47 protein-coding genes and 5 tRNA genes (1 of these 52 running past the window's edge) are annotated in these 57,032 nt (G+C 63.4%); 17 read left to right on the forward strand and 35 right to left on the reverse strand.

Features of this window, described 5'->3' with window-relative positions; all coding sequences use genetic code 11:
* Positions 1–218: 218 nt before the first annotated feature.
* Together murA and ramA are read right to left on the reverse strand one after the other, a co-directional pair.
* Entirely contained in the window at positions 219–1,487 is a 1,269-nt protein-coding gene (murA, locus tag HMPREF2559_RS08110) for a UDP-N-acetylglucosamine 1-carboxyvinyltransferase (protein ID WP_066490348.1), read from the reverse strand.
* 10 nt (positions 1,488–1,497) lie between these two features.
* The gene (ramA, locus tag HMPREF2559_RS08115) at positions 1,498–2,337 is read right to left on the reverse strand and encodes an acetate metabolism transcriptional regulator RamA (protein ID WP_066490341.1); all 840 of its coding nucleotides are present in this window, start codon (positions 2,335–2,337) and stop codon (positions 1,498–1,500) included.
* Between the two features lie 257 nt (positions 2,338–2,594).
* Between ramA and cysK the strand changes: the two genes are divergently transcribed.
* Positions 2,595–3,533 carry a cysteine synthase A gene (gene cysK / locus HMPREF2559_RS08120; RefSeq protein WP_066490339.1) on the forward strand — a complete coding sequence of 313 codons (939 nt, stop codon included), beginning with the start codon at positions 2,595–2,597 and terminating at the stop codon, positions 3,531–3,533.
* A 70-nt stretch (positions 3,534–3,603) separates the two neighbouring features.
* Complete coding sequence (gene epsC, locus HMPREF2559_RS08125) at positions 3,604–4,167, forward strand: serine O-acetyltransferase EpsC (protein ID WP_066490337.1); 564 nt, start codon at positions 3,604–3,606, stop codon at positions 4,165–4,167.
* 77 nt (positions 4,168–4,244) lie between these two features.
* On the opposite strand, the gene HMPREF2559_RS08130 is transcribed toward epsC, so the two are convergent.
* The 6 genes from HMPREF2559_RS08130 to HMPREF2559_RS08160 all read right to left on the reverse strand — a co-directional run bounded on the left by HMPREF2559_RS08130 (position 4,245) and on the right by HMPREF2559_RS08160 (position 7,416).
* Positions 4,245–4,526 carry a GNAT family N-acetyltransferase gene (locus HMPREF2559_RS08130; RefSeq protein ID WP_066490330.1) on the reverse strand — a complete coding sequence of 94 codons (282 nt, stop codon included), beginning with the start codon at positions 4,524–4,526 and terminating at the stop codon, positions 4,245–4,247.
* Positions 4,527–4,719: 193 nt separating this feature from the next.
* Positions 4,720–4,792 (reverse strand) — tRNA-Phe (locus HMPREF2559_RS08135).
* A gap of 19 nt (positions 4,793–4,811) precedes the next feature.
* Positions 4,812–4,885 (reverse strand) — tRNA-Asp (locus tag HMPREF2559_RS08140).
* A 128-nt stretch (positions 4,886–5,013) separates the two neighbouring features.
* Positions 5,014–7,032, reverse strand: coding sequence for a vWA domain-containing protein (locus HMPREF2559_RS08145; RefSeq protein WP_168162242.1), 2,019 nt, complete (start codon positions 7,030–7,032; stop codon positions 5,014–5,016).
* 201 nt (positions 7,033–7,233) lie between these two features.
* Positions 7,234–7,307 (reverse strand) — tRNA-Asp (locus tag HMPREF2559_RS08155).
* Between the two features lie 36 nt (positions 7,308–7,343).
* Positions 7,344–7,416 (reverse strand) — tRNA-Glu (locus HMPREF2559_RS08160).
* A 104-nt stretch (positions 7,417–7,520) separates the two neighbouring features.
* Between HMPREF2559_RS08160 and HMPREF2559_RS08165 the strand changes: the two genes are divergently transcribed.
* Positions 7,521–7,853, forward strand: coding sequence for a metal-sensitive transcriptional regulator (locus tag HMPREF2559_RS08165; RefSeq protein ID WP_066490319.1), 333 nt, complete (start codon positions 7,521–7,523; stop codon positions 7,851–7,853).
* A gap of 66 nt (positions 7,854–7,919) precedes the next feature.
* Here HMPREF2559_RS08165 and HMPREF2559_RS08170 read toward each other — a convergent pair whose 3' ends face one another.
* The 4 genes from HMPREF2559_RS08170 to HMPREF2559_RS08180 form a co-directional block, all read right to left on the reverse strand.
* Complete coding sequence (locus HMPREF2559_RS08170; protein ID WP_066490316.1) at positions 7,920–11,612, reverse strand: phosphoribosylformylglycinamidine synthase; 3,693 nt, start codon at positions 11,610–11,612, stop codon at positions 7,920–7,922.
* Positions 11,613–11,806: 194 nt separating this feature from the next.
* Entirely contained in the window at positions 11,807–12,205 is a 399-nt protein-coding gene (locus HMPREF2559_RS12780) for a hypothetical protein (RefSeq protein ID WP_141759228.1), read from the reverse strand.
* 358 nt (positions 12,206–12,563) lie between these two features.
* Positions 12,564–12,636 (reverse strand) — tRNA-Lys (locus tag HMPREF2559_RS08175).
* Positions 12,637–12,728: 92 nt separating this feature from the next.
* The gene (locus HMPREF2559_RS08180; protein ID WP_066490313.1) at positions 12,729–14,225 is read right to left on the reverse strand and encodes a succinate CoA transferase; all 1,497 of its coding nucleotides are present in this window, start codon (positions 14,223–14,225) and stop codon (positions 12,729–12,731) included.
* 125 nt (positions 14,226–14,350) lie between these two features.
* Between HMPREF2559_RS08180 and dusB the strand changes: the two genes are divergently transcribed.
* Complete coding sequence (dusB, locus tag HMPREF2559_RS08185) at positions 14,351–15,493, forward strand: tRNA dihydrouridine synthase DusB (RefSeq protein WP_066490310.1); 1,143 nt, start codon at positions 14,351–14,353, stop codon at positions 15,491–15,493.
* A 265-nt stretch (positions 15,494–15,758) separates the two neighbouring features.
* Positions 15,759–16,487 carry a phosphate signaling complex protein PhoU gene (gene phoU, locus HMPREF2559_RS08190; RefSeq protein WP_066490302.1) on the forward strand — a complete coding sequence of 243 codons (729 nt, stop codon included), beginning with the start codon at positions 15,759–15,761 and terminating at the stop codon, positions 16,485–16,487.
* Between the two features lie 32 nt (positions 16,488–16,519).
* Here the strand turns inward: phoU and HMPREF2559_RS08195 are convergent, their stop codons facing one another.
* The 6 genes from HMPREF2559_RS08195 to mshD form a co-directional block, all read right to left on the reverse strand.
* Positions 16,520–17,569, reverse strand: a complete 1,050-nt coding sequence (locus HMPREF2559_RS08195; RefSeq protein ID WP_070540255.1) for a cytochrome P450 — start codon at positions 17,567–17,569, stop codon at positions 16,520–16,522.
* A gap of 103 nt (positions 17,570–17,672) precedes the next feature.
* Entirely contained in the window at positions 17,673–18,446 is a 774-nt protein-coding gene (pstB, locus tag HMPREF2559_RS08200; RefSeq protein ID WP_066490292.1) for a phosphate ABC transporter ATP-binding protein PstB, read from the reverse strand.
* 42 nt (positions 18,447–18,488) lie between these two features.
* Complete coding sequence (pstA, locus tag HMPREF2559_RS08205) at positions 18,489–19,397, reverse strand: phosphate ABC transporter permease PstA (protein WP_066490290.1); 909 nt, start codon at positions 19,395–19,397, stop codon at positions 18,489–18,491.
* Between the two features lie 13 nt (positions 19,398–19,410).
* Positions 19,411–20,457 (reverse strand): phosphate ABC transporter permease subunit PstC, encoded by a 1,047-nt coding sequence (pstC, locus tag HMPREF2559_RS08210; protein ID WP_066490287.1) that lies wholly within the window; start codon positions 20,455–20,457, stop codon positions 19,411–19,413.
* 196 nt (positions 20,458–20,653) lie between these two features.
* Positions 20,654–21,763 (reverse strand): phosphate ABC transporter substrate-binding protein PstS, encoded by a 1,110-nt coding sequence (gene pstS, locus HMPREF2559_RS08215; protein ID WP_066490280.1) that lies wholly within the window; start codon positions 21,761–21,763, stop codon positions 20,654–20,656.
* A gap of 187 nt (positions 21,764–21,950) precedes the next feature.
* On the reverse strand, positions 21,951–22,892 hold the full coding sequence (mshD, locus tag HMPREF2559_RS08220) for a mycothiol synthase (RefSeq protein WP_070540258.1): 942 nt from the start codon (positions 22,890–22,892) through the stop codon (positions 21,951–21,953).
* Positions 22,893–22,938: 46 nt separating this feature from the next.
* Here mshD and HMPREF2559_RS08225 point away from each other — a divergent pair, with 46 nt between their 5' ends.
* The gene (locus HMPREF2559_RS08225; protein ID WP_066490278.1) at positions 22,939–23,691 is read left to right on the forward strand and encodes an LmeA family phospholipid-binding protein; all 753 of its coding nucleotides are present in this window, start codon (positions 22,939–22,941) and stop codon (positions 23,689–23,691) included.
* Here the strand turns inward: HMPREF2559_RS08225 and HMPREF2559_RS08230 are convergent.
* Positions 23,688–24,671, reverse strand: a complete 984-nt coding sequence (locus HMPREF2559_RS08230) for a diacylglycerol/lipid kinase family protein (RefSeq protein WP_070540263.1) — start codon at positions 24,669–24,671, stop codon at positions 23,688–23,690. The two genes, HMPREF2559_RS08225 and HMPREF2559_RS08230, sit on opposite strands and share 4 nt — an antisense overlap.
* A 38-nt stretch (positions 24,672–24,709) precedes the next feature.
* Between HMPREF2559_RS08230 and HMPREF2559_RS08235 the strand changes: the two genes are divergently transcribed.
* Entirely contained in the window at positions 24,710–25,369 is a 660-nt protein-coding gene (locus HMPREF2559_RS08235) for a heme-binding beta-barrel domain-containing protein (RefSeq protein ID WP_070540320.1), read from the forward strand.
* Between the two features lie 4 nt (positions 25,370–25,373).
* On the opposite strand, the gene HMPREF2559_RS08240 is transcribed toward HMPREF2559_RS08235, so the two are convergent.
* Positions 25,374–26,207, reverse strand: a complete 834-nt coding sequence (locus tag HMPREF2559_RS08240; RefSeq protein ID WP_066490268.1) for an aminodeoxychorismate lyase — start codon at positions 26,205–26,207, stop codon at positions 25,374–25,376.
* A 30-nt stretch (positions 26,208–26,237) separates the two neighbouring features.
* On the opposite strand from HMPREF2559_RS08240, the gene HMPREF2559_RS08245 reads away from it, so the two are divergent.
* Both HMPREF2559_RS08245 and HMPREF2559_RS08250 read left to right on the forward strand, forming a co-directional pair.
* On the forward strand, positions 26,238–27,335 hold the full coding sequence (locus tag HMPREF2559_RS08245; RefSeq protein WP_066490266.1) for a CAF17-like 4Fe-4S cluster assembly/insertion protein YgfZ: 1,098 nt from the start codon (positions 26,238–26,240) through the stop codon (positions 27,333–27,335).
* Between the two features lie 146 nt (positions 27,336–27,481).
* Entirely contained in the window at positions 27,482–27,715 is a 234-nt protein-coding gene (locus HMPREF2559_RS08250; protein ID WP_181734566.1) for a DUF3073 domain-containing protein, read from the forward strand.
* A 345-nt stretch (positions 27,716–28,060) separates the two neighbouring features.
* Here the strand turns inward: HMPREF2559_RS08250 and purM are convergent, their stop codons facing one another.
* Genes purM through HMPREF2559_RS08265 form a run of 3 tightly spaced genes read right to left on the reverse strand, consistent with a single transcriptional unit; the run spans position 28,061 to position 31,123 of the window.
* On the reverse strand, positions 28,061–29,155 hold the full coding sequence (gene purM, locus HMPREF2559_RS08255) for a phosphoribosylformylglycinamidine cyclo-ligase (protein WP_066490255.1): 1,095 nt from the start codon (positions 29,153–29,155) through the stop codon (positions 28,061–28,063).
* Positions 29,156–29,191: 36 nt separating this feature from the next.
* Positions 29,192–30,721: an amidophosphoribosyltransferase gene (gene purF, locus HMPREF2559_RS08260; protein ID WP_082723263.1), complete on the reverse strand. Its 1,530-nt coding sequence runs from the start codon at positions 30,719–30,721 to the stop codon at positions 29,192–29,194.
* A gap of 24 nt (positions 30,722–30,745) precedes the next feature.
* On the reverse strand, positions 30,746–31,123 hold the full coding sequence (locus tag HMPREF2559_RS08265; RefSeq protein WP_066490248.1) for a sterol carrier family protein: 378 nt from the start codon (positions 31,121–31,123) through the stop codon (positions 30,746–30,748).
* 79 nt (positions 31,124–31,202) lie between these two features.
* Here HMPREF2559_RS08265 and HMPREF2559_RS08270 point away from each other — a divergent pair, with 79 nt between their 5' ends.
* Positions 31,203–32,198 (forward strand): acyl-CoA thioesterase, encoded by a 996-nt coding sequence (locus tag HMPREF2559_RS08270; protein ID WP_066490245.1) that lies wholly within the window; start codon positions 31,203–31,205, stop codon positions 32,196–32,198.
* A 319-nt stretch (positions 32,199–32,517) separates the two neighbouring features.
* On the opposite strand, the gene HMPREF2559_RS08275 is transcribed toward HMPREF2559_RS08270, so the two are convergent.
* On the reverse strand, positions 32,518–33,219 hold the full coding sequence (locus HMPREF2559_RS08275) for a PAQR family membrane homeostasis protein TrhA (protein WP_066490243.1): 702 nt from the start codon (positions 33,217–33,219) through the stop codon (positions 32,518–32,520).
* Between the two features lie 376 nt (positions 33,220–33,595).
* Between HMPREF2559_RS08275 and HMPREF2559_RS08280 the strand changes: the two genes are divergently transcribed.
* The 4 genes from HMPREF2559_RS08280 (at position 33,596) to HMPREF2559_RS08295 (ending at position 39,955) form a co-directional block, all read left to right on the forward strand.
* Entirely contained in the window at positions 33,596–33,838 is a 243-nt protein-coding gene (locus HMPREF2559_RS08280) for a hypothetical protein (RefSeq protein WP_141628561.1), read from the forward strand.
* 32 nt (positions 33,839–33,870) lie between these two features.
* Positions 33,871–34,926, forward strand: a complete 1,056-nt coding sequence (locus tag HMPREF2559_RS08285) for an alpha/beta hydrolase (RefSeq protein ID WP_066490231.1) — start codon at positions 33,871–33,873, stop codon at positions 34,924–34,926.
* Positions 34,927–35,007: 81 nt separating this feature from the next.
* A complete protein-coding gene (locus HMPREF2559_RS08290; protein ID WP_083297812.1) occupies positions 35,008–36,327 on the forward strand; it encodes an alpha/beta hydrolase in 1,320 nt (439 codons plus the stop codon).
* 283 nt (positions 36,328–36,610) lie between these two features.
* Positions 36,611–39,955 (forward strand): ExeM/NucH family extracellular endonuclease, encoded by a 3,345-nt coding sequence (locus HMPREF2559_RS08295; protein WP_070540266.1) that lies wholly within the window; start codon positions 36,611–36,613, stop codon positions 39,953–39,955.
* Positions 39,956–40,187: 232 nt separating this feature from the next.
* Here the strand turns inward: HMPREF2559_RS08295 and HMPREF2559_RS08300 are convergent, their stop codons facing one another.
* From HMPREF2559_RS08300 to HMPREF2559_RS08325, 6 genes are all read right to left on the reverse strand, one after another.
* On the reverse strand, positions 40,188–40,373 hold the full coding sequence (locus HMPREF2559_RS08300; protein ID WP_066509498.1) for a hypothetical protein: 186 nt from the start codon (positions 40,371–40,373) through the stop codon (positions 40,188–40,190).
* A gap of 178 nt (positions 40,374–40,551) precedes the next feature.
* Positions 40,552–41,229, reverse strand: a complete 678-nt coding sequence (locus tag HMPREF2559_RS08305) for a DUF2334 domain-containing protein (RefSeq protein ID WP_066490213.1) — start codon at positions 41,227–41,229, stop codon at positions 40,552–40,554.
* 45 nt (positions 41,230–41,274) lie between these two features.
* Positions 41,275–43,407: a S9 family peptidase gene (locus tag HMPREF2559_RS08310; RefSeq protein ID WP_066509496.1), complete on the reverse strand. Its 2,133-nt coding sequence runs from the start codon at positions 43,405–43,407 to the stop codon at positions 41,275–41,277.
* Positions 43,408–43,796: 389 nt separating this feature from the next.
* The gene (locus tag HMPREF2559_RS08315) at positions 43,797–44,651 is read right to left on the reverse strand and encodes a hypothetical protein (RefSeq protein ID WP_066490205.1); all 855 of its coding nucleotides are present in this window, start codon (positions 44,649–44,651) and stop codon (positions 43,797–43,799) included.
* Between the two features lie 45 nt (positions 44,652–44,696).
* Positions 44,697–45,332 carry a hypothetical protein gene (locus HMPREF2559_RS08320; protein ID WP_066509495.1) on the reverse strand — a complete coding sequence of 212 codons (636 nt, stop codon included), beginning with the start codon at positions 45,330–45,332 and terminating at the stop codon, positions 44,697–44,699.
* A 197-nt stretch (positions 45,333–45,529) separates the two neighbouring features.
* Entirely contained in the window at positions 45,530–46,414 is an 885-nt protein-coding gene (locus HMPREF2559_RS08325) for a phosphoribosylaminoimidazolesuccinocarboxamide synthase (protein WP_181734565.1), read from the reverse strand.
* An 83-nt stretch (positions 46,415–46,497) separates the two neighbouring features.
* Between HMPREF2559_RS08325 and HMPREF2559_RS08330 the strand changes: the two genes are divergently transcribed.
* Positions 46,498–47,367, forward strand: a complete 870-nt coding sequence (locus HMPREF2559_RS08330) for a hypothetical protein (RefSeq protein ID WP_066490191.1) — start codon at positions 46,498–46,500, stop codon at positions 47,365–47,367.
* Positions 47,368–47,462: 95 nt separating this feature from the next.
* Here HMPREF2559_RS08330 and purB read toward each other — a convergent pair whose 3' ends face one another.
* Both purB and purD read right to left on the reverse strand, forming a co-directional pair.
* Complete coding sequence (purB, locus tag HMPREF2559_RS08335) at positions 47,463–48,902, reverse strand: adenylosuccinate lyase (RefSeq protein ID WP_066490189.1); 1,440 nt, start codon at positions 48,900–48,902, stop codon at positions 47,463–47,465.
* Positions 48,903–49,030: 128 nt separating this feature from the next.
* The gene (gene purD / locus HMPREF2559_RS08340) at positions 49,031–50,308 is read right to left on the reverse strand and encodes a phosphoribosylamine--glycine ligase (RefSeq protein ID WP_070540271.1); all 1,278 of its coding nucleotides are present in this window, start codon (positions 50,306–50,308) and stop codon (positions 49,031–49,033) included.
* Positions 50,309–50,343: 35 nt separating this feature from the next.
* On the opposite strand from purD, the gene HMPREF2559_RS08345 reads away from it, so the two are divergent.
* On the forward strand, positions 50,344–50,769 hold the full coding sequence (locus HMPREF2559_RS08345; protein WP_066490177.1) for an HIT family protein: 426 nt from the start codon (positions 50,344–50,346) through the stop codon (positions 50,767–50,769).
* A gap of 707 nt (positions 50,770–51,476) precedes the next feature.
* On the opposite strand, the gene HMPREF2559_RS08350 is transcribed toward HMPREF2559_RS08345, so the two are convergent.
* A complete protein-coding gene (locus HMPREF2559_RS08350; RefSeq protein WP_070540274.1) occupies positions 51,477–53,093 on the reverse strand; it encodes a sensor histidine kinase in 1,617 nt (538 codons plus the stop codon).
* Between the two features lie 21 nt (positions 53,094–53,114).
* Positions 53,115–53,825, reverse strand: a complete 711-nt coding sequence (locus HMPREF2559_RS08355; RefSeq protein WP_070540277.1) for a response regulator transcription factor — start codon at positions 53,823–53,825, stop codon at positions 53,115–53,117.
* Positions 53,826–54,008: 183 nt separating this feature from the next.
* On the opposite strand from HMPREF2559_RS08355, the gene HMPREF2559_RS08360 reads away from it, so the two are divergent.
* The gene (locus tag HMPREF2559_RS08360; RefSeq protein WP_070540280.1) at positions 54,009–55,358 is read left to right on the forward strand and encodes an MFS transporter; all 1,350 of its coding nucleotides are present in this window, start codon (positions 54,009–54,011) and stop codon (positions 55,356–55,358) included.
* 44 nt (positions 55,359–55,402) lie between these two features.
* On the opposite strand, the gene HMPREF2559_RS08365 is transcribed toward HMPREF2559_RS08360, so the two are convergent.
* Positions 55,403–57,032, reverse strand: partial view of a pyruvate dehydrogenase gene (locus HMPREF2559_RS08365; RefSeq protein WP_070540284.1) — the 3' portion only. 107 nt of this gene lie beyond the right edge of the window; only the last 1,630 of its 1,737 coding nucleotides appear in the window; the start codon falls outside the window, past its right edge; the stop codon is at positions 55,403–55,405.

Genomic DNA, 57,032 nt, shown 5'->3' on the forward strand with positions numbered 1-57,032 from the left:
ACAACCCTTAACGAGTTGCTCTCAAGCGACTTGTTCAAACTTAACGAAATGAATTTTATAAGTCAAATCCATGTCGATTCGGTTTGATTGCCGCTAGCTCGTAACCTTTCGGCCATCTCGCTGGCAGCTCGGATAAATATAGGCGAGCCTTTGAAAACGCGCAAATCGCCAGGTAAGTAGCACTTTCGCAGCACCTACCTGGCGATCCCGAATCGTGGTTAATAGAAGGTTTCTTCCTGTGCACGCTCGATAGTGGCACCGAGAGCGGTGAGGTTCTCCACGAAATTCGGGTATCCACGGTCGATATGGAAGACATCGTGGACGGTAGAGACCTCGTCCGCGCACAGGGCGGCGAGCACGAGACCGGCGCCGGCACGAATGTCCGAGGACCACACGTGCGTAGAAGAAAGCTTTTCCTTGCCGCGGATAACAACGTGGTGGCCATCCACCGTCGCCTTCGCACCCAAACGGAGCATCTCGTCCACGAAGCGGAAGCGTGACTCGAAAACGTTCTCCGTGATCATGGTCATCCCCTCTGCCACGGTGGACAGCCCGATGGCCATGGGCTGAAGGTCCGTGGGGAATCCCGGGAACGGCAGCGTTTGGTAGTTGACGGCCTTCGGGCGGCCGTCCATGCGCACCCGGAAACCATTCTCGTAGGTCTCAACATTCGCGCCGGCGAGCTTGAGCTTCTCCAGCGGCAGGTGCAGGTGCCGCGGCGCGATGCCGGTTACCGTAATGTCGCCCCGCGTCATGGCTGCGGCGTAACCCCAGGTACCGGCGACGATACGGTCGCCGATGACCTCATGCTCGGTGGGATGAAGCGAAGGAACGCCCTCAATGGTGATGGTCGACGTGCCCGCGCCTTCGATCTTTGCACCCATGGAAACCAGCATCGAACACAGATCGACAATCTCGGGCTCGCGTGCCGCATTGTCGAGGATCGTGACGCCCGAAGCCAGGACTGCGGCCGTAATGATGTTCTCGGTCGCACCCACCGAGGGGAAATCGATGGAGATCTTTGCGCCGCGGAGGGCTTCGGCCTCGGCGACGACGGCGCCATGTTCAATGCGAGTGACGGCGCCGAGCTTTTCCAAGCCGGACTGGTGCATGTCGAGCGGGCGAGAGCCGATGGCATCGCCGCCGGGGAGAGCGACCTTGGCGTGGCCGCACCGCGCAGTCAATGGCCCCAGGACACAGACGGACGCACGGAACTGGCGGACGGCATCGAAGTCGGCATCGGAACGCAATTCCGCCGGCGTGGTGATTTCCACGCGGTCGCCGTCGATGGTCACGATGCATCCCAGGCCCTCAAGCACCTTTTTCATCAAAGGCACGTCGAGGATTTCCGGGCAGTTGGTCAGGGTTGTGGTGCCCTCTGCAAGCAGCGCGGCTCCCATGAGCTTCAGCACGCTGTTCTTGGCGCCATCAACCTTGACGGTGCCTGCAAGCCGGGCTCCACCGGTTACGTTAAAGATGTCTTTCACACGGGACAGTTTACGGCAAGGCGCCAATACGGCGAGCCGCGTTCACCGCTTCGTAACGCGTGTGTGCGCCCAACTTGCGCATCACGGAGCGCAAATAGGACTTGACGGTCTCGGCACCGATTCCCATTTCTTCGGCGGCCTCGATGTTGGTGTGGCCCAGCGCCACACAAGAAAGCACGTCGAGCTCACGGGCAGACAGCTTCGTAGACTGCTTGACGCGAACCGGAGAGACCATCTGGTCGCAGAGCATCTCGAGCTCGCGGCGCAAATCATCGTCCTCGACACGGTTAGCCAGCATGCGCAGCTTGGAATGCGTGGAACGAATCTGCTCCCACTCAGCACCGTTCATGACGTTGCCGCGTGCCGCAGCACCCTTGGCGCCATCGGCGCGGCGCATGGCGGAGTTGACAGCGAGGTCCTGCTCGAGGGAGCGAGCAGTCATCGTTACTTCTTCGATGACCTTGTCCCCCAGGCGCACCGGCGAGTGCACGCCAACGTAGAGAACACCACGAATCTCACGCTGCACGATGACGGGGACAGCCACGATGGAGTGGAGACCTTCGTCCTGCATGGCGCGGTCATTCTCGTGGGAGATGGTGTTGGCACGAGCATAATCCGTGACACCCACGGCGCGGCGGGTGGAGACCACGCGACCACCGACGCCGACGCCAGCGTCAATGATGAGGTTCTGGAGAGCCGGAGTACGCAGGCCCACCCACTGTGTAATTTGCAGGCGGTTATCCGCCAGCAGCGTGCCATACATGGTGACGGGAATTCCGGTGGCGTTTTTCAGGGAAGAAAGCGCGGCGCGGACGGCTTCTTCGTCATCTTTGATGCGGGGCGTATCCATGTAACTACTCCAGGCTCGGGGACACCCAATAAGGTGCCCTAGTCCCACTCAGGGAAGCGGGCAAATATCCGATAGGTTTTCGGCTTACGGGGGTAATCGTAAACCACACCCACCCCTCTACCCTAATTCCGCATCGTAAACATTCCACCAAAGAGAATAAATATCTGTCTAGAATTTGCGAACCGATCGGTCTAGGACGATAGTGTAGGATCGGCGCTAGCAAAGAAAGACCAACAGATTTTAGGAGGCCACACACCATGGCGCAGGTATTTGATTCCATTCTCGACACCATCGGCGGCACGCCGCTGGTGCGCCTTAACCGCCTTGTTGAGGGCAAGAAGGCCGAGGTTCTCGTGAAGGTTGAGTCCTTCAACCCGGCTAACTCCGTCAAGGACCGCATCGGTAAGGCCATCGTCGAGGCCGCGGAGAAGTCCGGCGACCTCAAGCCGGGCGGCACCATCGTCGAGGCAACCTCCGGTAACACAGGTATCGCCCTCGCCCTGGCTGGTGCAGCCAAGGGCTACAAGGTCATCCTCACCATGCCGGAGACCATGTCCAACGAGCGCAAGGTTGTCCTGCGCGCATACGGCGCAGAGCTCGTCCTCACCCCGGGCGCCGCTGGCATGCAGGGCGCTGTCGACAAGGCAAACGAGATCGTCGCCCAGAACGAGAACGCTATCCTGGCTCGCCAGTTCGGCAACGAGGCCAACCCGGCTATCCACTACGCCACCACCGGCCCGGAGATCTGGAACGACACCGAGGGCAAGGTTGACGCTTTCGTCGCCGGCGTCGGCACAGGCGGCACCGTCTCCGGTGCCGGCAAGTTCCTCAAGGAGAAGAACGCAGACCTCTACCTCGCTGCTGTCGAGCCGGCTTCCTCCCCGCTGCTCACCGAGGGCAAGGCTGGCCCGCACAAGATCCAGGGCCTGGGTGCCAACTTCATCCCGGAGGTTCTCGACCGCAAGCTACTCGACGAGATCCTCACGGCTACCAACGAGGAGTCCATCGAGACCGCTCGTAAGCTCGCCACCGAGGAGGGCCTGCTCGTCGGCATCTCCACCGGTGCGAACGTCTCCGCCGCTCTGAAGCTGGCTGACCGCCCGGAGTTCGAAGGCAAGACCATCGTCGTCGTCGCTCCTGACTTCGGTGAGCGCTACGTCTCCACCGTCCTGTTCGAGGACATCCGCGAGGCATAAGATTTACCGCTAAATAAAAGCGCCCGCCATTTTGGCGGGCGGTTTTTCATACCTATTAGAGTGGGTGCCCATGAGCATTCTTTCCAGAATCCGCGAGGATCTCGCCAACGCCCGAGATCATGACCCCGCCGCGCGCGGCGACATAGAGAATGCCATCGTGTATTCCGGCCTCCACGCCATCTGGAGCCACCGCATCAGCCACTGGATGTGGAAGCGAGGCTGGAGAGGCCCTGCGCGCATTCTCGCGCAAATCAACCGCTTCTTCACCGGCGTGGAGATCCACCCGGGCGCCACGATCGGCCGCCGTTTCTTCATCGACCACGGCATGGGCATCGTCATCGGCGAGACCGCGGAGATCGGCGACGGCGTCATGCTCTACCACGGTGTGACCTTGGGTGGCCAGGTCCTCACACAAACCAAGCGCCACCCCACCATCGGCGATAACGTCACCATTGGCGCCGGCGCGAAGGTCCTCGGCCCCATCACGGTAGGCTCCGGCTCGGCCGTAGGCGCCAATGCCGTCGTCACCAAAGACGTGCCGCCAGACCACATCGCTACGGGCATCCCGGCGAAGAACCGCCCACGCAATCCCAACGAGCGCATCAAGCTCGTCGACCCGGACTACTACATCTAAAGCTTGCCGATGCCCCCTCGTAGGGCCACGCCAAGAGCCCCATGCAGTGCATGGGGCTCTCGTTCGTTTCTCAGGCTCTAAGAGGCCACGAGGTCCTGGTACTCCGGATTCTTGCTGATGAAGCGCTCCACGGCCGAGCAGGTGGGGATAATGGAGCGTCCTGCCGCGCGGGTGTCATCGAGCGCGAACTTGATGAGCGGCTTGGACAGGCCCTTGCCCTGGAATTCGTCATGGACGACTGTGTGGTCGAACTCGCGAACCTGAGCGGAGTCCTTGTAGTCGGCGAAGCCAGCTTCTTCACCATCGACGGTGATGACGTAGCGGGACTGGTCGGTCTGCTGTGCAACGTTGATATCCATGTCGCCATTATGCCGAAACCCCGCCTCCCCGTCGAGACCTCGGTCCTCCCCCATCCCAGCCGCGCGGCGGCAGTTCAGGACAACGAAGACCCTAGATGCTGTGAGTTGTAGCCGCTTCTTTATCCTGAAATCCGGGCTTAAGGCAGCACAACAAAAAATCCTCGCTCCGGAAACCGGAACGAGGAGTATTTTGTGGCCAGAGCCAGGATCGAACTGGCGACCCCACACTTTTCAGGCGTGTGCTCTACCGACTGAGCTATCTGGCCAGAAGTCAGATGACTTCGGCGACCCTGACGGGACTTGAACCCGCGACCTCCGCCGTGACAGGGCGGCGCGCTAACCAACTGCGCCACAGGGCCATATTCTATTGTTGTTGTGCTCTCTGGCACGAGTAGTTACTCTACACAACAACCCTAAAATCACACAAATCACCATGTCACCACCCCTTTCTAGGACGGTGACATGGTGAAGAACTTAGACGTACATACTATTTGCGACGAGCGAGCAGGAATCCGCCCGCAGCGCCCACCGCGATAAGGAGAACGACTCCAGCACCGATGAGCATGCCCTTGAGGTTACTGCCACCAGCAGAGTCCTCACCGGCCTGTGCGACATCAGCGGACTGCTGCTCTGCATTGTCCCCTTCCTTGGGCGCATCCTCGGTCGTGGTCGTCTCAGCGGCCTTTTCGAGGTCTTCTGAGGCCGACGCAAGGTTGATGGGGGTATCGGAAGGCTCGGCACCTGGCTCAAAGTTGGGCGTGAACTCGGGACCGTCCATCGGCTCACCGTCGAGCTCCACCTTGAACGAGTAGCCCTGGTCTATGCCCGCCGTACGATCGTGCTTGTTACCATTCACGCTCTTTGCGAAGACGAGATAGTACGTGCCGGGGAGCGTCAGGGGTCCATCGATGTACTCGGTACGGTTAGCCCATTGCACGGCGGAATCGCCGGCGCTGCGATTCACTTCTTCTTCGCTTCCCACGTAGATATCTTCTCCGGCAAGCACGCTGCCACGCGTGGGGTTATAAAAATCCCACTGCAAGCCGTAGCTCTGGTGCTCCGCGACCGTCTTGCGCCCCTGCACAGTCACGACCGGACGCTTGCCGTAGGGCACATCAAACTTATAGAAGCGATATTCGCCGTCAACGATGGCGTCGTTATAGGTCTCCCCCGGCGTCACGGCTGCCGCGGAGTCGAAGGTAGCGCCACCGGCCACAGGTGCGCCCTCCTCAATCTGCGTGACCCCAGGGAGCTCACGAGACGCATACGGCTTCTTTTCGTCGCCAGCGAACGCGCCAGCCTTGACGTACTGCACGTTGACCTCAACGTCTAGCTCGACATCCTGGTTGACCTGGTCGGAGCTGAGCGTGTCAGCGAAGTACAGCGTTGTCACGATGTCCCAATCGTCCATCTTGATACAACGATTTTCCTCGTCCTCGGGCTGCTTTTCGTTTTGCACCAGCACGCTGGCGGAATAGGGCGGCGTGTAACGGCCGCCGCTCGTCGTGCGTGGGCTCGGCTGTACCGTGGTCGCGTAGCCCTCACAGTTGGGCGCAGGGTTTTCAGCCTCGACCGTGGAGAAGATGTCCGAAGTTACCTTACCATCCGCGTTCTGCTCTGGGATAGCGAAAACCGTGACATACGCGTTGTAGCCCTCAGGCACGGAAAGCTTGGTGTAGAACGGACGATCCTCGGCCTCGTTCTTACCCATACGGGGCAGGACCTTCGTGTGGTAGGTGCCCTCCCCGAGATACTTGGCACTGTCTGGATCATCGGCGAACTCGAACGGGGTGCCCCGCGCCTCGTACATGTTGACAGAACGCAGCGTGAGGAACTCCATGTTCTGCGCAAGCTCAGCAGCATTCGCTGCAGCGAGCGACTGGCCACCCGTTGCCTTAGCGACGCAATCCAGCTCAGACTGCGCCTTCTCGTCGACCTGGAATCCAATGGTGTGAACCGTGAGCCCCACGCCGTCAGCAGCAAGCTCCTTGGCCACGTCGCACACCGGTGGCGGCGCGCAGGTGTCGATGCCGTCCGAGACGAGCACGATGGAATTCTCGCCCTCGCCGCCGGCAGCTTTGAGCTGCTCCGCGGCCTTCTTCAGCGAGTTTCCGATGGGAGTGTAGCCCTTGGGCTCCAAAGCATTAAAGCTGTCTTTCAGCCCGGCCTTGTCGATCCGCCCGACCGGCGATAGCACGGAAATATCCTGGCAACCACGCTCTTTATTATCCGGCGCATTCGACTCCTTGGAGCCATACGCGACGGCGCCGACAAGGGCGCTGTCCGGAAGCTTATCGACGAGCTGGTTCGACGCGTCCTTGGCCACCTGCATCTTCGATGGGCCGCCCTCGCTTTCTGGATCCGCCATGGAGAACGAGGCGTCCATAACAAGCGCCACCTTGGACTGTTTATCGCTCGTCGGTCCCGCGTCTGAGCTCGGCGCTGTAGACGACGCTGCCGTGGACGATTCCTCGGACTGCGCGGCCGCGAACGGGACGACCAGCAAACTGAGGAAAATTATTGAAAGAACTGCGCCCCACGTGCGAGGCGAGAAATGCGATGTAGCCATCTAACCTAGCCTTTGCACAGAGAAGAGTGATTTACTACACAAAAGTACCGGAGATGACAAAAGGTCGCACCTGGAACAGAACAGAAAACACTCGGTCCTTACTTGAAACCAAGCAAGGACCGAGTGCGTCACACAATGCGACCCTGACGGGACTTGAACCCGCGACCTCCGCCGTGACAGGGCGGCGCGCTAACCAACTGCGCCACAGGGCCATATTCGATTTTTTCTGTACGAAGAAAGAATCTTCGTACCCCCAACGGGATTCGAACCCGTGCCGCCGCCGTGAAAGGGCGGTGTCCTAGGCCGCTAGACGATGGGGGCCCGGTACATGTTCGCTCACAGCAGTGTGCAACATGCGACCTCCTAGAAATATACTGGAGTGATCCCCATGCAACAAAATCGCCCGTAGGAGGAGTTGAAAAACCATGGCTGAACAGGCAGAACCCTGCGGCTGCCACGCCCCCGGCACGCATGGCTACAACCAGTCGGAGATTTCAAAGAAGCAATATTTGGCTCGACTCAAGCGAATTGAGGGCCAAACGCGTGGCATTCACCGGATGATCGACGAGGACCAGTACTGCATCGACATCATTACGCAGATCTCCGCGGTAACCTCCGCACTAGAAAACGTCTCGCTGGCGCTGCTCCAAGACCACATCGCGCACTGTGTCGCTGGCGCCGCTGCCGAGGATGGTCACGTGGCCCAGGAAAAGCTCGAGGAAGCCATGACGGCGATTAAGAAGCTCGTGAAGAACTAGCAGCGCTGGCCCCACGCGATAGGCGCCTTACCGGTTATCGGTAAGGCGCCTTGTTTCGGTTGCGGGTTACTTGGTGAAGAACTCCGCAGCGGACTCGAAGAGCAACATGTCATACTCGCCTGGCACGTTCTTGTACGTAGTGGCGGAGATGCGCTCGGAGTGGCCCATCTTGCCCAGCACGCGGCCGTCGGCGGACATGATGCCCTCGAGGGCGAACAGCGAGCCGTTCGGGTTGACATCGATGTCCATCGCCGGGTTGCCTGCGGCATCGACGTACTGGGTCGCGGCAGCCTCCTTGAGGCGCGCCCACTCGGACTCGCCGGCGGTGATGCGGCCCTCGCCGTGGGAGATCGGCACGGTAAAGACATCGCCGACGTTAACTTTGCTGAGCCACGGCGAGTCGTTGTTGACGACCTTGACACGCGAGATGCGCGACTGGTGACGGCCAATGGTGTTGAACGTCAGCGTCGGGGACTCGGTACCCGGCTCGGAGATGGCGCCGCCCGGAACAAGGCCCAGCTTGATGAGCGCCTGGAAGCCGTTGCAGATACCCAGGATGAGGCCGCCGCGCTCATCGAGCAGTGTGTGGACGCCAGCGGTGAGCGCTGGGTTGCGTAGGAAGGACGTCATGAACTTCGCGGAGCCGTCCGGTTCGTCACCGCCGGAGAAACCGCCCGGCAGGTACAGCATCTGCGAGCGGTCCAGGGCGGCTGCCATGCGCTCGACGGACTCGGCAATGTCTTCAGGCGTGCGGTTGCGCACGACGAGGATTTCTGGCTCGATACCGGCGCGCTGCAGCGCCTTCGCGGAGTCGTATTCGGTGTTGGTGCCCGGGAAGACCGGAATGAGTGCGCGCGGGGCGGAGCTGCCCGCGACGCGAGTGGGCGCAGCGGCAGCCGGCGCAGCCGCTGGCACGTCTGCGGGAGCAGAGGAAAGCTCAGTGGAGCCAGACTGCGGCGCCTCGGACGGGTAGATGGGCTCGAGGGTGGCGCGGTAGGCGGCCTCGGCGTCAGCGGATGAGACGGTCTCGGCACGGAAGGTGAAGCCGTCTGCGGTGGTCTCGCCCAGCGCGGTACCAGCGGACGGGGTGGCGTCCTCAGCCCACTCGAGGACGAACGCACCGTAGTTGTAGTCATAGAGCGGGGCGTCGTCTGCGAAAGCGAAGCCCAGGCCCTCGCCCAGCGACATCTTGAGCACGGCCTCGGCCACGCCGCCGAAGCCCGGGGTGTAGGCCGCGGTGACCTGGCCGGAGCGCAGGAGCTCCGTGACGGTCGCGAAGCTGGCGAGGAGGGACTCGGGGGTGGGCAAGCCGACGAGCGCGGTGTCGGCGGCATCGGCAAGCTCCGGGGAGAGCAGCGTGACGGCGTGGCCAGCGCCGGTGAAGTGGTTGGACGCAATGTGGTCAGTGGTCTCGTGGCTCACGGCGACAGAGATGACCGTGGGCGGGACGTGCAGTTCCTCGAAGGTGCCGGACATGGAGTCCTTGCCGCCGATGGCGCCCACACCCAAGCCGAGCTGAGCCTTGATGGTACCCAGCAGGGCCGCGGCAGGCTTGCCCCATGCGGTGGCGGAGTCCATGCGCTGGAAATACTCCTGCATGGACAGGTAGGTCTCGTCGATGGAAGAACCGGTAGCGATGAGCTTGGCCACGGACTCGACGACGGCAAGGTAGGCGCCGTGGTACGGGCTAGCCTCGGTGACGTACGGGTTGTAGCCCCAGGACATCACGGAGCAGTCCGTGGTCTCCCCCATGACCGGGAAGGTGTGGGCCATGGCCTGAATCGGGGTGGCCTGGCGGGAGCCGCCAAAAGGCATGAGGACGGTGCCGGCGCCGACGGTGGAGTCGAAGCGCTCGGACAGGCCCTGCTTGGAGGCGACGTTGAGGTCGCCCGCCATCGCGAGGAAGGACTCGCGGAAGGAGGAGTCCTTGTGAGCCCACTCGCGGCCAGCTGCGCGCCAGTCGGTGGAGGGCTCGATACGCACGTCCACATGCTTGTCCGCGCCGTTGGTGGCGAGGAATTCACGGGAGAGGTCGACGATGGTGTCGCCGCGCCAGGTCATGCGCACGCGTCCCGAGTCGGTGACGTTGGCGACGATGGTGGCGGTGAGGTTTTCCTCGTTCGCGAGCTCGATGAGGCGCTGCGCGTCCTTGGCTTCGACGACGACGGCCATGCGTTCCTGGGACTCGGAGAGAGCCAGGTCGGTGCCGTCGAGGCCCTCGTACTTTTTGGGCACGGTGTCCAGGTCGATGTCGATGGAATCGGCGAGCTCGCCCACGGCGACGGAGACGCCGCCAGCGCCAAAGTCGTTACAGCGCTTGATGAGCTTGGAGAACTCCGGGTTGCGGAAGAGGCGCTGGAGCTTGCGCTCCTCGGGCGCGTTGCCCTTCTGGACCTCGGAGCCCGCAGTGGTCAGGGACTCCACGTTGTGCGACTTGGAGGAACCCGTGGCGCCGCCGATGCCATCGCGGCCAGTGGCGCCGCCGACGAGGACGACGACGTCGCCCGCGTCCGGGACCTCACGGCGGACGTTCTCGGCTGGGGCGCCGGCGACGACGGCACCCATCTCGAGGTGCTTGGCGACGTAGCCCGGGTGGTAGACCTCGTCGACGAGGCCGGTGGCCAGGCCGATCTGGTTACCGTAAGAGGAGTTGCCTGCGGCGGCGGTACGCGCGATGGTCTTCTGCGGCAGCTTGCCGGCACGCGTGGTGGTCTCGAGCGGGTTTCCGGAGCCGGAGATGCGCATCGCGCCGTAGACGTAACCGCGGCCGGACAGCGGGTCGCGGATGGCGCCGCCGATGCAGGTCGCCGCGCCACCGAAGGGCTCGATCTCCGTCGGGTGGTTATGAGTCTCGTTCTTGAACAGGAAGAGCCACGGTTCATCCTTGCCGTCGACCGTGATGGTGACGTGGACGGTGCAGGCGTTGATCTCCTCGGAGACGTCGAGCGCGTCGAGCTTGCCCGTGGCGCGCAGGACCTTCGCGGCAATGGTCCCCATGTCCATGAGCGTCACCGGCTTGGTGCGACCAATGGAGTCGCGCGCAGCAAGGTAGTCGTTGTACGCGGCCTCCACGGCCGGGTCGTGGAACTCGATGTTGTCGAGGACCGTCTCGAAGGTGGTGTGACGGCAGTGGTCCGACCAGTAGGTGTCGATGACCTTGAGCTCAGTAATGGTCGGGTCGCGCTTCTCCGACTGGAAATAATCGCGCACGAGCATGGCGTCGTCGACGTCCATGGCCAGGCCGTGGGAGGCGACGACCTCGGGAAGGGCGGCATCGGAAAGCTCGGTAAAGCCGGTAAGCCGTGCGACGTCTGCTGGGCGTGGGGCCTCGACAACGAGAGCCTCGGGAAGCTCGAGGGAGGCCTCGCGGGCCTCGACCGGGTTAATGAGCCCGGCGCGCATGGCCTCCGGAATTTCTCCGTCCACGGCGTAGAGGACGGCCGTACGGACGGTGGGGCGCTCTTTTTCAAAGAGGAACTGGATGCACTGTGCCGCGGAGTCCGCGCGCTGGTCAAACTGGCCGGGCAGCGGCTCGACGGCGAGGATGGCCTTGCCGTCCAGGCCGGCCTCCTCGAGCGTGGCGTACATGTTGTCGACCTGCGGCTCTGCGAGCACGAGGTTGACGGCGGTGGCGAACTCGGCGTCGGTCGTGCCCTCCACGTCGTAGCGATTGAGCATGCGCACCGCCACTCCGTACTCCGCCGAGAGTGCAGCTGCGTGGCCGCCCTCCCGATTTTCCACGTACACACGCTGAACCATCGCGCCTCCCAGATAGCTAGTAATAGTCGAAGTTTTACGGTTCTGCCAGCAAGTATATGGACTTGCGACACCGCGTACTAATCCCCCGCTATCCTAGCGTGCAGGGCACCCCCGCGACTCGATTCTGCGGAGGCTGACGGTACACAACGGTGTCACAGGGATACATGGGCTATCCGATGCCTCTTTCTGCAGTCTCAGCCGAGGATGGAATGCCAACCGGTTTTCTCGCGATTGAACACTGCTCCCCCAGAGTTTCCGTAAGGACTTGAGGGCTGGGAACAAATAAGCGCCTGGCCGGCCGTACCGACAAAGCAACTTAGCGTATAAGTTTGACCGGTGACGGAACTTGTCACTTGGAAATCGTTGACAGTCGCAAGCACAATATTGCCGCTTGCGCCTGCCCGAGATTCGTATGCCTGCGCAATGGCGGCATCATAAATCGCCATGGCAAACGCGCATGATGCATCATCATTGGCGTCGACCCTAACCCCGTCTGATGTCATTCCGCAATAACCGCCAATTTGCTCGGGATTCGCGGCGATGTTATTGCTGTGCGGTTGTGCCGCAGGCGCTGCAGGTACGGCGGTGCTCATGGCTTCGGCAGGGGTCTTCTCCGCGGTGCGAGGAGCGGGCTGGTGCGACTCTGTGCTCGGATCAGCCGGCGCTGGAACCGTCATAGTTACTGTGCGCGGACCGGCCTCACCTTCGCCGGAACACCCTGCTAGAGCAAGAGGGACAAGGAGAACAGCCGCGGCAGTGGCACGAAAGATGGAGGATATGAGACACCTTAGAGACGACGAAACAGACGCCTATCGAGAGGCGAAGACACATAAATCATAAGACACGGCTACGCCTGTGCACGTGGAATTGACATACCGTTGCAGCGCTTCTCGCCGCTCACCCACCGCAAGCATAAATCCCCCGGCCGCTGTGCAGCCGAGGGATTATCGGTGGGCCCTCCGGGGCTCGAACCCGGGACCTGCGGATTAAAAGTCCGTAGCTCTACCAACTGAGCTAAAGGCCCAACGCCCACCTAGTTTAGCGGTGAGGTTGTGTGGAAGCGAAATCACCCCGGGGTAGTCCCCAGGGTGACCTACGCTCAGCGCATGCGAGGGATTAGCCGCGCATGTCGCCCTTCTCCGCGAAGTTGATCTGGAAGTCGAAGGCCGTCTTCAGATCGTGCGGGGTGTGCTGGAACTTGTTCTGCTTTGCGCGCTCGTAGTACTCCTCGAGCAGCGGGCGGTAGTCCGGGTGAGCAACGGAGATGACCTTCTCCACGCGTTCCTTGGGAGCCAGGCCGCGCAAATCAGCAACACCGTACTCGGTGATGATGACCATCGTGTCGTGCTCCGTGTGGTCGATGTGGGACGCGAACGGAACGATAGCGGAGATGGCGCCATCCTTGGCCACAGACGGGGAGACGAACGTGGAGATGTAGGCGTTGCGGGTGAAGTCGCCGGAGCCACCGGTGCCGTTCATGATGCGAGTGCCGCCCACGTTGGTGGAGTTGATGTTGCCGTAGATGTCGGCCTCAATCATGCCGTTGGAGGCAATGAGGCCTACGCGGCGGATGACCTCCGGATGGTTGGAGATCTGCTGCGGACGCAGGATGATGTGCTCCTTGTACTTCTCCGCCTTTTCGTTCATGCGGTCCGCGTACTCCGGAGACAGCGCGAAGGAGGTTGCGGATGCCATGGTCATCTTGCCGGCGTCGATAAGGTCAATCATGCCGTCCTGGATAACCTCGGTGTAGGCCTGGATATTCTCAAACTTGGAGTCGAGCAGGCCCGCCATAACGGCGTTCGGGACGTTACCCACGCCGGACTGCATGATGAACTGGTCGTAGGCCAAGCGACCGGCAGCTACCTCGCCCTCGAGGAAGTTAATAAAGTTCGCAGCGATCTTCTCCGAGACCTCATCCGGCGCCTTGAACGGGGCGTTGCGGTCCGGAGCGTCGGTCTTCACGACGGCGACGACCTTCTCCTGCGGAATCTCGATGTAGGTGGTGCCCACGCGGTCGCCCGGCTTGGTGATCGGAATCGGCTGGCGGTTGGGCAGCTTTTCAATCTTGTAGATGTCGTGCATGCCCTCGAGGTGCTCAGACTGCCACTCGTTGACCTCGATGATGATGCGCTCTGCGGCTTCGATGTACTCGAGATTGTTGCCCACGGCCGACGACGGCACGATGTTGCCGTTGTCGAGGATGCGGACGGCCTCAATGATGGCGACCTGGAAGTCACCATAGAAGCCTTCCTCCACCTGCTGGCCCGAGTGGGACAGGTGAATGTCCTGGTAGAGGGCGGAACCATCATTGAACTTGCCGCGCAGCACCGGATCGGAGTTGTACGGGGAGCGGAAGCGAATGGCGTCTGCCTCGGCGAGAACGCCGTCGCAGTCCGGGGCGGTGGACGCACCGGAGAAGACGTCGATCTGGAATTCTTCACCAGCAGCGTGAGCGGCCTTCGCCTTCTCTGCGATCGCAGTGGGCAGGGCCTTCGGGTAGCCAGCACCGGTGAAGCCGGAAATGCCGACACGGTCGCCGTGGTTGACGAACTTAGCCGCTTCCTCAGCGGAAACAACGAGGTCCTGATAGAAACCGATACGCTCGGACAAGGCGATTCCTCCTGTGGTGTAAAACCGAATGTTAGTTACCTGGAACACAATAGCGAAGATCTGTTAAGGGTGTAGGATTATTTCACCATTTGCCTATAACCTGCGAAAAAAGGCACAATTAGGGGGTGAATTTGCGCATCGGTCCCCTCGAATTAGCCTCCCCCGTCATCCTCGCGCCCATGGCGGGTGTAACAAACATGGCTTTTCGCACCCTCTGCCGCGAGCAGGAACTCGCGCGCACGGGAACAGTCTCCGGCCTCTATGTCTGCGAGATGATTACCGCCCGCGCCCTCGTGGAGCGCAACGAGAAGACCATGCACATGATCGAGTTCGCACCGCAGGAAACCCCACGCTCGCTCCAGCTCTACACCGTGGATCCGGAGTACACCTACCGCGCCGCGAAGATGATCGTCGACGACAACCTCGCTGACCACATCGATATGAACTTCGGTTGTCCCGTGCCCAAGGTCACCCGCCGTGGTGGCGGTTCAGCCCTGCCCTATAAGCGCCAGCTCTTTGGCAACATTGTCGCCGCGGCCGTCAAGGCCACCGAAGGCACGGACGTACCGGTCACGGTAAAAATGCGCGTGGGCATCGATGATGAGCACCACACACACCTCGACGCCGGCCGGATTGCTGTCGACAATGGCGCAGCAGCCGTCACCCTCCACGGACGCACGGCCGCGCAGCGCTATTCCGGCGACGCTCGTTGGGACGAGATCGCGCGCCTCAAGGAACACCTGGGCGACGAGGTCCCCGTCCTCGGCAACGGCGATATCTTCCGCGCTGACGACGCACAGCGCATGATGGATGCTACGGGCTGCGACGGCGTGCAGGTCGGCCGCGGCTGCCTGGGCCGCCCCTGGCTCTTCGCGGAGCTTTCCGCCCAGCTGCGCGGCGAGCCCATCCCGGACGAGCCCACACTCGGCGAGGTCACCCGCATTATCGTCCGCCATGCCGAGCTCCTGGCAGAGCACGACGGCGAAGACCACGCCGCGCGCGATATCCGCAAGCACATCGGCTGGTACATGCGAGGCTTCCCCGTGGGCGGCCAGGTGCGGGCCAAGCTCGCCCAGGTCACTTCGCTCGACGCGTTGCGCGAGATCCTCTCACCCTGGGCCGACTCGGAGGCCAAGGCTGCCGATGCCGCCGGTGCACGCGGGCGCCAAGGCTCCCCCGCCAAGGTCGCGCTGCCCGATGGCTGGCTCGACGATCCGGAGGACATCACTGTTCCCCACGCCGCAGACATTATGAATTCTGGCGGTTAAGGTCCCCGCCTTACCATGCGAGCACCCTCCCACGTAACGACTATCACCCCGTGCGCACGAGGTAATTCTCCTTACCACATGCACAATCGTGCCACGTCGGGTTATTTAAATGATCATTGAGTAAACGGCAGGTAAATTCCAGCACCTCCTAGTAGGCCACATGGACGATACCCTTCCTTACGCCTACCTCTTTGGACATAAATTTCTTGGGGGTAGACCCACCTTTCCCGTGCAATCCTTTCTATGGCGTAATAGGATGACAGTCATGCGTACGGCATACCGCGAACATCTCGACAACTTCTCCCACGACCTCATTGGCATGTGTGACGGCGTCGAGCAAATGATGAAACTGGCCTCATCTGGCCTGCTCACCGCCGATCTCCAAAAGGCGGAAGAAGCCCTGTCCCTCAAGGACGATCTTGAGGAGACCCGCGCTCGGTGCGAGGAGCGCGCCGTCAGCCTGCTCGCACTCGAAAATCCCATGGGCAAGGATCTGCGCCAGGTCGTGTCGTCGATCTACATCGTGGAAGACCTTTACCGCATGGGCAACCTCGCCAAGCACATCGCGACCGCCGCCCGCCGCCGCCATCCCGAACCTGCCATTCCGGACGCCTACCGTGGCTTCTTCGAGGAATACACACGCTTGTGCATTCACCTCCTGGAGCAAACGCGTGACAATCTCATCGCCCCAGACCCTGACCTCGCCATCCAGGCCGCCAAGGATGATGACGCAGTCGATGACATCAATGGCCACCTCATGTCCGTGCTCACCCAACGCGAGTGGACCGAGTCCACGCGCGCTGCGGTCGACATGGCACTGCTCTCCCGCTTCTTCGAGCGTTTCGCAGACCACGCCGTGAGCGTCAACTCGCGCATCGTCTTCCTCGTCACCGGACTCGCCCCCGAGCGCTACCTCGCGAAGAAGGATGAGGAAGCCCGCGCCGAGGACTTCGAGGAACGCTTCGCCGACATCACGAAGCAGTTCCGTAACTAGTCGGCGGCACGCAGCCGCCCCATCGGCGCGCCTTAGCGAGCGCGCAAAACAACCGGTGTGCGGGCCCAGCCGCCGGCTAGGTCACGCTCGCCGTCGCCGGAAGGCACAAGGTCGAAACGCGGCAGCAGCTCCGCGAAGAACGCGTGAAGCTCGTACATAGATAACGGCTTCCCCGGGCAATAATGCGCGCCCACGCCCCACACCAGGTTGTCTGCGGCGTGGCCTTCAGGATCAAAGCCCCTAAACGTGTGGGGGTCGCGGTTGGCCGCAGTCCAATGCAGGCGCACACGCGTGCCGGCGTCCAGCTCTTCCCCCGCCACATGCACCGGGCAAGTGGTCACGCGGCGATTGGAGACGAAGGGATCGTCGAGACGCAGCAGCTCGTCCGCGATGGCAACGAACTCCATATGGCTCACCCCGCCGCGCAGGCGCTCTTGGAGCGGCACATTATCCGCGAGAGCACGCACAATGACGCCAATGCACTTGGCCATAGAGCCCAGGTCCCCTGCCGTCCAATTGCGCAGGATGGAGACGATCTCAGCGTGCTCAAGGCCGTGGTCGTGCGCGAGATGCCACGTGACGGAGCCCTCGGGAGTGGCCTCGAGGGCGGCCGTGATGATCTCGTCGTATTCCGCCGCGACGCGTGCCGTCCAGGCGCGGTCGCCCGAGCGCGCGGCGCGCGCGTTCTCCGCAACCCAATCCAGCAGACGGTCCTCTAGCGACTCGGGCCAGCTCAGCCAGTGCCGCATGGCGCGCACGCTGAAGAGCGCTGCCAGGCGATCTGCGTCGAGGCTATCCGCAGCGCGGTCGAGTACGTCACGCGCGACGGAGCGGAAATCCATCTCGGCCACGACCTCAGCATTGAGGTAGATATCAAGCAGCGTGCGGAAGCGTGCGTGTTCCTCGCCATCGAGACCGTTGGGCAGCTGGAGGTGCGCAGACACCCCAGAAGAATAGGAGGCCGGGTCGAGCGTGATCTCGCGTGCGGCGGCGTGACCCACGACGATCACCTCCGCGTCGGTGTGCACGAGCTGGGTGCCGAGGGAATGCTGGTGGTCGCCGAAAGCGCGGGGATCAGTCATGCCGACCAGTCTATAAAAGAAACACCCCAGGACGGCAGTTCCATGTAACTGAATCAGCACAAGGGAACCGCTGCCTGGGGCGCAGAACGGTTGCGAGGGAGGCTTAGCCGAAGCGGCCGGAAATGTAGTCCTCGGTCTCCTTCTTCGACGGGTTCTCGAAGATATTCTTCGTGTCATCGAACTCAACGAGGTGACCCGGCTTACCGGTGGCCTCGAGGGAGAAGAAGCCGGTCTTATCGGACACACGGGCTGCCTGCTGCATGTTGTGCGTCACGATGACAATCGTGAAATTCTCCTTGAGCTCGTGGATGAGGTCCTCCACAGCGAGGGTGGAAATCGGGTCCAGAGCCGAGCACGGCTCGTCCATGAGGAGCACCTCGGGCTCGACCGCGATGGCACGGGCGATGCACAGACGCTGTTGCTGACCACCGGAGAGGCCGCCGCCCGGCTTGTCCAGGCGGTCCTTCACCTCATCCCAGAGATTGGCGCCGCGCAGGGAACGCTCGGCGACTTCCTTGAGCTTCTTTTTGTTCTTCTCGCCGGACAGCTTGAGGCCAGCGACAACGTTTTCCTCGATGGACATCGTGGGGAACGGGTTCGGCTTCTGGAAGACCATGCCGATGGTGTTGCGCACGGACACCGGGTCGACCTTGGAGCCGTAGATGTTCTCGCCGTCAAGGAGGATCTCGCCCTTGACGGAGGCGCCCGGGATGACCTCGTGCATACGGTTGAGAGTGCGCAGCACGGTGGACTTGCCGCAGCCGGACGGGCCGATGAAGGCGGTCACGGCCTGGGCCGGAATCTGCATGTTGACGTTCTGCACGGCATGGAAATCGCCGTAGTAGATGTTCACGTCGTTGAGCGAAAGCTTGGACATGTGGGTCTTTACTCCTGTGAGTGGATAAGTCTGGGGGCGGGTTTACTTCTTAACGGAGAACTTCGCAGACACCCAGCGGGCCGCGACGTTGAGGACGGCGATGAGGATAACCAGCGTGAGCGCGGCGCCCCAGAGCTTGTCGAGCACGGCAGGCTGCGCGCCGGCCTTGTACATATCGAGCATCATGAGCGGCAGCGAGGACTGCGGGCCCTTGAAGGAGTCCCAGTTGATAGACGACGAAGAGCCAACCAACACGAGGACCGGAGCGGACTCGCCCATGACGCGAGCGACGGCGAGCATGATGCCGGTGACAATGCCGGACAGTGCCGTGGGCAGGACGATACGTGCAATGGTCTTCCACTTCGGGACGCCGAGGGCGTAGGACGCCTCGCGCAGGTCCATGGGCACGACGCGGAGCATTTCTTCCGTGTTGCGGACCACGAGCGGAATCATGAGGAGCACGAGGGAAAGCGCCACGGCGAAGCCGGAGCGGTCGAAGCCGAAGAGCGTGATCCACATAGCGAAGACGAACAGCGCTGCGACGATGGACGGGACACCGGAGAGGATGTCAACCATGAACGTCGTCATGCGGCCGAGGAAGCCGCCCTTGGAGTACTCCACCAAGTAGATGGCAGTGAAGATGCCGATGGGCACCGAGATGAGCGTCGCGAAGAGGGTCTGGACGAAGGTACCGATGATGGCGTGCAGTGCACCGCCGCCCGCCTCGGTGTTCATGATGCCGCGCTGGGACGTCGTCCACCACTCAGGGCTGAAGATGACGCCAGAGCCGCGGGCAATGAGCTCCCACAGCACCCACACGAGCGGGATCATCGCGATGATCATCGCGCCCCACACGACGGCGGTCGCAATGCTATTCGCGATCTTACGGGAGCCGGAGATGTGCTGGAACGCAGAGCCGTTTTTTACCGGAATTGCAGTAGTTGTAGTCATGCTGGGCTCCTCCTTACTTCTTATTCACGATGGAACGGGCAATGGCGTTGACCAGGAAGGTCAGGAGGAAGAGCATGAGGCCGGCGGCGATGTAGGCGCCAGCGCGCATCTCGTTACCAAACTCGGCGGCGGCCAGGGCGATGGCCGTCGCGAACGTCGTACCGCCGTCGAAGAGCGTGAAGCGGAAGTCGATAAGCGGCGAGACGACCATGTACAGCGCCATCGTCTCACCGAGCGCGCGGCCGAGGCCGAGCATGGAGCCCGCGATGTAGCCGGAGGTACCAAACGGCAGGACGGTCATGCGGATGACTTCCCAGCGGGTCGCGCCGAGTGCGAGCGCGGACTCGATCTGGCCCGGAGGGGTCTGCACGAAGACCTCGCGGGCGGTCGCCGCGATAATCGGGAGAATCATGACGGCGAGCACGATGCCACCCGTGAATATATTGCGGCCGGTCTCAAAAGACGGCGAATTGTCGTAGACCTTGAACAGGAAGAAGCCGCCGGCCCAGGACTCGAGCCAGGTGTAGAACCCGGAGAGCTTGGGTCCGAGGACCTGCCAGCCCCACAGACCGTAGACGATGGACGGCACGGCCGCGAGCATATCGACGAGAAAACCGAGCGGTTTTACGGCGCGGGCCGGAGCATAGTTCGACAGGAAGATGGCAATACCCAGCGCGATGGGCATGGCGATAAGAAGCGCGAGGACCGAGATGAGAACGGTCGACGCGAACATCGTGGGGATACCGAACTGCATAGCATCCGTATCGCTCGTATTCCAACGCTCACCGTAGGTGAAGAATCCAACGACTCCTCCCTCGTTGACGTTGAGGGCCGGGACGGCGCGCCACAGGAGGAACAGCGCGATGGCTGCAATCATCACCGTGATGAGCGTCGCGGACGCGGTGGACAGGAATTCAAAGACACGGTCGCCAGGGCGACGGACGCCCTTGCCCGAGTCTACAGTAACCACGTCATTCGTCGGCTTCGCAACGGTCGCCTGAGCGACAGTCGTTGGTTCCGCCTCGGGCGTGGGCGCCGTGGTGAGGTTGTTGTCTGCCATGAGACTACGAAATCCTTTAGTTAGCGGGTGCGAGGGGTGTTACGCCCGCGCAGCGGGCTATAACGGCAAAGTTTTGGGAAACATGCCATAACCCCCAAACGTTTGTGCAACGGTTTGGGGGCAGCATGCGCGGCGCCGAACACGGCGCGACGCGGCGAAGGTCACCCGAAGCGAGCGACCCTCACGGGCGAAACTCTTAAGCGAGAGCCTCGACAGCAGCCTTCAGGCGGTCCAGGTGAGCACCAGAGACCGGGATGAAGCCAGCGTCCTCGAGCTCGGTGGACTGGTTGTCCAGGACAGTCTCGAAGAAGGCCTTGACCAGGGCGGCCTCGGACTCGTCGTAACCAGCGGAGCAGACGATGTTGTAGGTGGTGAGGATGAGCGGGTAAGCACCCTCAGCGTCAGAGGAGAAGAGCGCGTCCGCGTCGACGACCATGTCGTGCTCGGAGTTGGTCTCCTTGAAGGCCAGGTTGTCCAGAGCCTTGGCGACGGAGTCGTTGGACAGCTCGACCGGGCCATGACCGAAGTCGATAGCAGCGGTGGAGACGTTCTCCTTCTGCTTAGCGAAGCCAGCCTCGACGTAGGTGATAGCACCGTCGATGGAAGCAACCTGGTCAGCAACGCCGGAAGAGCCGTTAGCACCCTCACCGACGGCATCCGGGAACTGCTTGCCCTTGGAGTCCCACTCGCCGGTAGCAGCCTTGAGGAACTTCTGGAAGTTGTCCGAGGTACCAGACTCGTCAGAACGGAAGACGACGGTGATGTCCTTGTCCGGAAGCTCGACACCCTCGTTGGCGTCAGCAATAGCCGGGTCGTTCCACTTCTTGATCTCGCCCTTGAAGATCTTGGCGATGGACTCGGTGGTGAGGTTGACCGTCTGGTCGACACCCTCGAGGTGGTAAGCGATAGCAACCGGGCCGATGGTGGACGGCAGGTGCCATGCGTCGTTGCCGCCGCAACGCTCGTTAGCCGAGGTGACCTCGCCATCCTCCTCATCGAGCGGGGAGTCAGAACCAGCGAAGGTGGCGGTGCCGTTGATGAAGGCCTCAACGCCGGCGCCGGAACCGGAAGCGGTGTAGGACAGGTCAGCGTCCGGGTACTTCTCGATGAAGGCCTTCTGGAACACGGACATGGCGTTCTGCTGGGAGGAAGCTCCCTCGCCGACCAGGGTGCCGGAGACGGAAGAGTCGCCCTGAGCAGAGTCGGAGGAACCGGAGTCAGAAGACTCGGAGCAAGCCACCAGAGCGGTGGAGGAAGCGGCGATCAGGCCGAAGATAGCTGCGGTGCGCTTGAAGTTGCGAATCACGGGAAACCTTCCAGTTATGTAGAGCAGATTCGAAAGAGGTCATTGGGGAGCCTGGATGACCACCCTTTTTCATTCTTTGGCGGGGGCCACGAGCTCACAGCGACATAACCTAACGAGCCTGGGTTAACCGAAAAGGTCACTTTCAGTGAACACAAGGTAAACAGTTATCACCGTTGATTAATGAAAATCATTGCTGCTGATACACGGCGTGCTCCTCGGCCACCCCGAAACCCAAATTTTCGTAGGCCCGCACTGCCGGTTCATTATCGGACTCGACATACAAAATCACACGTCGCGCGCCCTTTTCCACCATTCGGTGTAGCCCTGCATGGAGGAGCGGTGCCCCCAACCCACGTCCGCGATAGGCATTCGCCAACCCCACGACATAGACCTCACCAAAGGCCTCGCCGCCGTCCTCAACGTCTTCCGTGTGCCACTTGGTCCAGTGGAATCCAGCCAGGCTGGGGGTATTATCACTGCCCCCATTCGTAACGCCAGTCACATTTGTAGACGTGTCCCAGAATAAAATTACGTCCTTCTCATCGAACCATTCAGCCTCCATGCCGCGGCGCAAGCGCGCGACATCCCAGCCGCCTTGTTCGGGGTGCCACGAGAAGGCTTCATTATTTGCCGCCACCCATGCCGCGTCCACCGCGTCCGCGCCCCAGCGCGCCACCGACTCCTCATAGTTGAGGACCTCAAATCCTTCGGCAGAAGGAACCGTTGCGGCCGCGCGCAACGCTTCGCCCTCGACAGCCATGACGAGCAAGCGCCGCACGACGCTGAGCCCCTGGGCCTGCGCGAAGGCCTGTGCCGCCGGGAGATTACCGTGCGCCCACACCTGGAAGGAGGAGCCAGCGTCGAGCGAGCGGGCGGCATCGGCAAGCAAGGCCTCGCCAATGCCGCGCCGCCGGAAGTTCGGAGCTACAACGAGCTCTGCGGACTCCCCATCAAGCGCAATGAGCGCGCCGACCTGGCCATTCTCGCTATGCACGAAGTGCTGGTGGCCCAGGCGTTCATCGCTCAGCCCCAACAGATACTGCTCAGAGAAAGGTGCCACGCCATCGTTCGTGCGGGCGGCGTCGAGGACGGCATGGATCTGATCAAGGGTGTCCTGGTTCAAGCTCATGCCCCCACCTTAGTGACGCGCGGGTGCGTGCGGTAGAAATAGAACCATGAAGGCACTGAAAGCCGCGGGTGTCGCGGTGGGCTGCGTGGGAGCGCTCTGGCTAGCGGACTCCGCCGTAGCCATGCACGCGGAACACGCCGTGTCCGAACGCGTGGAAGAGCTCACGCGACTCGAGACCCCGCCGGACGTCTATATCGGAGGGCTTCCCTACGTCGCCGCGGCGGTCACGGGCACCGTGCCGCTGCTCGAGGTGCGTTCCTCCGACGTCGAAGTGCCACAGCTAGGCATGGTCAACGCGCAAACCACCCTGCGCGACGTGCACATCACCCCGCAACAGGTATGGACCGGGGACTATGACGGCGCGGTGGCCTCCACACTCTCGCGCAGCCTGAGCCTCGACGGCGTGGCGCTCGGCCGCCTGCTGGGCATGACGGATCTCAATATCAACAACCCGAATAATATCTCGCCCTCCGGCGGCAATTCCGCAGAAGCCGAGCTCACGGGCACCATCCCCGGCGACGAGTTGCCCACGACGGTTCAGGTAGAGCTGCGTCTCGAAGGCCCCATGTTCTATATGCGGCCCATCGACGCGCCAGAAGGCCACGTCCACGACGCGTTCTATCTGGAACTCGACACGCGTCGCCTGCCGCTGCCGGCCCAGGCGACGAAGGTCTCGCTGCGTGGCGGCACCATCAACGTGGAGGTCCAGCGCCGCAACGTCGAGCTCCACCTCGATCTCCTCTCTCCGCTGGAAATCGACGGGGACTACGACAAGGACGGCAAACAGATCACGAGCTAAGGCGAATAGACCTCAAGCGCGTCGGGGATAGAACGCAGCCGCACGTGCTCGAGTTTGCCTTCGGACTCGCCGTCCGCTTGGAAGCGGTGCAGGCCAGGCACGCCCAGCTCCACCCATTCCGCGTCATCGAATTGGATCACGCGGCCACGCGCAAGCCGGTACGCCCCAAAGAGGTGCAGCAAGCCCGCGAAGCCGCCGATGCCCCCAATATCCGTCAGCCCGAAGACCCCCAGGCCCTTATCGAAGGAGTTACGGGGGTTCGTCACGACGGGCAGCGGCCCGAGGAACGTCCACGGGTTGGTATTCGACGCAAAAATGAGCTGCGCGCCCCGCAGCTCGAGCGTGCGCTCCCCTGCCTTGGCGTGGACATCAATGTGCGGCGGGCGCACGCGCGCACGCGCCCAACCGCGCAGCGTCGCGCGCAGGTAGCGCAGCGGCGTCGCCGCAAGTCCTTTCGCACGCGCCTTGTCCACGGCGTGGAGAACGTCTGCGTCGAGTCCAAAACCAGCGTTGACGGCAAACCATCGCGCCTCGTCTGGCTCGGCCTCACCGTCTGCTCCGAGGGACTCCCACGTGCCCAGGCGGATGGTGCGGCGCAGGTCGTAGAGCATGCACTCGGCGAGGGTTTGGGCGGCATCGGCAGGCTCTGCGGGAAAGCCCAAAGCCCGGGCGAAGACATTGGCCGAGCCCGCCGGGATGACGGCGAGCACCGGGACCTCTTCGGCTGGGCGCGGGTTCTTGGGCGATCCCAGAAGCCCGCCCACGATTTCATTGACGGTGCCGTCTCCGCCGACAGCGATCACCACGTCGCACTCGGCGCGCGTGAGGGTGGACACCATCTCCGCCGCGTGTCCCGGATAGTGACTCTGCCGCACCAGAAGATGCAGGTCAGGGACCTCGCGCAGGCGGGCGTAGACCTGCCGAAGCATAAGTTCGCTCTGACTGGTCGAATTCGGGTTGGTGATGAGCAAGGCTCGCATGGGTTTCTAGCCTAGCGCTAAACGGTAGGCTGATGGGCATGTCTGAACGAAACGCATCCCACCCCGAAAACGATCCCAACAAGCTGGACGGCAACGAGGCCGTCAATCGCGCCGCGGAGGATTGGAAAGACGCCGCCTCCCGCAATATTCCGGCCGTCGGCCTCGACGAGGTCCCGGTTCCCGATGACACGGCGAACCTGCGCCAGGGCCCGTCCCTCCACGACGCGCTGCTGGGACTTCTCCCCTTGGTCGGCGTGTGGCAGGGCGAGGGCCAGGCTCACGATTCGAACGGCGGTCAGTACACGTTCGGCCAGCAGCTCGTTATCGCCCACGACGGCGAGCACTACCTGACCTACACCTCTCGCACGTGGAAGATCGACTCCGAGGGCAAGCCGGTAGGCCCCGATGTACGCGAGTCCGGCTTCTGGCGCATCTCCCCCAAGGACGAGATCGAAATGACCTACACCTCGAATAACGGCATCGTGGAAATCTTCTACGGCGAGCCCTTTAACGAGCGCGCCTGGTCCCTCCAGTCCGCGTCCACCATGGTCACGGAGACCGGCCCGAAGAACCTCGGCCCCGGCAAGCGCATGTACGGCCTCATGCCGAATAACAACCTGGGCTGGGTCGACGAGCGCATGGTCGACGGCGAGATGCGCCCCTACATGTCGGCGGAGCTCAAGCGCATCGCGGGCTAAAGCATTAGAGCGCGGACCGCATCAGCTCCCGAATCTCCTCCACATTGGCGGGTTTCGGGAGCTTTTGTCCGTTCAGGTGCGTCACGCGCACCGGCCCGCGCGTCGAGGAGACGAGCCACACCGAGTCCGCCCCCAGCAGGTAGTCAACGTTCATTTCTTTGAGTTTACAGCGCCAGCCGTCTGCCTCCGCGCGGGCGAAGATGGCAGCTTGCGTCGTGCCCGGCAAAATTCCCGGCGCCGCGGGCGTGCGCAGCTTGCGTCCCTTGGTCGTCACGACCGACGAGCGGGAGCCCTCCAGCAAGAGTCCTGCGCCGTTGAGGTAAATGACGTCCTGCGCGCCCTGCTTTTTGGCGTAGCGCAGCGCCGCCATCGTCGCGGCGTAGTTCACCGTCTTCGCCGGGAACTCCGTGGGCAGCTGCCACGTACGCTCCATGGTGATGGCCTTAACACCCTTCTCACGCTCACGCAGCGTCTCCGCGTCAATGCCCTCGACCGCAACCCAACCAGTGGGAATGCTCGTCGACGCGCGCCCGCGCGTGAGCGTCCACGTGCACTTGCCCTCGGCCTCGCCCCACTCCTCGAGTGCGGCCTTCGTGGCCTCCTGCCACTTCTCGGGCGTGGGCAGCGGCAGGTCGAGCGCCTCGGCCGAGCGCCGGAACCGCTCGAGGTGGCGTTCCATGTTGTGAGCCTGTCCGCCCTCAACGCGCATGGCCTCAAAGATGCCGTCACCACGCGTGACGCCCAGATCGTCGGCAAAGAGCAGCGGAAGGTTCGCGTTATGGCGGCGAATAGACCCGCCGAAAGGCTCGATGACGTAGATGACAGGCGCAATACTCATGACTTCAATTATGCCCTACGATGGGGATCCATGACCTACGTTTCGCCGTTGCTTGACCGTCCCCGCGCTGCCGCTTTCCAAGGGGACAGCCTCCTCGATAAAGAGGGCGTGGCCTGGCATTATGGCGATCCCCTCGTGGAGCAACGCTACGTCGAAAACGGCACCGCCGTCATCGACCGCTCGCAGCGCCGCGTGCTCGCCGTCACTGGCCCCGAAGCCGCGGTATTCCTTAATAATTTGCTCTCCCAAAAGCTTGACGATGCCCCCTCGGGCTTCGCCGCGTCCGCCCTCGACTTCGACATCCAGGGGCATATCCTCCACGCCGCAGACGTGGCCGTCGTCTCCCCTACCGAGATCTACCTCGACGTGCCCGACGCGCAGTTCGAGTCGCTGCGCGATTACCTCACGAAGATGATCTTCTGGTCCCAGGTCGAGGTGGCCGAGGCGGACCTTGCGATCCTCACGCTGCTCGGCAAGCCGGTAGACGGCTTCGACGCGGCCGCCGCGGGCGTCGTCTTTGATCGCACCGTGGACTGGCTCGGCGCCCCGCGCCGCGATCTCGCCGTCCTGCGGGCCGAACTGGTCGACGCGGTCGAGGCCCTCGAAGCCGCCGGCGCCCACCTGGCTGGACTCATGGCGTTTACCGCCGAGCGCGTCCGCGCCCGCGAGCCGGAACTGGCCGCTGACCTCGACGATAAGGCGATCGCCCACGAGGTTCCCCAGTGGATCGGCCGCGGCGAACACCCCGGCGCCGTCCACCTCAACAAGGGCTGCTACCGCGGCCAGGAGACCGTCGCCCGCGTGGAGAACCTCGGTCGCTCGCCGCGCTTGCTCGTCCTTTTGTACCTCGATGGCTCCGCGCCGGACCGCCCCGAGCCGGGCGCCGATATCCTGTCCGGCCCCGGTGGGCGCCGCGTGGGCCGCCTGGGCACCGTCGTCGACGACTGTGACTTCGGCCCCATCGCCCTCGGCTTGGTCAAGCGTTCTGCACTCACGGGCACCGATCTCGTCACCGGCCCGCTGCGCGGCGAGGCGAACGTCGCCGCGAGCGTCGAGCCAGAGTCCATCCCCACGGATGAGGGCCCCAAGGCTGGCCGCGCCGCGGTGGAGAAATTGCGCGGCCGCTAGCCTTCTTTGCCCTGTAACAGGGGGCGGTGCGGAATTTTTTCGGCACACAGGCTATTGTGTCTAACAGGACCATACTGTTATTGAAATTCGATGGGGCATCCGAACTTCCCTGGAATGCCTACACACACCTCAAGGGGGTCATGCACATGGGACGCGGACGCGCGAAGGCGAAGCAGACCAAGGTTGCACGCCAGCTGAAGTACAACTCACCTGAGATGGATTTGGACTCGCTCCAGCGCGAGCTCGCCGCTCAGAAGCCGCGCAACGACTGGGATGACGAAGACGAGGTGGACTACGAAGACAAATACGCCGACTACATCGACGAGTATGACGATGAAGACGACGTTGAGGATGACACCGACTCTTCGGACAAGCGCTAAGTCCTAAGACTCTTATTCCGCCGCCGGCCCGCCCGGCGGCGGATTTTTGCGTGTCCCCATCCTGACCGTGTCCGTCACGACGCTGTCTGCGCTTCGTCCGTCCGGCGCGCGGCGCGCGGCGGACTTCAGAACAACGAAGGCCCCATAAACCACGGAAATCTGAGCCTTCGTTGTCGTGAAATCCGCGACACCGTTTCCACGCGACGCACAGGCGCATTCCACCAGCTCGTTCCTTGCGATAATTCTCCGCGCGCCGCATGAGCCGACGCGATTTTCGCAAGGAACCGGACACGCGAACGCCGCCCTGCCGATGCGGCACGGGCGGCGTGTGTCTGAGGCGCGAACTTAGAAGTTCGGGTGCTCGCCCTGCATGATGACGCGCGGCTCGTCGCCGCCGGACTCGCGGATGGTGCCGAGCTCCCAGGCGTCGAGGTGGCGGGCGGTGAGCATGGCCAGGGCGCGGTCGCGGTCCTCCGGGGAGACGACGGCGATCATGCCGACGCCCATGTTGAAAGTCTTCTCCATCTCGGACAGGGCGATCTTGCCCACGGAGGCGATGGTGCGGAAGATCTGGGCCGGGGTCCAGGTCGCGCGGTTGACCTCAGCGGTGAGTCCCTCCGGGATGACGCGCTCGAGGTTGCCCGCGAGACCGCCGCCGGTGACGTGGCAGAACGTGGAGACCTGGCACTCGGCGGCGAGCGCCAAGCAGTCCAGCGCGTAGATCTTGGTCGGCTCAAGGAGTTCCTCGCCGAGGGGGCGGCCGAGCTCTTCCACGTGGCCGTCGAGCGGCAGGCCCGCCTGTTCGAGGAGGACGTAGCGGGCCAGCGAGTAGCCGTTGGAGTGCAGTCCAGAGGAGCCCATGGCGATGAGCACGTCTCCATCGCGGACCTTGTCCGGGCCAAGGAGGCCATCAGCCTCGACGACGCCCACGGCCGTGGCGGAGACGTCGTACTCTTCTGGGTCCATGACGCCGGGGTGCTCCGCGGTCTCACCGCCGAGCAGAGCGCAGCCTGCCTGGACGCAGCCTTCGGCGATGCCCTTGACGACCTCGGCGACCTTCTCCGGAACGACCTTGCCCACCGCAATGTAGTCCTGGAGGAAGAGCGGCTCGGCTCCGCAGACCACGAGGTCATCGACGCACATGGCGACCAGGTCGATGCCGATGGTGTCGTGCTTGTCCATCGCCTGGGCGACGGCGAGCTTCGTGCCCACACCGTCCGAACCGGCAGCGAGGATGGGCTCCTTGTACTCGCCCAGCTTGAACAGGCCGGCAAAACCGCCGAGGCCGCCCATGACCTCCGGGCGGGTGGCGCGCTTGGCGTGCGGGGCGAAGAGGGTAACGGCGCGGTCGCCCTCTTCGATGCTCACGCCGGCAGCGGCGTACGTGGTGCCGGAGTTCTCGGCGGCGGTCTCAGAGGAAGCGGTGGGGTTTTCAGACATCGCGGTGGGATTCCTTAAAAGTCGGTCGGAAGGGGTTTAGGCGTCGGTGCCTTGAAGTTTACGCACGGCCTCGGCATTGGGGTTGCCCGCTGGCAGGCCCAGGGGGTAGTTGCCGGTGAAGCACGCAGTGCACAGCTCCATGCCGGGCTGCTCGGTCGCGCCGACCATGTCGTCGACGGACACGAAACCCAGGGAGTCCGCGCCGATGGCTTCACGGATAACGTCGGCGACGGTCTCCGGGTCATCGGACGGCGTGGCATTCGCGATGAGCTCCGCAGGCGAGGCGAAGTCAATGCCGTAGAAGCACGGCCACTTCACCGGCGGGGACGCGATACGCACGTGGACCTCGGCGGCGCCGGCCTCCCGGAGCATGCGAATAAGGGCGCGCTGCGTGTTGCCGCGGACGATGGAGTCGTCGACGACCACGAGCTTCTTGCCCTTGATGACCTCGCGCAGCGGGTTGAGCTTGAGGCGGATGCCGAGCTGGCGCTGCGTTTGCGTGGGCTGAATGAAGGTACGGCCCACGTAGGCGTTCTTCACCAGGCCGTGGGCAAAGGTGATGCCGGACTCGCGGGCGTAGCCCACGGCGGCGGGGTTGCCGGACTCGGGCACCGGAATGACCATGTCGGCGCCGTCGGCCGGGCACGAGCGCGCGAGGCGACGGCCGATGTCCACGCGGGCGGCGTTGACGGAGCGGCCCTTAATCTGTGTGTCGGGGCGTGCCAGGTAGACGTACTCGAAGACGCAGCCGTGGCGGGTGGGCTCGGCGAAGGTCTCGGAGCGGATGCCGGCCTCGTCGATGGAGATGAGCTCGCCAGGCTCGACCTCGCGGAGGAACTGGGCGCCCACGATGTCGAGCGCACAGGTCTCAGACGCGACGACCCAGCCCTTCTCTAGGCGGCCTATGACGAGCGGGCGCACGCCATGCGGGTCGCGCGCGGCGTACAGCGTGTGGCCATCGGTAAAGGTGAGAGAGAAAGCACCCTTAACGCGCGGCAGCAGCGCACGAGCGGAGTCGAAGACAGAGGTGTTTTCATCTACGCCTTCGGCAAGCAGCATGGACAAGCACATGGAGTCCGAGACCGATTCCTGCGTGGGCTTAATCAAGCCCTTCTCCACGACCTCGGCACGCAGCTCGAGGTAGTTAACGAGGTTGCCGTTGTGGCACAGCGCAATGTCCACGCCGGACGAGGACGTCTCAAACATCGGCTGGACGTTCGACCATTCCTTGCCGCCCGCCGTGGAGTAGCGCGTGTGTCCCACGGCGACGTTGCCCTTGAGCGAGCCCAGGATGGATTCATCAAAAATATTGGCGACGAGGCCCATGTCTTTGAATACGACGATTCGCTCGCCGTCGCCGACGCCAATGCCGGCGGCTTCCTGGCCACGATGTTGGAGGGCGAAGAGGCCGAAGTACGTGAGAGTGGAGACGTCCTCCCCCGGTGCCCAAACGCCGAAGACGCCGCACTCCTCGCGCGGTTCAGTCTCCCCCTGATCGTCAAGATCGGTCAGTGGGGCGGGGTGGGTAGTGACAGCAGCATGCGCAGGGTTAATCACGCGCCCCATCCTAGCCGCTACAGGCACAGAAAACTAAAAGATTACGGGGAGCCATTTCGCGATTTCCCCCGCGCGCGAACCCGAGGCGTCGATGCGACGCGCCTCCACCGCCGTGGACCACTCCGTCACACCCAGCGCCAATTCCAGCCAGGTGCGCGCGTCCGTCTCGACCACATTCGGGGGCGTGCCACGCGTATGACGAGGCCCCTCAATGCACTGGACAGCCACGAACGGGGGAACACGCAGCTCCACACTGTGTCCCGGCGCGTCGTGTGCGACGGCACGGGCGGTGCGCCGGACGGCATCGGCAAGCTGCGAGCGGGAGGGATCCGGCAACGCCGGGTCGCGCACCCAGGCTTCCACGGCGGCGACGGCGGCGCGGGTGGCGGCGGGGTCATGCACCTTCTTCATACCCCCCGGATTGTAGACCCGTCGCGACGACTTATACCCTTTGCCTGCGAATGTGATCCACGAACCTTAAGGTAGTGACATGGCTAACGCTGAAACCCCGTCCCCATCCCTCACACTGCGCTTTATGGCTGCGCCCACGGACCTGCTTATCGCGGGCGCCCAAGGCATCGGCGGCGGCCGCGTCCTCGAATGGATCGATAAGGCCGCCTACGCCTGCGCCGCGCAGTGGTCCGGCACGTACTGCGTGACCGCCTACGTCGGCCACATCCACTTCACGCGCCCCATCCCCTCCGGCCACATCGTGGAGGTCCGCTCGCGCATTGCAATGACGGGCCGCACCTCCATGCACATCGTCAACGAGGTGCTCTCCGCCGACCCGCGTGACGGCTTCTTCACCCGCGCATGCGATTGCCTCGTCATCTTCGTGGCCCAAGACCCGACGACGGGCAAGCCGACCCCAGTGCCCTCTTTCGTACCCCAGACGGATGACGAGCTGCGCGTCGAGGCCGCCGCGAAGTCCCGCATCGAGCTGCGCAAGGCCATCGAGGCAGAGATGGACACGCAGACCTACGACGGGCCCTCGGATGCCCCGCGCATGGTTAACCGCTTCCTCGCCAAGCCCACGGACGTCAACTGGGGCGGCAAGGTCCACGGCGGCACGGCCATGGAATGGATCGATGAGGCCGGCACCGCGTGCACCATGGAGTGGTCCGGCGAGCAGACCATCGCCACGTACGCGGGCGGCATTCGCTTCTACCGTCCCATTTCCATCGGTGATCTCATCGAGGTCGACGCCCGCATGATGGTCACGGATACCCGCACCATGCAGCTGTCGGTCCACGTACGCTCCGGCGCGCCTGCCGAAGGCCGCACGAACCTTAAGACCGCCATCCACGCGACGGTGTCCTACATGGCCATCGATAACGACTGGCAGCCCCTTGGCGCCCGCCAGTTCACCCCGCGCACCGAAGAGGACATTCGCCTGGCTGAGCACGCCCACATCCTGCGTGGCCTACGCGGCAAGTACTCCCCACAGCCGCTCATCGTGGCGCCGAAAGTTCAGCACATCGACTAGCTTTCCGATGCCCCCTTTCCCATAGGCTGGGCCAGAACAGCACGCGACCATCGAGCCCTATCTTTTTCTTCGACGGCACCACGCGTGAGGCTTTCACGTTCTACCACGAGGTCCTCGGCGGCGACGCCACGGACATTGAGACCGCGCGCGGTTGGTTCGAAGCTCTGGCCAAGGACGGCCGCGTCGTCCTGCCGATGGGCAAACAGCAGTGGGGCGATGTCTACGGCCAGGCCGAGGACAAGTTCGGCATTTTCAGGTCCGTCAACATCCCAAGCACATAGCGGCTGCCGCACATGAGGCAGCCAGCGCGGTCAGCACGCTAGGCCGCTGACACGACGACCATCCACACAGCGACGAGGTGCACGATAGCCGCGGCCACCGTCGCGGTGTGGAAGTGTTCGTGGTAGCCGAACCATTGGGCGTTGCGCCCAGGCCATTTGAAGCCGTAAATGAGCGCGCCGAGTGAATAGATAATTCCTCCGGCGAACAGCAGGCACACGACTGCTGGGCCCGCCTCGCGCCACAACTGCGGAATGAGCGGCACAACGAGCCACCCCAGCCCCAGGTAGACCACGACGTCGAGCCACCGCGGGTGAGAAATCCACACGAGATTCAGCACCACCGCAGCGATGGCGCCTATCCACGCGATGACGAGCAACCACCACGCGTTGTCTACCGCAATGCATAGCAGAGGCGTGTAAGTCGCAGCAATAAACACCGCGATGGTCGAGTGGTCTGCGCGCCGCCACCACGCCACGGTAGAAACCTTGCCCCAAGGCACGAGGTGATACGCGGCGGAAACTCCGAACAACCCGATGAGTCCCACTGCGTACACCGTCACACCCAGAGCCGCGCCCCACGGCACGCGCATCCACGCGAAGGTAACAAGGACCGTCGAGGCCACGAGTGCTGCGATAGCTGCGCCGAAGTGGAACCATCCACGCCCCGCTGGCCGCTGGCCGCGGTCAGCCATGACATACGTGCGGGTAATCAGGCCCTTGTCCATCGTGGTGCCTCCCATTCAGTTAACCTACGCCACCGTAACCATACCAGAACACCACTCCCCCACAGCCGGCCTTCACACCGTGCATGAGCGAGCGGCAGGCCCTCTCGCCCAGTCGAATTGCTCTCACACAGTAAGTTCTTTGCCCAGCGCACCCGCGAGATTCTCGTCGTTAACATGAACGTCATCGCGGGCCTTTCGGCCTCCGGCGCACCGGCCCTCACTATCGCAGAGGCTTATTTCGATAAGTACATCGCCATTGCGTCGCGGTCTGGCTACACGGCGGTCCTCCACGTGGACAAGCTCAAGAATACGAAGGTCTACTTCTATTCCGGCTCCGCCTGGAAAAGACGGCTTCGACACCGACCAACGCGGCATGTTCTGGAACGGCGTTATGGAGTACCTCGTACGCCTCACCAACGAGCCTTTCGTCGCCCAGGCACGTGGCGCGGGTGTCGACGTCACCTATGACCGCGATGCCTATGGCATTCACGATTGGCCGTACTACAAAGACGCCCTTGGCAAATCCTGGACAAAGGTCATTGGCCCTGCGCTCGGGGCATACGTCACCCACTTTTCGTTCGGGTTTCACGTTCCACGCGCGTGCGGAGCGGTAGTCGCCCCCTTCCTCAACTAGTTTCTCGAATGAAGAAAAGTTATGATTAATGAATGCGACTTTCTCTCTCTCGTGTCGCCGCCACCGCCCTGACGGCCACCACTTTGGCAGCTTCCGTTTTCGTCACCGGGTTCGCAGCTCCGGCTCAGGCCGCCCCCCTTGCCCCGGGGTCGTCACTGCCGGGCACCGCTGCCCCGCAGCCGTGGCTTGGTAATACGCCGTTCATCGTCTCGAAGAAACACGTAAACGGCAACCACTGGAAGGTGCGCGTGTGGTCCCCAGCCAACCGCGCCGTCGTCGACAACAACGTCCTGCTGCCTCCGGGTGACCAGCCGCGACCGTCCTTCTACTTGCTGCCCGGCATCAAGGGCGGCCAGGCAGGCCTCAACTGGATGTCGCACAGCGACGTCAAGAGCTGGTTCGCCAATGAGAACGTCAACGTCGTCATGCCGCTGGGCGGTCCATACTCCCTCTACACGGACTGGGATTCCACGGATCCCATCCTTGGCGTCAACAAGTGGAACACTTACATGACGCAGGAGCTTCCTCCGCTCATCGACAAGGAATTCCATGGAACCGGCCGCGACGCCATCGGCGGCCTATCCTCCACGGGCGCCGCGGCGCTCGACATCGCAGGCCATAACCCGCGCCGCTTTGTTGCTGCGGCCTCGTATTCCGGCTGCCCCATTCGTTCCGGCGCCTACGGCGGCACAATCTCCACAGCCATGATCGCCTTGGGCGGCGGCTCCTCGTTTAACGCGTGGGGCATGCCCGGCAATGCCTCGTGGCGCGAGCACGATCCCAACACCAACCTGGATCGTCTGCGCGGCGTCAAGGTCTTCGTCGCCTCCGCCTCCGGCCAACCTGGCGGCCCTGACGGCATCGGCAACTTAAGCTCCACCGCTGGCCAGGCATTCGGTCCCGCCGAGGTCGAAATCGTCGCTAACGGCTGCACCCAGCAGTTCGCCGATAACGCGCGCCGCGCCGGGCTCGACGTCAACCGCTATTACACGCCACAGGGCTCTCATTCCTTTGGTCTTTTCTCCCACCAGATGAAGGTGAGCTGGGCTCAAACCATCGCACGCGCTATCGGCGCCGCGAATCTCTAAAGACCCCATCTGAGGACAGCGTCGCGCAGACACAAGAGCGAAAACGCCCCTGGACGTGACCCAGGCCACTAGGGTGAAGCCATGACCGTTTCTCCCGCCTCCGCCCGCCTGCGTGCGCTGTGCATCGCCGCGGCCATCACTTCGCTCCTCGTCACATCGTGGAGCGACCCCGCCGTCGCTCCCGCACAATCCGCAGAGAACTCCTCTACCGAAGGCAGTGCCGACAGCGAATCTGCACGCACCGCCACCGAAGGCTCGGTGGCCATTTCCGATGGCTCTGCCCTCAGTTCCATTGGCTCTTCACGCCTAGGCGATCCCCTCGTCGCGCCCCGTGGCTCCGCCCAGTTACCTGACGCCCTCGGCTCAGGTGACGGCAGCTCAGATGGACAATGGCTGGGTAGTTCTGTCCCGGCATTCAAAGGACTCTCCAGCAACAGGGCCAGCAGCTCGTCGAGTGGAGACTCCTTTGCCACGGCTCAGCTATCCAGTGAGGAGGATCGAGGCGAACCTTCCCCTGTCGATTACGGCCCTGAGCCGCGCCTGCTCGACACCCGCCCCGTCGAAGGCAACCTCGTCGAGATCGATGTCTGGTCACCGGCGAATCAGAGCATCGTCACCAATCTTTTGTTGCGAGCCCCGCAGACCGACACCCCAGCATCGACGCTCGTGCTCATGTCCGGCGCTGACGGCGGTGCAGGCGGTGCCAACTGGCACACGGAGACTGATTACGAAGAATTCTTTGCCGATAAGCAGGTCAACGTCGTCACCCCCATCGGCGGCGGCGCGTCGATGTACGTCAATTGGGAAAACACGAACTCGCCTGCTGGCCGCAATCAATGGGCAACGTACCTCGGCGAGGAACTCCCCCGCGTCGTCCAAGAAGAATTCAATGGCACCGGCCAGGATGCCATTGCTGGCCTGTCTATGTCCGGCGGCCCCGCGCTGCACATTGCGGCGGAAAACCCCGAGCGGTTCGCCGCGGCAGCATCGTTCTCCGGCTTTCCCGCGACTTCCGGCGTCCTGGGGCGCATTGTCAGCCAAGGCATCCTCAAAGGCTCGGAGGGCAGCTCCGTCGACGCCTTCGGCTTGTCCAGCAGCGATGCGTGGCAGCTCAATGACCCTTCCTACGACCCAGCGGCGCTGCGTAATACCGACGTCTTCGTGGGCACCGCCTATGGCATCCCCACCGCAGAGGAATTTGGCGGCAATTGGACGTGGGGGCTTACCCTCGAGGCAGTCTCCCAAGTCACCTCGAACTACTTCACCCGTGCGGCCCAGGCGCGCGGCGTCCACGTCGAGCGCTTTCACACGACGTTTGGCGCACACTCGTACGCGCTGTTCGAGCGAGAGCTGCACGCCGCGTGGGAGTCGACTATCGCCCCGGCCCTCAACTTAAAGTAACCGCGGCTGAACAGTGGTCGTCTACGACCACTGAACTCCATGGCATCAGGCCAACGGCACGGCTTGTCTCCGCGAGCCGTGCCGTTCTCATTCAGCTTGTCCGCATCCCGGCACCCCATCCCGCCCTCATGAAGTGACCACTAAGTAAATACTGCGAGAACATTGTTAAAGCGCTAAATAAACTGCCAGGTGAAGGCGAAATTTGTAGTTTCACCACGATGCTTTTACGCGTTTAATGCTATCTGTCCATTCGCTTCTCTCCTCATCGAACTCAAGGATTCTTATGCATTCTCGCCGCATTGGCACGCTGGCTATCGCTGCCCTCGTCTCCTCACTCGCCACTATTCCAGCCCACGCCGCGACGGACGGCTCCCAGGTCGTCATCTCCGAGGCCTACGGCGGTGGCGGAAACTCCAGCGCCACGTACACGCACGACTTCATCGAGCTCTACAACCCCACCGACGCAGACATCGAGCTCTCCGGCTACACCGTCGAGTACTTCTCCGGCAAGGGCAGCACCGGCGGCAAGGCCACCCTCAGCGGCACCATCCCTGCTGGCGGCTACTTCCTCATCCAGGGCGGCCAGGGCAACGGCGGCACCACCGCGCTGCCCACCCCGGATGCCGACGCCGGTCTCAACATGGCTGGTTCAAGCGGCACGGTCCAGCTTGCCGATGCCGCCGGCACCGCCGTCGACACCGTCGGTTACGGTTCGGCCACCCTCAACGAGGGCTCCCCCGCCGCTGGCGCCTCCAACTCGCAGTCGGTTTCCCGCGATGCCGCAGGCACAGACACCGACAACAACGCCGCGGACTTCACCGCGGGCGCCCCCACGCCGCAGAACTCCGGCTCCGTGCCGAGCGACCCGACAGATCCTGCCGATCCCACCGACCCCGAGACTCCGGCTGACCCCACAGATCCGACCACCCCCGCTGACCCGGCGGCCATCACGCCCATCTCCGATATCCAGGGCACGGGCGCCGCATCCCCGCTCGTTGATCAGACTGTGACGACCGAGGGCGTCGTCACCGCAGTATGGAAGGAAGGCGGCCTCAACGGCTTCACCATCCAGACCGGCGGCACCGGCACCGAGGTTCCCGCTGCTGGCGACGCCTCCCACGGCATCTTCGTCTACATGGGCTCCCGCACGGACTACCCGGAGCTCGGCGCTTCTGTCCAGGTCTCCGGCAAGGTCTCTGAGTTCTTCAACGCCACGCAGATCACCGCTGCTGAGATTTCCTCGCTCGCCGAGGCTCTGCCTGCCGTCACGCCGCTCGTTATCGATGAGCTGCCAGCCGGCGATGCAGCCCGCGAGCCCTTCGAGGGCATGCTCGTCCAGCCCGGTACCCACACGGTGACGAATAACTACGCGCTCACCACCTACGGCGAGGTCGGCCTCAACGGCGGCACCGAGTACCTGCGCCAGCCGTCGGATATCTACGAGCCCTCCACAGAACCGAATTCCGATCTGCAGAAGCTCGCTGCGTCCAACAAAGAACGCCTCGTCATCCTCGACGACGCCCGCACGAAGAACTACATGCAGTCGGACAAGGAGACCCCACTGCCCTACATCTCGCAGGACGGCGGCTCGACCATCAAGTCGCTGCGCACCACGGACCACGTCGAGTTCCAGCACCCCGTCGTCGTTCACTACTCGCACGACGCCTGGCGCTTCGAGCCCACCACACCGGTTACCGGCAACACCTCTGGCGCTGACTTGCCCATCTCCTGGGAAGATTCCCGCGCAGCCATCGAGGGCGGCGTAGACGTCAAGGGTGACTACACTATCGGCGCATTCAACGTCCTTAACTACTTCGTCTCCCTCGGCGAGGAGTTCGGCGGCACCAGCCACAAGGACAAGGACGGCAACCCGGTCACCGTCAACCGCGGCACGACCCGTGGCGCGTGGACCGCCTCGGCCCTGGCTGACCAGCAGGCCAAGATCGTCGCCGCCATCAACGGCCTCGACGCTGACGTCATCGCCCTGTCCGAGATCGAAAACGGCTACGCCGTCACCGGCGACATCAACCAGCGCGATAACGCTCTGAAGACACTGACCGAAGCCCTCAACGCCGCAGGCGGTAACTGGGAGTATGTGAAGTCCCCGTCGAATGTCCCGGTCAAGGGCGATGTCATTCGCACCGCGTTTATCTACGACCCGGATCGCGTCAAGCCCGTGGGCGAGTCCCGCATCTTCACCGATGACCGCTTCACCGGCACCGCCCGCGAGCCGCTCGCCCAGGAATTCGCGGCGACTGATCCGAACGTGAAGGAAACTTTCGTCGCGGTCGCCAACCACTTCAAGTCCAAGGGGTCCGTCGCCAAGGGCGACGCTGACTCCGGCGACGGCCAGGGCAACAACCCGAACGTCCGCAACGCTCAGGCGCAGGCTGTGCTCGATCACCTTGCCAAGCAGAAGGACTGGGAGGGCAAGGCCACCTTCGTCATGGGTGACCTCAACACCTACACCATGGAGCAGGCCCTCGGCGTCTTCCGCGCGAACGGCTACACCGTCCCGGCTGAGACCTACGGTGCCGATCCGTCCTACCAATTCGACGGTCTCCTCGGTAGCCTCGACCACGTGTTGGCCAACGAGGTTGCCTCCGGCAAGGTCTCTGACGCCCAGGTCTGGAACATCAACTCGGACGAGTCCGTCGCCTTCGAGTACTCCCGCCGCAACTACAACGTGGTGGACTTCTACGACAACTCCCCGTTCCGCGCTTCTGATCACGACCCGGTCAAGGTTGGGTTCTCGCTCTCTGCTACGGCTCCCTCGGAGGACGACGATCCGAAGGATGATGACACCACCTCCGATGCCCGCGGTGTCAAGGAGATGAAGATCGTCGACGGCGAGCTCATCGTCTACTACACCGACGGCACGGAACAGAACCTCGGCACCGTCCGCGGCGAGCCCGGCAAGGACGGCGCCGACGGCAAGAATGGCGTTGATGGCGAAGACGGCAAAGACGGACAGGATGGCACTAACGGCGCCGACGGCGTCGATGGCAAGGATGGCCAGAACGGTACCGACGGCAAAGACGGCCGCTCCGTGACTAAGGTTCAGGTCCTCGACAACGGCGATTTGGAAGTCACCTACTCTGACGGCACCACCGAGATTGTCGGCAACACCCAGGGCCCGAAGGGTGAGCCTGGCCGCGACGGCGCGGACGGCAAAGACGGCGTCGACGGCCAGAAGGGCGAGACCGGCGCTGATGGCCAGAACGGTCAGGATGGTGCCAATGGCGCCGACGGACAGAATGGCAAGGATGGCGCCGCCGGTAAGAACGGCAAGGACGGTCGCGGCATCGAGAGCATCGAGGCCAACGAGGACGGCTCGCTCACGGTGACCTTCACCGATGGCACGCAGCAGAACGTCAAGGTCTCGGGCCAGGTGACGAAGGAAGCCGGCGACGAGGAGACGGACAAGGACACCACGCCGGGCAAGGACGCGGACGGCGCGGATGCCTCGAGCCTGGGCACGGGCGGCATCGTCGGCATTGTGCTCGCGGTGCTGGCGCTCGTGGGTGCCTTCCCGTTCATGGCGGCTGTCTTCGGCCAGATTCCGGACAGCGCACTGCAGACGCTGCCTGCGCCGGTACGCATGGCCATTAAGAATCTGAAGATGTAGCACACAACGCAGAGAGGGCCCCGGTTGTGTGTGGGGCCCTTTCGTCGTTTTCGTGCGTTAAATCCCCACGGCCGCGAGGTGCCGGGGTTCGGTCTTATCCACACGCTGTTGGTAGTCGGGGTGCTTGGGTCAGCCATGACTTCGCGTAGGGGACACCGCGACGATGCGCAGGCCGTAGTCGACGCCGTCGGAGAGGCCGTCACAGGCTTTCTCCTGGGGATTCGGCTCGGTGCTACTCAAAGGACTGCTCCTTGACGAAGTGATGGGACGGGATCGAGACGCGATTGGTCACGTTCATGGCAATCGCCACCCACTCGACGGCGGCGAATTGGGCGTCGGTGAGAGGAGCGGCGGCGAAGAGTTGAGCAAAGTCGCGGGAGGGGGCATCGGAAGGCTGGGTGGCGGCTTCGGTCAGCATGAGTGCGACCTTTGTGTGGAGGTTAATGAGCTCGATGAGCTCGTCGCTCCGCCTGCCGCGCGGGCCTCCTCGCCGACGGCCCGGGTGAAAGCGATGGCGGACTTCCAGGTCTGCGGGGAGGACTTATCGAGGTAGAACTTCAATGGGTTCCGTGACATGTCCGCACATATACTCGCGCCTAGAGAAAGATGCTGTAGCTCTCCGGCCTCGCCCCGGCTGCGGCGGCTTTGTCGACGGCGCGCAGGAAGTCCGCGCGGACCTTGCGGTCCTCGAGGTTGCGTGCGGAGACCGAAAGGCGGACGGTGTTGCCGCGCTGGGCAGAGCGCTCCGCGGCCCGAATGATGTTGCGACGCCACCATTTCGCAGCGCCGAAGCCCTCGCCGAAGGAGAGATTGCGAGTCTGATGAAGCCTGCCGGAGGGCAGCTCGTGGAGGCCATGGGAGGAGCAGGCGAGCTGGAACTCAAACTCGGGCAGGACCTCGAGCGTGCCTGGGGACATGCGCCAGCGCGGGGCGGCAAAGATGGTGGGCTCGAAGCCGATCTTGGCCATCTGGCGGGTAGCACCCTTGAGGCGCAGGCGGGCCTCGTGTGCCTCCAGGTTCGCGAACTCGGCGCGGCGGCCTTGGACGGCCTGGTCGAAGCCGTTGAGGATGAGCGTGCGTCCGGCCTCGGCGTGGTCGCGCAACCAATGCTGCATGCGGTGGTCCTTGGCCAAGTGCCAATTGCCATCGATGTGTGGGGCGACAAGGAGAGAGACGGGAATGTCGTCGCGGTCGAGCTCCGCGATGAGATGTTCCGCGTACTTCCGGGTGTCGTCGAAAATACTAGAAATCGAAACCAGGAGAACGCCGTGCATGCCGCTTATTATCGCACGCACAGCGCCACGCCGCGCGGCGAGAGGCTAGGCGGTTAACCCCGTGATCTTGTTGATGGTCCACGCGTACTCGAACGCGGCCTGACGCCACTGGGCGTAGCGGCCGGAGACGCCGCCGTGACCGGCGACCATCTCGGTCTTGAGCAGGAACTCGCCGCCGGTGGCCGTGGCGCGCAGCTTGGCAATCCACTTGGCGGGCTCGACGTAGAGCACACGCGTGTCATTGAGCGAGGTGAGCGCCAAAATGTCCGGGTAATTCTGCGCGGTAACGTTCTCGTACGGGGCGTAGCTCGCCATGTAGTCGTAGACCGTCGGATCGTGGAACGGGTCGCCCCACTCTTCCCACTCGACGACGGTGAGCGGGAGCTCCGGCATGAGGATGGAGGTGAGCGGATCCACGAAGGGCACAGACGCCTGGATGGCGCGGAAACGCTCCGGCGCCATGTTGGCGACAGCGCCCATGAGCAGGCCGCCGGCGGAGCCGCCCTCGGCAGCGAGCACCTCCGGGGCCGTCACACCGCGGGCGATGAGGTCGTCCGCCACCGCAATGAAATCCGTGAAGGTGTTCTTCTTGTGCAGCAGCTTGCCGTTGTCGTACCAGGCACGACCCATCTCGCCGCCGCCGCGCACGTGGGCCACGGCGAAGATGACGCCGCGATCCATGAGCGAGAGGCGGAAGACCGAGAAGTACGGATCCATGGACACCTCGTACGAACCGTAGCCGTAGAGGAGCGTCGGGTTGGGCTTCGACATGTCCAGGTCCGCGCGGCGCACGATGGACACGGGAATCTGCGCGCCATCCGGGGCCGTGACCCACTCGCGGTGCGCGACGTACTGGCTCGCGTCGTAGCCACCCGGGACTTCTTGTTCCTTGAGCAGCTTGTACTCGCCGCTCGTCACGCGGTAATTAAACAGCTGCGAGGGCTGCGTATACGACGTGTAGCCCACGCGCAGGACGTCCGCCTCCCAATCCGGGGCGCCGCCCACGGAGACCTCATAGAGTTCCTCGTCGAACTCGAGCTCCTTAAACTCGCCCCAGCCCTCGCGCACGTCCATGATGGCGGCACGACCGATGCCGCCGCGGCGGTAGCCCACCACGATCTGGTCGCGGTAGACAGCCGGCCCTTCAATGCGCACGGTCTCCTCGTGCGGCATGAGGACGGTGAGCTGGTCGAACTCCGGCAGATCCGCGCCATAGGCCACCGGACAGTAACCCAGCTCGTAATTCGCGCCAGTCGCATTGTGCGTGACCAGCCAGTAGTCCTTGCCACCCACCACGGCGTGGTCGACGTCGTAGTCAACGTCCTGGCGGCGCTCCCACAGGCGGCGCAGCTCCCCTTCCGGATTGTCGAGCCCCACGACCCACGCCTCCGTGGTGGTCTTGGACTGCACCTGAACGAAGAGGAACTCGCGGGACTTCGTCGTCCCCACACCCACGCCAAAGCGCGCGTCTTCCTCGTGGAAGACAAGCACGTCCTCGCTTTGCGGGGTGCCCATCTTGTGGCGCCACACCTTATCCGAGCGCCACGCCTCATCCACGGTCGTATAGAAGATGTAATTCGGACCGGCCCATGTGAGGTAGTAGTAGACGCCGTCCAGGCGATCCGCGAGCAACTCGCCTGTCTTCAAATCCTTGAAAGAGACCTCAAAGCGCTCGTCGCCCACGGTATCCACGCCAAAGGCAAGCACATCTGTCTCCCGGTTGCGCGCCACCGCGCCCACCTGGAAGAACTCGTGCCCCTCGGCCAGGACGTTGGAGTCGAGCAGAACCTCCTCGCCCTCCGGCGCGCCCTCCTCGGGCAGCTCGATGGGGCTCCACGCCTCCGCGCCCTCGGCGGCCTTGAGGCGACACGACAGCCCGTAGCTCTTGCCTTCCTCGGTGCGGCCGTAGTACCAGTAACCATCGCGCAGGACGGGCACGGACATGTCCGTCTCCTTCACGCGCGACTTCACCTCGGCGAAGATGTTCTCGCTCAGCTGTTGAAGGTGCTCCGTGCGCGCCTCGGTGTACGCATTCTCCGCTTCGAGGTACGCAATCGTCTCCGGGGATTCCTTGTCGCGCATCCATTCATAGTCATCGACGAAGTCGCGGCCATGGAAGGAACGAGTCACGGGATGTTGCGCAGCACGAGGCGCTGCAAGGGAGGGGTCTACAGTCATGCCGTGCCATTTTACGCGCCTTCCGGCACACGCCACGGAATGGGAGGACTTCTTCGCCGCCTACGCCGAGCCTTCCGATGCCCCCTTCGCCCCTGGCCGTCCCGGCCCCGGCCCCACGGTCCGCGCGGCGGTCGCGGGGCGCGTGGCTTCCGCGGCCCACACGGTGTGCCCCAGGAGCGTCGCGAACTGGGCAACCCAGCCATCATGCAGGCCCTCGGCCAGGTGCGCCAAGCCCTTCTCACCGACGAAGCGCCTCCCCCGAGCACGAGCACGCCATCCTGGAGATCCTGCAGCGCGCAGCCCGCGAGATCACTGAGCTCGACTAACCCCCGCACACGACGACACAGCACCCGCGCCGATTTCTCGGCGCGGGTGCTGAGTTCTGTGTTTTAATGGTTGAGGTTAAGCGAACGGAGGATGGCCGGCGGCAGGCCCATCTGGTTGATGGCGAAGCCGATGGCCGCGAGGATGGCTGCAACGCCGATGAGCGGAATGGTGACATTCACGGCTTCGGTCTCCGCGAACTTCGAGGAGCCGAAGATATCAGCGACAACGACGTCGATCTGCGGGTTGATCTGGATAGCACCCGGTGCGATACCCAGCACGCCACCCTCAAGGGTGCCGGTCACGCCGCCCGGCTCGATGCTCACGCCCTTAAACGCACCGTCCTGAATGGTGCCGGTGATCGGAACGTTGACGCCGTCCTTTTCGATGACGCCCTTGAAAGCGCCCTCCTGGATGCCGATGATGCCGTTCGGGTCCACGTTGATCTCGGCCCCCTTGATGGCACCGTTCTCAATGGTGCCCGTGATCGGAATCTTGACGCCATCCTTCTCAATAGCACCGGTGAAAGCACCCTCCTGGACACCTACAAGACCACCAGGCTGAACCTTCACGCCCGTGATGCCGTCCTTCTCAATGGTGCCCGTGATCGGGATATTGACGCCGTCCTTCTGAATGGCACCCGTGAATGCACCTTCGGCGATGCCCACGACGCCGTTCGGATCGACCTTGAGGCCCGTGATAGCGCCGTTCTCGATCGTGCCGGTGACCGGAATCTTGATGCCGTCCTTTTGAATAGCACCGGTGAAGGCGCCATTCTCAATGCCGGTGCCGTTGACGGACACGAGGCCAGACGGCAGGGACGGCAGCGAGGACTGGGCCGTGGCAGCCGGAGTGGCGGTAACGGCGAGGGACACGGACACGGCAGCGGCAACGAGTGCGCGGCGAGGAGAGAAATTCATGTGGTTGTAGAGCTTTCTGTGAGGGAGAAGATGGGATGGGTGAGACTACTTGTCCGCAAGCCCCAGGGTGCGGCGAAGGTTCTTCGCGTAATCAAGGTAGTACTGCGTGTTATCGACCACGGGGCCTTGCGCCTTGCCGTCCACGATCCAGCTGGAGCCGGAGGAGAACTGCGCGATTCCCGTGCGCTTGGGCTGCGGGGCGAGTGGATCAATGACCTTAGTCGTAGCCTGCGCGGTATCGATGACTTCGCCTGCAGCGGTATACGCCGTAAAGGTCACCGTGTAGCTGGCGCCGACTTCTTCGGGCAGGAGAATCTTGTCAAAGATTGCGAAGCCCTGAATCACCGACGCGGTGTACGTGTCAGCCGCGCCCTCAGGAAGGCCCGAGACCTTGGCAACGATGCGACCGGAATTAAGTTCCACGCGCGTGCCGTGCCGGTTAACGACCATGAGCGAGTAGCCTGGGTTCTGACCCGAGTGGATGGTGGCATCCGCATAGGCAACCTTGAGTGACTGCTCCGCCACCGGGGCGGAGTCTGCCGGCACGGTGCCTTTAGCCTCGTCCACCGTGATACTCGTGGTGCCCTGGGTCTCCTGCGCGCCTGCCGGTACAACGGCGGCGCCCAGCGTCACCGCGAGCGCGCAGCCTACGGCAACGCTCGCGTGGGTGAGGTCGAGCATGAGAGTCCTTTCGAGAGCGAGCATTCAATGTGAGCACCGTAAAGCGCACACACGCTCCTCAATATATCCGAGCTCGCTGCCCATAGCGGTATTTCATGCCTGTCTCACTTTTCAGGCACCCCTGCTCACACACGCGTCCCGCCGAGAAAGCGTTGCTGCTCTCTCGACGGGACGCGTATCGAGTGGTTTTGCGGGTTCTAGCCAATCCACTCGTCGAAGGACTTACCGGACAGGCGCTCGTAGGCCTCGATGTAGCGGCCACGAGTAGCCGCGACGACGTCGTCCGGCAGCGCCGGCGGCTCGGTGTCGGCCGCGACGTCCCAGCCGGAAGCGTCCGAGGTCAGCCAGTTGCGCACGTACTGCTTGTCGAAGGACGGCTGAACCTTGCCTTCCTCGTACGTGTCGGCCGGCCAGTAGCGGGAAGAGTCCGGGGTGAGGACCTCGTCCGCGAGAACCAGCGTGCCGTCCTCGTCGAGCCCGAACTCGAACTTCGTGTCCGCGAGGATAATGCCCTTGGCCTCCGCGATGGCGGCGGCCTCAGAGTAGATGCGCAGGGTTGCGGTGCGCAGCTCCTCGGCCCGCTCCTGGCCCAAGTCTGCGACGACGCGGTCGAAGCTCACGTTCTCATCGTGCTCACCAAACTCGGCCTTGGTGGCCGGGGTGAAGATGGGGGCCGGCAGGCGCGAAGCCTCCGTGAGACCCGAGGGCAGCTCGATACCGCACACAGTGCCTTCTGCGATGTACTCCTTGAGGCCGGAGCCAGTGAGGTAGCCGCGGGCGACGCACTCGAAGGGCAGCATGTCCAGCTTCTTCACCACGATGGCGCGGCCGAGCACCTCTTCCGGGATACGCTCGTCATCGACGGGGCCCGCCAGGTGGTTGGGGAAATCGATGGCGTCGAAGAAGAATTGCGAGGTCGCGGTGAGCACGCGGCCCTTATCCGGAATCGCGGGGGTGAGCGCATGATCGTAGGCCGAGATACGGTCCGAAACAACCATGAGCAGCGTTTTATCATCGACTTCGTAGATGTCGCGAACCTTGCCGGAGGACAGATGCTTGTAATCAGAAAGCTGAGGGCGCATGACAGAAAGCATATCGCAGCCTAGACTCTGTAGCATTGTTCTGACTTTTGTTGTCTCCTCCCTCTCACTTAGGAGTTCTTATCGTGCGTAGCCGCCTTACCGCTGCTCTCGTCTCCACCACCCTCGCGCTCAGCGCCGTCGCCGTCCCTCAGGCAACCGCCGCCCCTATCGTTAACACCCGAACGTCCCAGCATGGGACCCCGTTGTGCACTCTCGAGCACGCCCCGGAGGACACGCAGGCTGCCGATGCCGTCATTGAGGCTTACAAGAAGGTCCTCACCGCCGCCTCGGAAGAGGTCCAGGCTCAGTTCCCTGAGGACAAGGACACCTTCGCTGCGTTTACGACGCGCGACGTCAAGGCCGCAGCAGGTTACCCGGAGCTGCTGAAGAAGTTCCAGGCAAAGGGCTATAACGCGCAGGACGTTCTCGTCATTCTCGTTGCCGCCAATAACGTGGACGCCATCATCAGCGACGAGGCGGCGGACAAGCTGCTGGGCGATAACTTCCCCGAGGCCTCCATCAACCGCGCGATGGCCATGCGCGACTCCGTGCCCACGGGTGCGCGCGCGGAGCTGCTCTCCGCGTCGACGGCATTCAGCTCGCAGTTCCGCACTATCCTCGCCAAGCACGAATCCGAGGTCGGACTGCAGGCCACCATCGATTCCTTCGAATCCACCGCAGGCAACGACGCCGTCAAGGACGCCTGGGAAAAGTGCATCTCGGAGCTCAAAGCGAAGGGCGCAACGCCGGGTTACCAGCCGGTTCCGGAGATAGAGGTGCCCATCACCAACGGCACCGGTAACGACGGCAGCAGCGGCGGCTCCTCGCAGGGCACGGCCATCGGCATCCTCATCGCCATCGCCGTCCTCACGGTCGGCGCGGCCTACGTGGTCAACACCCCCGGCGGCTTCAAGCTGCCGAACTTCAACCTTCCGTTCCCGCTCGGCGCCTAAAGTAGGTGCCTCAAGCTCCCCACCGCAACGAACCCCGGTTCACGCCACCAACGCGCTGAACCGGGGTTCGTGTATGCAGGGCCTCTGCCTGAGGGCTAGTAAATCTCGCCCGGGGTGTAGTTCGCTGCCCCCGGGTGCTGATCCGCAAGGGCCTTGATGCGGGTAAGTACCTGGTTGACCTGGGACTCGGCCGCGCCGATGAAGGCGTGCTTGTCAGCGAGGGCGGCCTCGAGATCTTCTGCAGACAGCGGCAGGCGCTCGTCCGCAGCGAGGCGGGCAACGAGGTCCTGCTCAGCACCGTTTTCACGCATGTTGAGCGCGACGGCGACGGCATTTTCTTTGATTACCTCGTGCGCGGTCTCGCGACCCACGCCGGCGCGGACGGCGGCCATGAGGATGCGGGTCGTGGCGAGGAATGGCAGGTAGCGCTCGAGCTCGCGGTTGATCATTGCTGGGAACGCGCCGAATTCGGAGAGCACGGTGAGGAAGGTCTCGAACTGGCCATCGATGGCGAAGAAGGCATCCGGCAGCGCCACGCGGCGGATGACGGAGCAGAACACGTCGCCCTCGTTCCACTGCTGACCGGAGAGGTCAGCGACCATGGTGAGGTAGCCGCGGAGGATGACCTGGAAACCGCAGACGCGCTCGCAGGAGCGAGCGTTCATCTTGTGCGGCATCGCGGAGGAACCGACCTGGCCTTCCTTGAAGCCCTCGGTGACGGTCTCGTTGCCGGCCATGAGGCGAATGGTCGTGGCCAGCGAGGAGGGGCCGGCGCCGAGCTCGACGAGCGCAGAGACCGCGTCAAAGTCGAGGGAGCGCGGGTAGACCTGACCCACGGAGTTGAAGATTCGGCTAAAGCCCAGGTGGTCGGCAATGAGCGTCTCCAGCGACGCGAGCTTATCCTCGGAACCGCCCATGAGGTCGAGCATGTCCTGAGAGGTGCCCATCGGGCCCTTGATGCCGCGCAGCGGGTAGCGGCCCAGCAGGCTTTCCACGCGTTCGATGCCCAGCAGCATCTCGTCCGCGGCGGACGCGAAGCGCTTGCCCAGCGTCGTGGCCTGCGCCGCCACGTTGTGGGACCGGCCTGCCATGACGAGGGTCTGGTACTGTGCGGCGCGCTCGCCAATGCGGGAGACGACGGCGATAGCCTTGTCGCGGATGAGCTCGAGGGAGCGCAGGATCTGCAGCTGCTCGACGTTCTCCGTGAGGTCACGGGAGGTCATGCCCTTGTGAATGTGTTCGTAGCCAGCCAGGGCGTTGAACTCTTCGATGCGTGCCTTGACGTCGTGGCGCGTGACGCGCTCGCGGTCAGCGATGGATGCAAGGTTGACGTCCTCGATGACGGCCTCGTAGGCCGCGATAGCCTCTGCCGGGATGTCGACGCCGAGGTCCTTCTGGGCCTTCATGACGGCGATCCACAGCTGACGCTCGAGGACGATCTTGTGCTCTGGCGACCAGATCTCGGTCATCTCGGGTGACGCATAGCGTGCGGACAGTACGTTGGAAATGTTCTTTTTCTCAGCCACGCCGTTTATTATCGCACGCCTAGCGTGCCGATGCCCCCGACTCTCGCGCTAGGCCGCGCCACGGCGTCTGGGCCCAGCGCTCAGACACAGCGTCCGCCTCAGCGACCGGGCTAGTGCCCGGTCACGCCCGTACCTCCTTAGACGCGAATGCGCTCCTGCGCTGCGGGCAGACCGATGTCGTAACGGTAGAAGCCGCCGTCCATCGCGACCTCATCGAGGACAACGTAGGCGTTGCCACGGGCCTCGTGGAGGGTGGAGCCGTGGCCCAGAACGTTGAGCACGCGGCCGCCGTTCGCACGGACGGTACCGTCCTCCTCGACGGTGGTGCCCGCGTGGAGGATCTTCTCCGGGTTGTCCAGATCCGGGCTGGAGATTTCCGCGCCCTTGACCGGGGAGGCCGGATATCCCTCAGCGGCGAGGACGACGGTGACGGCGTAGCCGTCCTTCCATTCCAGCGGCGGGAGTTGGGCCAACTCGCCGGCGGCGACGGCGTGGAGGGCCTCGGCCAGCGGGGACTCGAGGAGACTCAGGACGGCCTGGGTCTCCGGGTCGCCGAAGCGGCAATTGAACTCGACGACGGACGGGCCTTCCTTACCCCAGGCCAGGCCGGCGTAGAGCAGACCGGAGTACGGGGTACCGCGGCGGACCATTTCCTTGGCGACGGGCACGCAGACCTCGTTGACGATGCGCTCGACGCCGCGCTTGGGCAGCCACGGCAGCGGGGTGTACGCGCCCATGCCACCGGTGTTGGGGCCTTCGTCATTGTCGAACGCACGCTTGTGATCCTGCGCCGGCAGCAGCGGGGCGACGGTCTCACCGTCGACGAGACAGAAGAGGGAGACCTCCGGGCCGTCGAGGAAGGACTCGAGGAGAACCGGGTTGCCGGCACCCAGCACGGCGTCAACGTGCGCGCGAGCCGCGGCGCGGTCCTCGGTCACGACGACGCCCTTGCCGCCGGCCAGGCCGTCATCCTTGACCACGAACTGCGGGCCAAAGCGGTCGAGCGCGGCCTCGATGTCGGCGTCCGCGGTACCCGGGGTGAGCTGCTCCGCGCGTGCAGTCGCAACGCCTGCGGCCTCCATAACGTCCTTGGCGAACTTCTTGGAGCCTTCAATCTGAGCGGCGTCCTGGTTGGGGCCGAAGACGAGAATTCCCGCCTCGCGGAGAACGTCGGCGACACCCGCGACGAGCGGGACCTCAGGGCCGACAACGACGAGCTCAGCAGCGATGGACTGCGCCAACTCGAGCATGCGCTGCGGATCATCAACCTGCGAGTACTCGGGGTGGACGGTGGCGAGTTGGGCGAAGGCCGGTGAACCCGGAGCGACGTGGAGCTCTGGGGCAGAAGGGTCGTTTGCCAGTCCCTTGAGGAGGGCGTGTTCGCGGCCGCCCGAACCGATCACAAGAATTCGCATGCCGCCTATCCTACCGGGCGGGTAGGGTATTCCCCATGGCTTCTGTATTTACCAAGATCATCGAAGGCGAACTGCCCGGCCGTTTTGTTTACCGTGACGACACCGTCGTTGCTTTCTTGTCCATCGAGCCCCTGCGCTACGGCCACACGCTCGTCGTTCCCATCCAGGAAGTCGATAAGTGGACCGACCTCGACGAGGAGACGTGGGCCCACCTCAATGCCATCGCCAAGGAAGTCGGCAACGCTGTAAAGAACGCGTTTGACGCCAAGCGCGCCGGCTACATCATCGCGGGCTTCGACGTCCCGCACACCCACATTCACATCTTCCCCACCGACAAGATGGAGGAGTACGACTTCGCCAAGGCCTACGCTGCCGATGCCACCGATGCCGCAGCCATGGACGAGGCGGCCACCCGCATTCGCCAGCACCTCGGCACCGGCGAGGACGGCTTCCGCTCCTAACGACGTCTTTCCTGGGGAGCGCCCGACTTGACTCAGCTCACCGTCAGGCCCGACCACACTGGTCGAAGTCCCGACTCACAACCAACCTGGGCTTTCTTACCTGGCTTGCCTATCAATGTGGCGTAAGCTCGTTCGCATCAACGTCTTTGCCTTGAGGTTTGGTGTCGACGTTCAGGCTTCGTCTGACTTGACTAATGGGTCAGGTTCAGGGGACCTGACTCCAGTTGTCCACACCTGACCAACGTGATGACTGCGACGGTGCGCAGCGATGTCCCTCCACGCGCACACCGACCAACTCGCAACATGGCCGGAAAGCTGCCTCCCCCGTCTGACTACATTGAACCAAGGACTAACGCAAACGAGTCCGTGGACAGACCGAGATCAAGACCGTCTCCATCGCTGCGGAGCTGTTGCCCACCCGCTTCTCACCGCGCCGTGCCGCCGCGAGTTAGCCACAACGTCCGAATAAGGCCCGGATTTTTCGAAATCTGGAGCCTTATTCGGGAGTTGTGGCTATTTTCATGCACACTTCGCGGCAGCCCAGGCAGGAGTTGTCATCACAGTAGTCATACCCGACTTGCGCAAAACCTGGGGTTTTCTAAGAAGTAACACTGTGACCTAAAAATACTCTGTTGAAGGGGCCTTTTCGCGGTACTCAAGACACAGTGTGAAAGCCAGGTTTGGGGGCCAGTGTTCGGGATCGGGTCCTAACGTGGGCCTTGGGGAGCGTCCGGCGTGTCCGGTGCGGACTCGGCGCTGCCCGACTCCGTAGCAAAGTTGCCGCGCGACTTCTCCTTGGACTTGCTGCGTGACCACGGCTTGGTGCGCAGCTTCTTCTTCGCCTTCTTCCCAGAGACGGGAACCGCGGTACCGGTGATGGTGGCGGGCTCGGCCGTGGGGTCGCAGGGGGCATCGGCAGGCTGGGGCACGGCCGGCAGCGCGACCGTAAAGGTCGAGCCGACGCCCAGCTCCGAGGTCACTGACAGGGTGCCGCCATGCTGCTCCACGAGGGACTTGGCAATGGCCAGGCCCAGGCCGGAGCCGCCCGTGTCGCGAGTACGCGACGAGTCCGCGCGGTAAAAACGCTCAAAGATATGCGCGGCGACTTCGTCCTCCATGCCCTTGCCGTCATCGATGACGTCGATATATATAAAGCCTTCTCCATCGCGCAGCTGGATGGTCACCGTCGCGTCATCGCCCGCGTGGCGCATGCCGTTGGACACGAGGTTGAGCAGCACCTGGTGGAGACGGTCCGGGTCGCCGTTAACGAGCGGGATGCCGGAGGTCTTGGGGCGCACATCGATGGTGCGTCCGGCAAACGCGGCGCGCGCAGTCGACCCCACGGACATGCAGAGCTCGAGAAGATCGACGGTATGCATCTCGAGGCGATTGCCCTCCGCGCGGGTGAGTGCAAGGAGATCCTCGACGAGCAAGGACATGCGCTTGGACTCGGCGTCGATCTTGCCCAGCACGAGGTCTACATCATCCGTGGCGCCGGAGCGGTAGAGCTCCGTGTAGCCACGCAAACTAGTAAGCGGCGTGCGCAACTCGTGGGAGGCATCGCCCACGAAACGGCGCATCTGGTTTTCCTTGTCGCGCGCGGTCTCGATGGATTCTTGGAGCCGGCCCAGCATAATATTGAGCGATTTGGAGAGCTCGCCGACCTCGGTATTTTCTCCCAGGACCGGGACACGCTTGTCCAAGTCGCCTGCGGCAATCTGTCGAGCGGTGCGTTCCACCTCGCGCAGCGGACGGAGCGCCGCCTTCACGCAGATGAAACTTATCAAGTAAATGATGATGCTGACGATGAGGCTGATGCCGATCTGCATGAAGGACAGCTGCTGGATCTGCGCGTTTTCACGTGCAATCTTCTTCGCCACGACGATAATAGAGCCGTCATTGCGCGTGGCGACGGCGCGCCACTGCTCGCTGGAACGGCGGACCGCACCGGAATTGTCTGTCCGGACCGTGTCCACCGTCTGCGGCGTGCCGTCCACTACGAGATCTTCCACGCGCGGGATGGCCTCAAGATCCGGATTGAAGTACTTGGCAGTACCGTCCGCGCCATACGAGATGACGGTGTATTCGCTCGGCGGACGGCGGTCATCGCTTTCGCCCAACAGATCTTCGTTGCGTGCCCAACCCCGCGCGGCGGTGATGAGATCCTTGTCGACCTGCGAGTAGATCGCTTCGCGCATGAGCGCAGAAACCGCAGCGGAACTCGCGATAAGTCCCGCCAACGAGACGCCCACCACGATGATGACGAGCAACGTGCGCAGCGAGACCGTGCGGACGAAGGAGGAAAGAGATTTCTGTATCTTCATGAAGCGGCAGTCGGCTTCAACCTAGGAGCGCGGCATGCGCAGAACGTAGCCCACGCCGCGAACGGTGTGGATGAGCGGGGTGTCGCCCGTGTCGATCTTGCGGCGCAGGTACGAGATATAGGACTCGACGACGTTGCCGTCGCCACCGAAGTCGTAGTGCCACACGTTGTCGAGGATCTTCGCTTTGGAGAGAACAACTTCTTTGTTCTGCATGAGGTAGCGCAGGAGGTTGAACTCCGTGGGCGATAGGTCGACGATCTCGCCGCTCTTGGTGACCTCGTGCGTGTCATCATTGAGGGTGAGGTCAGCGTAAGTCATGGTGGCGTCAGACGTCATGTCGTCCGCGACGGCGCCGCGGCGCAGAATGACGCGCAGACGCGTGATGACTTCTTCGAGGGAGAAAGGCTTCGTCACATAATCGTCCGCACCGATGGTGAGGCCGTGGATACGCTGATCGACGCTGTCCTTCGCTGTGAGGTAAAGCACCGGGCCGTCAAGGCCTTCTTGGCGAAGCTTGCCGAGTAGCTCAAAGCCGTCCATGCCGGGCATCATGACATCAAGGATGTACGCGTCCGGGTTGATCTCGCGCGCGATGCGCAGCGCCTCCGTGCCCGAGTTCGCGGTGTGCACGTTGAAGCCCTGGAATTTGAGGGACACGGTGAGCAGTTCGACGATATTCGGTTCGTCATCGACCACGAGGATGGTCACGTTGTCATTATGCTTATCGTCCATGATGGAAGGGTGCCTTTCGTAATTTAAGCTCGACTGATTAGTCTGCCACTCGCGTTTTCAAGGGTACTGCCGAAAACCTGAAAGCCGACTGTGAGACTCCGCGGGGATTCCGCGCCCCCGCGCGGGGTAGTTTATGTTCCATTGCGCTGCGCGCCTGTCCCGCGCACCTTAGGCTTACGGTTTATGACTGCGCCTGCTGCTTCTTTGCCCGTGCCTTCCGCGGCTCGCCGTACCGACCGCCTCACCGTCGCTGCGTGGGCTCTGTGGGACTGGGGTTCCGCCGCGTTTAACGCCGTGCTCGTCACCTTCATTTTCTCGGTCTACCTCACCGATTCCGTGGGCAAGCAGATCGATTCTTCGCACACCCCAGCCCAATGGCTGTCCTGGTCCATGACGGCGGCGGGACTCGTTATCTTCGCCGTCACTCCCATCATGGGCCAGCGCTCGGACCGGCGCGGCTCCCGCCGCCGGGCGCTCGCGTTCTGGTCCGCGGCCACCTTCGCCGTTATGGCGTTGCTCTTCTTCGTACGCAACGACGCCCCCGTCTATTTCTGGCTGGGACTCGCGGGACTCGCGGTGGGTTCGGTGACCATGCAGTTCGCAGAAGTCAACTACTTCGCGCAGCTGAAACAGGTCGCCGCCCCGGAGCGCGTGGGACGCGTCTCCGGCCTGGGCTGGTCCGCGGGGTACACCGGCGGCATCGTGCTCCTGCTCATCTGCTACTTCGGGTTCGTCGCCACTGGCAGCACCCCGGGGACGGCAGGCGCGCTCAATCTTCCCACTGATGGTGGCTGGAACATGCGGCTCGTCGCGCTCCTCGCCGCGCTATGGTTTGGCGTAAGCGCCATCCCCGTTCTCCTGCGCGTGCCGGAGATTCCCGCCTCCGGTGAGGACACTGGCGGCATCATCGCGTCCTACCGTGCGCTTTTCGCGACGCTGCGCGAGCTATGGCACGAGGACCGCAACGCCTTCTACTTCCTCTTCGCTTCCGCGGTCTTCCGCGACGGGCTCTCCGCCGTGTTCAGCTTCGGTGCCGTGCTCGGTGTCTCGGTCTATGGCTTGAGCGCCGGCGACGTGCTCATCTTCGGCGTCGCCGCCAACGTCGCCGCGGCACTCGGCGCTGTGCTGGGCGGCCTCCTCGATGACCACGTGGGGCCAAAGGCCATCATCCTCACGTGCTTGGGAATCCTCACCTCCATGGCACTCGTGATGTTCTTCGCCTCGGGCCCGCTCGCCTTCTGGATCTGCGGCCTCATACTGTGCCTGTGCGTGGGTCCGGCGCAGGCCTCGGCCCGCGGCTTCCTCGCCCGCGTCGCGCCGCCGGGCCGCGAGGGCCAGATGTTCGGTCTCTACGCCACGACCGGCCGCGCCGTGAGCTGGCTTGCTCCCCTGCTCTTTGGTCTCTTCGTCTCCTGGTTCGGCGACGGCGACCGCGGCGGCGTGCTCGCCATCGGGCTCGTGCTGGCCGTGGGCGCGCTGCTTCTTATCCCCGTCAAGGACCCGACGAAAAACGGCGCGACGCCCGCGGCCTGAGCGGCACGCGGGCGCCGGCGCGGGGCTCGAGCAAGCTCGCGGTTTTAAGGGCGCGGGATGTTGCGCAGGTTGGACTGCGCCAGGTTAATCATCTGGCCCACGCCGCCGCCGAAGACGGTACGGGTTGCGGCCTTGGAGAAGCCGGCGAGCTGCGCGAAGGTCAGCGTCGGCGGGATGGACAGCGCGTTCGGGTCGGTCACCATATCGACGAGAACTGGGCCGTTGAAGGCCATGGCTTCCTGAATCTGCTTGCGGGCCTTCTTCGGGTCCTCAATGCGGATGTGCTTGATGCCAGTGGCCTCGGCGATCTGCGCGTAGTTGACGGCGTCGTGGTCCGTCTCATGCTCCGGCAGGCCCTGGACGAGCATCTCAAGCTTGACCATGCCCAGCGAGGAGTTGTTGAATACGAACATCTTCACGGGCAGATTGTGGAGCTTGACGGTGAGCAGCTCACCCATGAGCATGGACAGGCCGCCGTCACCGGAGAAGGTGATGACCTGGCGGCCCGGGTTCGCGGCCTGGGCGCCGATGGCCATCGGAAGAGCGTTCGCCATGGTGCCGTGGCGGAAGGAACCGATCTGCTCACGCTGACCGTTCGGGGTGATGTAGCGCGCGCCCCAGACGTTGCACATGCCGGTATCGACGGTGAAGATGGCGTCGTCCGCGGCCTCTTCGTCAATGATGTTGGCCACGAATTCCGGGTGGATGGGCTTCATCTTCTCGGCATTCTTGGTGTAGGCCTCAACCACGTTGTTGAGCTTGTTGTAGTGCGACTTGAGCATCCGGTCGAGGAAGCGGCGATCCTGCTTCTCCTCGACGTGCGGCAGGATGTTTTCGATGGTCGCTGCGACGTCGCCGGTGACCGGGTACTTGATCTTGGTGCGGCGGCCGATGTGGGAGCCGTCGATATCGACCTGCGCGACGTTACCTTGCGGCAGGAAGTCGTTGTACGGGAAGTCAGTACCCAGGAGGATGAGCAGGTCAGCCTCGTGGGTGGCCTCGTGCGCGGCGCCGTAGCCGAGCAGGCCGGACATGCCGACATCAAACGGGTTGTCGTACTGGATGTACATCTTGCCGCCGAGGGCGTGGCCAATCGGAGCCTTGATCTTTTCGGCGAGGGCGAGGACCTGCTCGCGGGCGTTCTTCACGCCAGCGCCAACGAAGAGCGCGACGGTCTTAGCCTCGTTGATGGCCTGGGTCAGCGCGGCGGCCTCGGCCGGGTCCGGGAAGACCACCGGGGTGCCGGAGGAAATCTTCGACTGAGTGAAGGCGTCATCGGTAGCCTCCTGCATGGAGACGTCGCCCGGCAGGACGAGGACGGACACGCCCTTGCCCGCCATCGTGGACTGGATGGCGTGGTGCAGGACGACGCCGCCCTGCTCAGCGGAGTTGACCATCTCGCAGTAGCCGGAGCACTCGTTGAAGAGCATCTCCGGGTGGGTTTCCTGGAAGAACTTCGAGCCAATCTGGCGCGACGGGATATGCGACGCAATGGCGAGCACCTTGGCACCGTTGCGATGTGCGTCGTAGAGACCCTGCACCAGGTGCGTGTTGCCCGGACCGCAGGAGGCGGCGCAGACAGCCAGCTTGCCGGTGGTCAGGGAGTCAGCCTCAGCAGCGAAAGCAGCGGCTTCCTCGTTGCGGACGTGGACCCACTCGATGGGTGAGCGACGA

This window comes from Corynebacterium sp. HMSC072G08, assembly GCF_001809185.1.
GTDB lineage: Bacteria > Actinomycetota > Actinomycetes > Mycobacteriales > Mycobacteriaceae > Corynebacterium > Corynebacterium phoceense.

Excerpts from the sequence above, each read along its gene's own strand:
- ramA (WP_066490341.1), bottom strand. The coding sequence starts at position 2,337 with ATGGATACGCCCCGCATCAAAGATGACGAAGAAGCCGTCCGCGCCGCG.
- cysK (WP_066490339.1), top strand. The coding sequence starts at position 2,595 with ATGGCGCAGGTATTTGATTCCATTCTCGACACCATCGGCGGCACGCCG.
- epsC (WP_066490337.1), top strand. The coding sequence starts at position 3,604 with ATGAGCATTCTTTCCAGAATCCGCGAGGATCTCGCCAACGCCCGAGAT.
- HMPREF2559_RS08130 (WP_066490330.1), bottom strand. The coding sequence starts at position 4,526 with ATGGATATCAACGTTGCACAGCAGACCGACCAGTCCCGCTACGTCATC.
- HMPREF2559_RS08165 (WP_066490319.1), top strand. The coding sequence starts at position 7,521 with ATGGCTGAACAGGCAGAACCCTGCGGCTGCCACGCCCCCGGCACGCAT.
- HMPREF2559_RS08170 (WP_066490316.1), bottom strand. The coding sequence starts at position 11,612 with ATGGTTCAGCGTGTGTACGTGGAAAATCGGGAGGGCGGCCACGCAGCT.
- HMPREF2559_RS12780 (WP_141759228.1), bottom strand. The coding sequence starts at position 12,205 with ATGAGCACCGCCGTACCTGCAGCGCCTGCGGCACAACCGCACAGCAAT.
- phoU (WP_066490302.1), top strand. The coding sequence starts at position 15,759 with ATGCGTACGGCATACCGCGAACATCTCGACAACTTCTCCCACGACCTC.
- HMPREF2559_RS08195 (WP_070540255.1), bottom strand. The coding sequence starts at position 17,569 with ATGACTGATCCCCGCGCTTTCGGCGACCACCAGCATTCCCTCGGCACC.
- pstB (WP_066490292.1), bottom strand. The coding sequence starts at position 18,446 with ATGTCCAAGCTTTCGCTCAACGACGTGAACATCTACTACGGCGATTTC.
- pstA (WP_066490290.1), bottom strand. The coding sequence starts at position 19,397 with ATGACTACAACTACTGCAATTCCGGTAAAAAACGGCTCTGCGTTCCAG.
- pstC (WP_066490287.1), bottom strand. The coding sequence starts at position 20,457 with ATGGCAGACAACAACCTCACCACGGCGCCCACGCCCGAGGCGGAACCA.
- mshD (WP_070540258.1), bottom strand. The coding sequence starts at position 22,892 with ATGAGCTTGAACCAGGACACCCTTGATCAGATCCATGCCGTCCTCGAC.
- HMPREF2559_RS08225 (WP_066490278.1), top strand. The coding sequence starts at position 22,939 with ATGAAGGCACTGAAAGCCGCGGGTGTCGCGGTGGGCTGCGTGGGAGCG.
- HMPREF2559_RS08230 (WP_070540263.1), bottom strand. The coding sequence starts at position 24,671 with ATGCGAGCCTTGCTCATCACCAACCCGAATTCGACCAGTCAGAGCGAA.
- HMPREF2559_RS08235 (WP_070540320.1), top strand. The coding sequence starts at position 24,710 with ATGTCTGAACGAAACGCATCCCACCCCGAAAACGATCCCAACAAGCTG.
- HMPREF2559_RS08240 (WP_066490268.1), bottom strand. The coding sequence starts at position 26,207 with ATGAGTATTGCGCCTGTCATCTACGTCATCGAGCCTTTCGGCGGGTCT.
- HMPREF2559_RS08245 (WP_066490266.1), top strand. The coding sequence starts at position 26,238 with ATGACCTACGTTTCGCCGTTGCTTGACCGTCCCCGCGCTGCCGCTTTC.
- HMPREF2559_RS08250 (WP_181734566.1), top strand. The coding sequence starts at position 27,482 with ATGGGACGCGGACGCGCGAAGGCGAAGCAGACCAAGGTTGCACGCCAG.
- purM (WP_066490255.1), bottom strand. The coding sequence starts at position 29,155 with ATGTCTGAAAACCCCACCGCTTCCTCTGAGACCGCCGCCGAGAACTCC.
- purF (WP_082723263.1), bottom strand. The coding sequence starts at position 30,721 with ATGGGGCGCGTGATTAACCCTGCGCATGCTGCTGTCACTACCCACCCC.
- HMPREF2559_RS08265 (WP_066490248.1), bottom strand. The coding sequence starts at position 31,123 with ATGAAGAAGGTGCATGACCCCGCCGCCACCCGCGCCGCCGTCGCCGCC.
- HMPREF2559_RS08270 (WP_066490245.1), top strand. The coding sequence starts at position 31,203 with ATGGCTAACGCTGAAACCCCGTCCCCATCCCTCACACTGCGCTTTATG.
- HMPREF2559_RS08275 (WP_066490243.1), bottom strand. The coding sequence starts at position 33,219 with ATGGGAGGCACCACGATGGACAAGGGCCTGATTACCCGCACGTATGTC.
- HMPREF2559_RS08280 (WP_141628561.1), top strand. The coding sequence starts at position 33,596 with ATGGAGTACCTCGTACGCCTCACCAACGAGCCTTTCGTCGCCCAGGCA.
- HMPREF2559_RS08285 (WP_066490231.1), top strand. The coding sequence starts at position 33,871 with ATGCGACTTTCTCTCTCTCGTGTCGCCGCCACCGCCCTGACGGCCACC.
- HMPREF2559_RS08290 (WP_083297812.1), top strand. The coding sequence starts at position 35,008 with ATGACCGTTTCTCCCGCCTCCGCCCGCCTGCGTGCGCTGTGCATCGCC.
- HMPREF2559_RS08295 (WP_070540266.1), top strand. The coding sequence starts at position 36,611 with ATGCATTCTCGCCGCATTGGCACGCTGGCTATCGCTGCCCTCGTCTCC.
- HMPREF2559_RS08300 (WP_066509498.1), bottom strand. The coding sequence starts at position 40,373 with ATGCTGACCGAAGCCGCCACCCAGCCTTCCGATGCCCCCTCCCGCGAC.
- HMPREF2559_RS08305 (WP_066490213.1), bottom strand. The coding sequence starts at position 41,229 with ATGCACGGCGTTCTCCTGGTTTCGATTTCTAGTATTTTCGACGACACC.
- HMPREF2559_RS08310 (WP_066509496.1), bottom strand. The coding sequence starts at position 43,407 with ATGACTGTAGACCCCTCCCTTGCAGCGCCTCGTGCTGCGCAACATCCC.
- HMPREF2559_RS08315 (WP_066490205.1), bottom strand. The coding sequence starts at position 44,651 with ATGAATTTCTCTCCTCGCCGCGCACTCGTTGCCGCTGCCGTGTCCGTG.
- HMPREF2559_RS08320 (WP_066509495.1), bottom strand. The coding sequence starts at position 45,332 with ATGCTCGACCTCACCCACGCGAGCGTTGCCGTAGGCTGCGCGCTCGCG.
- HMPREF2559_RS08325 (WP_181734565.1), bottom strand. The coding sequence starts at position 46,414 with ATGCGCCCTCAGCTTTCTGATTACAAGCATCTGTCCTCCGGCAAGGTT.
- purD (WP_070540271.1), bottom strand. The coding sequence starts at position 50,308 with ATGCGAATTCTTGTGATCGGTTCGGGCGGCCGCGAACACGCCCTCCTC.
- HMPREF2559_RS08345 (WP_066490177.1), top strand. The coding sequence starts at position 50,344 with ATGGCTTCTGTATTTACCAAGATCATCGAAGGCGAACTGCCCGGCCGT.
- HMPREF2559_RS08350 (WP_070540274.1), bottom strand. The coding sequence starts at position 53,093 with ATGAAGATACAGAAATCTCTTTCCTCCTTCGTCCGCACGGTCTCGCTG.
- HMPREF2559_RS08355 (WP_070540277.1), bottom strand. The coding sequence starts at position 53,825 with ATGGACGATAAGCATAATGACAACGTGACCATCCTCGTGGTCGATGAC.
- HMPREF2559_RS08360 (WP_070540280.1), top strand. The coding sequence starts at position 54,009 with ATGACTGCGCCTGCTGCTTCTTTGCCCGTGCCTTCCGCGGCTCGCCGT.